At 35.8% G+C, this 57,671-nt stretch carries 58 protein-coding genes and 1 pseudogene (1 of these 59 running past the window's edge); 26 read left to right on the top strand and 33 right to left on the bottom strand.

What is annotated here, in order from left to right; all coding sequences use genetic code 11:
• Nucleotides 1-322, top strand: partial view of a TonB-dependent siderophore receptor gene (locus J7604_RS23735; RefSeq protein WP_293901954.1) — the 3' end only. 1,868 nt of this gene lie to the left of the window's left edge; only the last 322 of its 2,190 coding nucleotides appear in the window; its start codon lies beyond the left edge, outside the window; its stop codon occupies nt 320-322.
• A 67-nt stretch (nt 323-389) separates the two neighbouring features.
• Here the strand turns inward: J7604_RS23735 and J7604_RS23730 are convergent, their stop codons facing one another.
• Nucleotides 390-1,043: a class I SAM-dependent methyltransferase gene (locus J7604_RS23730; protein ID WP_293901951.1), complete on the bottom strand. Its 654-nt coding sequence runs from the start codon at nt 1,041-1,043 to the stop codon at nt 390-392.
• 178 nt (nt 1,044-1,221) lie between these two features.
• Between J7604_RS23730 and J7604_RS23725 the strand changes: the two genes are divergently transcribed.
• Nucleotides 1,222-2,244: a patatin-like phospholipase family protein gene (locus J7604_RS23725; RefSeq protein ID WP_293901948.1), complete on the top strand. Its 1,023-nt coding sequence runs from the start codon at nt 1,222-1,224 to the stop codon at nt 2,242-2,244.
• A gap of 118 nt (nt 2,245-2,362) precedes the next feature.
• Here J7604_RS23725 and J7604_RS23720 read toward each other — a convergent pair whose 3' ends face one another.
• The 7 genes from J7604_RS23720 to J7604_RS23690 all read right to left on the bottom strand — a co-directional run bounded on the left by J7604_RS23720 (nt 2,363) and on the right by J7604_RS23690 (nt 11,899).
• On the bottom strand, nt 2,363-3,808 hold the full coding sequence (locus J7604_RS23720) for an amino acid permease (RefSeq protein ID WP_293901945.1): 1,446 nt from the start codon (nt 3,806-3,808) through the stop codon (nt 2,363-2,365).
• Nucleotides 3,809-3,924: 116 nt separating this feature from the next.
• Complete coding sequence (locus tag J7604_RS23715) at nt 3,925-6,015, bottom strand: sodium-translocating pyrophosphatase (protein WP_293901942.1); 2,091 nt, start codon at nt 6,013-6,015, stop codon at nt 3,925-3,927.
• 80 nt (nt 6,016-6,095) lie between these two features.
• Nucleotides 6,096-7,709, bottom strand: coding sequence for an NADP-dependent glyceraldehyde-3-phosphate dehydrogenase (locus tag J7604_RS23710; RefSeq protein ID WP_293901939.1), 1,614 nt, complete (start codon nt 7,707-7,709; stop codon nt 6,096-6,098).
• A 29-nt stretch (nt 7,710-7,738) separates the two neighbouring features.
• On the bottom strand, nt 7,739-8,134 hold the full coding sequence (locus tag J7604_RS23705; protein ID WP_293901936.1) for a biopolymer transporter ExbD: 396 nt from the start codon (nt 8,132-8,134) through the stop codon (nt 7,739-7,741).
• The gene (locus tag J7604_RS23700; RefSeq protein WP_293901933.1) at nt 8,115-8,816 is read right to left on the bottom strand and encodes a MotA/TolQ/ExbB proton channel family protein; all 702 of its coding nucleotides are present in this window, start codon (nt 8,814-8,816) and stop codon (nt 8,115-8,117) included. The genes J7604_RS23705 and J7604_RS23700 overlap by 20 nt, the downstream gene beginning before the upstream one ends.
• A 517-nt stretch (nt 8,817-9,333) precedes the next feature.
• Nucleotides 9,334-10,659 (bottom strand): SGNH/GDSL hydrolase family protein, encoded by a 1,326-nt coding sequence (locus tag J7604_RS23695; RefSeq protein WP_293901930.1) that lies wholly within the window; start codon nt 10,657-10,659, stop codon nt 9,334-9,336.
• A gap of 13 nt (nt 10,660-10,672) precedes the next feature.
• Nucleotides 10,673-11,899: an OmpP1/FadL family transporter gene (locus tag J7604_RS23690; RefSeq protein WP_293901927.1), complete on the bottom strand. Its 1,227-nt coding sequence runs from the start codon at nt 11,897-11,899 to the stop codon at nt 10,673-10,675.
• Nucleotides 11,900-12,203: 304 nt separating this feature from the next.
• On the opposite strand from J7604_RS23690, the gene J7604_RS23685 reads away from it, so the two are divergent.
• Together J7604_RS23685 and J7604_RS23680 are read left to right on the top strand one after the other, a co-directional pair.
• Nucleotides 12,204-13,151 carry a PstS family phosphate ABC transporter substrate-binding protein gene (locus J7604_RS23685; protein ID WP_293901924.1) on the top strand — a complete coding sequence of 316 codons (948 nt, stop codon included), beginning with the start codon at nt 12,204-12,206 and terminating at the stop codon, nt 13,149-13,151.
• 94 nt (nt 13,152-13,245) lie between these two features.
• Complete coding sequence (locus J7604_RS23680; RefSeq protein ID WP_293901921.1) at nt 13,246-13,677, top strand: DinB family protein; 432 nt, start codon at nt 13,246-13,248, stop codon at nt 13,675-13,677.
• A gap of 2 nt (nt 13,678-13,679) precedes the next feature.
• Here the strand turns inward: J7604_RS23680 and J7604_RS23675 are convergent, their stop codons facing one another.
• The 3 genes from J7604_RS23675 to J7604_RS23665 form a co-directional block, all read right to left on the bottom strand.
• On the bottom strand, nt 13,680-14,291 hold the full coding sequence (locus J7604_RS23675; protein ID WP_293901918.1) for an START domain-containing protein: 612 nt from the start codon (nt 14,289-14,291) through the stop codon (nt 13,680-13,682).
• 164 nt (nt 14,292-14,455) lie between these two features.
• Nucleotides 14,456-15,013 (bottom strand): lipocalin family protein, encoded by a 558-nt coding sequence (locus tag J7604_RS23670; protein ID WP_293901915.1) that lies wholly within the window; start codon nt 15,011-15,013, stop codon nt 14,456-14,458.
• 180 nt (nt 15,014-15,193) lie between these two features.
• The gene (locus J7604_RS23665; protein ID WP_293901912.1) at nt 15,194-15,979 is read right to left on the bottom strand and encodes a TIGR00266 family protein; all 786 of its coding nucleotides are present in this window, start codon (nt 15,977-15,979) and stop codon (nt 15,194-15,196) included.
• Nucleotides 15,980-16,067: 88 nt separating this feature from the next.
• Between J7604_RS23665 and J7604_RS23660 the strand changes: the two genes are divergently transcribed.
• Entirely contained in the window at nt 16,068-16,910 is an 843-nt protein-coding gene (locus tag J7604_RS23660) for a phosphatase PAP2 family protein (protein WP_293901909.1), read from the top strand.
• 1 nt (nt 16,911) lies between these two features.
• On the opposite strand, the gene J7604_RS23655 is transcribed toward J7604_RS23660, so the two are convergent.
• From J7604_RS23655 to J7604_RS23640, 4 genes are all read right to left on the bottom strand, one after another.
• Nucleotides 16,912-17,649, bottom strand: a complete 738-nt coding sequence (locus J7604_RS23655; RefSeq protein WP_293901906.1) for a phosphatase PAP2 family protein — start codon at nt 17,647-17,649, stop codon at nt 16,912-16,914.
• 117 nt (nt 17,650-17,766) lie between these two features.
• Nucleotides 17,767-18,525, bottom strand: a complete 759-nt coding sequence (locus tag J7604_RS23650) for a hypothetical protein (protein WP_293901904.1) — start codon at nt 18,523-18,525, stop codon at nt 17,767-17,769.
• Nucleotides 18,526-18,535: 10 nt separating this feature from the next.
• Nucleotides 18,536-19,156, bottom strand: coding sequence for a hypothetical protein (locus J7604_RS23645; RefSeq protein ID WP_293901902.1), 621 nt, complete (start codon nt 19,154-19,156; stop codon nt 18,536-18,538).
• A gap of 2 nt (nt 19,157-19,158) precedes the next feature.
• On the bottom strand, nt 19,159-19,776 hold the full coding sequence (locus J7604_RS23640) for an RNA polymerase sigma factor (protein WP_293901899.1): 618 nt from the start codon (nt 19,774-19,776) through the stop codon (nt 19,159-19,161).
• A gap of 115 nt (nt 19,777-19,891) precedes the next feature.
• Between J7604_RS23640 and J7604_RS23635 the strand changes: the two genes are divergently transcribed.
• The 3 genes from J7604_RS23635 to J7604_RS23625 all read left to right on the top strand — a co-directional run bounded on the left by J7604_RS23635 (nt 19,892) and on the right by J7604_RS23625 (nt 22,563).
• Entirely contained in the window at nt 19,892-20,605 is a 714-nt protein-coding gene (locus tag J7604_RS23635) for a DNRLRE domain-containing protein (RefSeq protein WP_293901896.1), read from the top strand.
• A 79-nt stretch (nt 20,606-20,684) separates the two neighbouring features.
• Nucleotides 20,685-21,404 carry a DNRLRE domain-containing protein gene (locus J7604_RS23630; protein ID WP_293901894.1) on the top strand — a complete coding sequence of 240 codons (720 nt, stop codon included), beginning with the start codon at nt 20,685-20,687 and terminating at the stop codon, nt 21,402-21,404.
• A gap of 109 nt (nt 21,405-21,513) precedes the next feature.
• Nucleotides 21,514-22,563 carry an endonuclease/exonuclease/phosphatase family protein gene (locus tag J7604_RS23625; RefSeq protein ID WP_293901892.1) on the top strand — a complete coding sequence of 350 codons (1,050 nt, stop codon included), beginning with the start codon at nt 21,514-21,516 and terminating at the stop codon, nt 22,561-22,563.
• A gap of 285 nt (nt 22,564-22,848) precedes the next feature.
• On the opposite strand, the gene J7604_RS23620 is transcribed toward J7604_RS23625, so the two are convergent.
• Nucleotides 22,849-25,707, bottom strand: coding sequence for a T9SS type A sorting domain-containing protein (locus J7604_RS23620; protein ID WP_293901890.1), 2,859 nt, complete (start codon nt 25,705-25,707; stop codon nt 22,849-22,851).
• A gap of 124 nt (nt 25,708-25,831) precedes the next feature.
• Nucleotides 25,832-26,701 (bottom strand): type IX secretion system membrane protein PorP/SprF, encoded by an 870-nt coding sequence (locus tag J7604_RS23615; protein ID WP_293901887.1) that lies wholly within the window; start codon nt 26,699-26,701, stop codon nt 25,832-25,834.
• A 105-nt stretch (nt 26,702-26,806) separates the two neighbouring features.
• Between J7604_RS23615 and J7604_RS23610 the strand changes: the two genes are divergently transcribed.
• From J7604_RS23610 to J7604_RS23600, 3 genes are read left to right on the top strand one after another with little or no spacing between them, the layout of a single operon-like run.
• On the top strand, nt 26,807-27,385 hold the full coding sequence (locus J7604_RS23610; RefSeq protein WP_293901884.1) for a sigma-70 family RNA polymerase sigma factor: 579 nt from the start codon (nt 26,807-26,809) through the stop codon (nt 27,383-27,385).
• Nucleotides 27,382-28,479 carry a SprB repeat-containing protein gene (locus J7604_RS23605; protein WP_293901881.1) on the top strand — a complete coding sequence of 366 codons (1,098 nt, stop codon included), beginning with the start codon at nt 27,382-27,384 and terminating at the stop codon, nt 28,477-28,479. The genes J7604_RS23610 and J7604_RS23605 overlap by 4 nt, the downstream gene beginning before the upstream one ends.
• Complete coding sequence (locus tag J7604_RS23600; protein ID WP_293901878.1) at nt 28,476-30,122, top strand: leucine-rich repeat domain-containing protein; 1,647 nt, start codon at nt 28,476-28,478, stop codon at nt 30,120-30,122. Before J7604_RS23605 ends, J7604_RS23600 begins: the two co-directional genes overlap by 4 nt.
• 209 nt (nt 30,123-30,331) lie before the next feature.
• Here the strand turns inward: J7604_RS23600 and J7604_RS23595 are convergent, their stop codons facing one another.
• The 14 genes from J7604_RS23595 to J7604_RS23530 form a co-directional block, all read right to left on the bottom strand.
• Complete coding sequence (locus J7604_RS23595; protein ID WP_293901875.1) at nt 30,332-30,721, bottom strand: YdcF family protein; 390 nt, start codon at nt 30,719-30,721, stop codon at nt 30,332-30,334.
• Nucleotides 30,722-30,740: 19 nt separating this feature from the next.
• Complete coding sequence (locus J7604_RS23590; protein ID WP_293901872.1) at nt 30,741-31,238, bottom strand: YkgJ family cysteine cluster protein; 498 nt, start codon at nt 31,236-31,238, stop codon at nt 30,741-30,743.
• Nucleotides 31,231-32,271, bottom strand: a complete 1,041-nt coding sequence (locus J7604_RS23585; RefSeq protein ID WP_293901869.1) for a Gfo/Idh/MocA family oxidoreductase — start codon at nt 32,269-32,271, stop codon at nt 31,231-31,233. Before J7604_RS23585 ends, J7604_RS23590 begins: the two co-directional genes overlap by 8 nt.
• A 9-nt stretch (nt 32,272-32,280) precedes the next feature.
• Complete coding sequence (locus J7604_RS23580) at nt 32,281-33,783, bottom strand: OmpA family protein (protein WP_293901866.1); 1,503 nt, start codon at nt 33,781-33,783, stop codon at nt 32,281-32,283.
• A 6-nt stretch (nt 33,784-33,789) separates the two neighbouring features.
• Complete coding sequence (locus tag J7604_RS23575) at nt 33,790-34,050, bottom strand: hypothetical protein (RefSeq protein ID WP_293901863.1); 261 nt, start codon at nt 34,048-34,050, stop codon at nt 33,790-33,792.
• Between the two features lie 72 nt (nt 34,051-34,122).
• A complete protein-coding gene (locus J7604_RS23570; RefSeq protein ID WP_293901860.1) occupies nt 34,123-34,746 on the bottom strand; it encodes a VTT domain-containing protein in 624 nt (207 codons plus the stop codon).
• Between the two features lie 164 nt (nt 34,747-34,910).
• Nucleotides 34,911-35,285, bottom strand: a complete 375-nt coding sequence (locus tag J7604_RS23565) for a TerB family tellurite resistance protein (protein WP_293901857.1) — start codon at nt 35,283-35,285, stop codon at nt 34,911-34,913.
• Between the two features lie 154 nt (nt 35,286-35,439).
• Nucleotides 35,440-36,999, bottom strand: coding sequence for a tetratricopeptide repeat protein (locus J7604_RS23560; protein WP_293901854.1), 1,560 nt, complete (start codon nt 36,997-36,999; stop codon nt 35,440-35,442).
• Nucleotides 37,000-37,015: 16 nt separating this feature from the next.
• On the bottom strand, nt 37,016-37,957 hold the full coding sequence (locus J7604_RS23555) for a PstS family phosphate ABC transporter substrate-binding protein (protein WP_293901851.1): 942 nt from the start codon (nt 37,955-37,957) through the stop codon (nt 37,016-37,018).
• A gap of 1 nt (nt 37,958) precedes the next feature.
• Nucleotides 37,959-38,114, bottom strand: coding sequence for a hypothetical protein (locus J7604_RS23550; protein ID WP_162144182.1), 156 nt, complete (start codon nt 38,112-38,114; stop codon nt 37,959-37,961).
• 139 nt (nt 38,115-38,253) lie between these two features.
• Nucleotides 38,254-39,081, bottom strand: a complete 828-nt coding sequence (locus J7604_RS23545; RefSeq protein WP_293901844.1) for an energy transducer TonB — start codon at nt 39,079-39,081, stop codon at nt 38,254-38,256.
• Nucleotides 39,082-39,113: 32 nt separating this feature from the next.
• Entirely contained in the window at nt 39,114-39,623 is a 510-nt protein-coding gene (locus tag J7604_RS23540) for a biopolymer transporter ExbD (RefSeq protein ID WP_293901841.1), read from the bottom strand.
• 62 nt (nt 39,624-39,685) lie between these two features.
• The gene (locus tag J7604_RS23535) at nt 39,686-40,276 is read right to left on the bottom strand and encodes a biopolymer transporter ExbD (RefSeq protein ID WP_293901838.1); all 591 of its coding nucleotides are present in this window, start codon (nt 40,274-40,276) and stop codon (nt 39,686-39,688) included.
• Between the two features lie 18 nt (nt 40,277-40,294).
• Nucleotides 40,295-41,104 (bottom strand): MotA/TolQ/ExbB proton channel family protein, encoded by an 810-nt coding sequence (locus J7604_RS23530; RefSeq protein WP_293901834.1) that lies wholly within the window; start codon nt 41,102-41,104, stop codon nt 40,295-40,297.
• 282 nt (nt 41,105-41,386) lie between these two features.
• On the opposite strand from J7604_RS23530, the gene J7604_RS23525 reads away from it, so the two are divergent.
• Complete coding sequence (locus tag J7604_RS23525; protein WP_293901830.1) at nt 41,387-42,277, top strand: 3-hydroxyacyl-CoA dehydrogenase family protein; 891 nt, start codon at nt 41,387-41,389, stop codon at nt 42,275-42,277.
• A gap of 971 nt (nt 42,278-43,248) precedes the next feature.
• Here J7604_RS23525 and J7604_RS23520 read toward each other — a convergent pair.
• Both J7604_RS23520 and J7604_RS23515 read right to left on the bottom strand, forming a co-directional pair.
• Nucleotides 43,249-43,674 (bottom strand): hypothetical protein, encoded by a 426-nt coding sequence (locus tag J7604_RS23520; protein ID WP_293901827.1) that lies wholly within the window; start codon nt 43,672-43,674, stop codon nt 43,249-43,251.
• Between the two features lie 221 nt (nt 43,675-43,895).
• Nucleotides 43,896-44,702: a 2,3,4,5-tetrahydropyridine-2,6-dicarboxylate N-succinyltransferase gene (locus J7604_RS23515; RefSeq protein WP_293901824.1), complete on the bottom strand. Its 807-nt coding sequence runs from the start codon at nt 44,700-44,702 to the stop codon at nt 43,896-43,898.
• A 43-nt stretch (nt 44,703-44,745) separates the two neighbouring features.
• Here J7604_RS23515 and J7604_RS23510 point away from each other — a divergent pair, with 43 nt between their 5' ends.
• From J7604_RS23510 to J7604_RS23445, 14 genes and pseudogenes are all read left to right on the top strand, one after another.
• Nucleotides 44,746-45,879 (top strand): glycosyltransferase, encoded by a 1,134-nt coding sequence (locus J7604_RS23510; RefSeq protein WP_293901821.1) that lies wholly within the window; start codon nt 44,746-44,748, stop codon nt 45,877-45,879.
• Between the two features lie 83 nt (nt 45,880-45,962).
• A complete protein-coding gene (locus J7604_RS23505) occupies nt 45,963-46,625 on the top strand; it encodes a metal-dependent transcriptional regulator (protein WP_293901818.1) in 663 nt (220 codons plus the stop codon).
• The gene (locus tag J7604_RS23500; RefSeq protein ID WP_293901815.1) at nt 46,622-47,551 is read left to right on the top strand and encodes a zinc ABC transporter substrate-binding protein; all 930 of its coding nucleotides are present in this window, start codon (nt 46,622-46,624) and stop codon (nt 47,549-47,551) included. Before J7604_RS23505 ends, J7604_RS23500 begins: the two co-directional genes overlap by 4 nt.
• A 21-nt stretch (nt 47,552-47,572) precedes the next feature.
• The gene (locus tag J7604_RS23495; RefSeq protein WP_293901812.1) at nt 47,573-48,367 is read left to right on the top strand and encodes an ABC transporter ATP-binding protein; all 795 of its coding nucleotides are present in this window, start codon (nt 47,573-47,575) and stop codon (nt 48,365-48,367) included.
• Nucleotides 48,368-48,513: 146 nt separating this feature from the next.
• A complete protein-coding gene (locus J7604_RS23490; RefSeq protein ID WP_293901809.1) occupies nt 48,514-49,806 on the top strand; it encodes an iron chelate uptake ABC transporter family permease subunit in 1,293 nt (430 codons plus the stop codon).
• Between the two features lie 57 nt (nt 49,807-49,863).
• Nucleotides 49,864-50,763: a metal ABC transporter permease gene (locus J7604_RS23485; protein WP_293901806.1), complete on the top strand. Its 900-nt coding sequence runs from the start codon at nt 49,864-49,866 to the stop codon at nt 50,761-50,763.
• Nucleotides 50,764-50,874: 111 nt separating this feature from the next.
• The gene (locus J7604_RS23480) at nt 50,875-51,429 is read left to right on the top strand and encodes a DUF255 domain-containing protein (protein WP_293901803.1); all 555 of its coding nucleotides are present in this window, start codon (nt 50,875-50,877) and stop codon (nt 51,427-51,429) included.
• Between the two features lie 10 nt (nt 51,430-51,439).
• A complete protein-coding gene (gene mnmE, locus J7604_RS23475; RefSeq protein WP_293901800.1) occupies nt 51,440-52,822 on the top strand; it encodes a tRNA uridine-5-carboxymethylaminomethyl(34) synthesis GTPase MnmE in 1,383 nt (460 codons plus the stop codon).
• Between the two features lie 217 nt (nt 52,823-53,039).
• Nucleotides 53,040-53,396 (top strand): helix-turn-helix domain-containing protein, encoded by a 357-nt coding sequence (locus J7604_RS23470; protein ID WP_293901797.1) that lies wholly within the window; start codon nt 53,040-53,042, stop codon nt 53,394-53,396.
• Nucleotides 53,397-53,435: 39 nt separating this feature from the next.
• Complete coding sequence (locus J7604_RS23465; protein WP_293901795.1) at nt 53,436-53,969, top strand: phage integrase SAM-like domain and Arm DNA-binding domain-containing protein; 534 nt, start codon at nt 53,436-53,438, stop codon at nt 53,967-53,969.
• A gap of 15 nt (nt 53,970-53,984) precedes the next feature.
• Nucleotides 53,985-54,710, top strand: a pseudogene (locus J7604_RS23460) (site-specific integrase); the annotation flags it as partial.
• Between the two features lie 87 nt (nt 54,711-54,797).
• Nucleotides 54,798-55,880: a T9SS type A sorting domain-containing protein gene (locus tag J7604_RS23455; protein WP_293901793.1), complete on the top strand. Its 1,083-nt coding sequence runs from the start codon at nt 54,798-54,800 to the stop codon at nt 55,878-55,880.
• A gap of 265 nt (nt 55,881-56,145) precedes the next feature.
• Nucleotides 56,146-56,517 (top strand): hypothetical protein, encoded by a 372-nt coding sequence (locus J7604_RS23450; RefSeq protein ID WP_293901790.1) that lies wholly within the window; start codon nt 56,146-56,148, stop codon nt 56,515-56,517.
• Nucleotides 56,518-57,036: 519 nt separating this feature from the next.
• Nucleotides 57,037-57,270 (top strand): hypothetical protein, encoded by a 234-nt coding sequence (locus J7604_RS23445; RefSeq protein ID WP_293901787.1) that lies wholly within the window; start codon nt 57,037-57,039, stop codon nt 57,268-57,270.
• Nucleotides 57,271-57,671 lie beyond the last annotated feature (401 nt).

The following is a 57,671-nucleotide window of genomic DNA, read 5'->3' as shown; positions in this document are numbered from 1 at the left end:
GGCTACGCCGAATGTTTATGGAGGATTTTATGCTAATTATGCCCCTAATAGTAAATGGAATGTCAATGTGAATGGCTATCTGATGAGCAAATACTCAATCTATACACTTTCTTCTACTCAAGATGGTGTTCCATACAATGAATTTCCAATCAGTAATATAAACGGAAAACTAATTTTGAATGCTAAAATATCATATCAGTTAACTAAGAACCTTAACATATTCGCAAATACAAGAAATGCATTTGATGAAGATAGCAGAGAGTTTTTCGGATCTGATTTGATACATGGTTTATATTTAGCAGGTATTCACTTTGATTATTAATCTTATATTATTTTAAATAGAAAGGGATTGCAATGCAATCCCTTTTTTATTTTTTTAACTATACAAATCATTTCTGTTTCGCATGCACCACAAGGCTTCCGAATTCTAATATCTTTCCCATCACTTCTCTTGAGGGCTCCTCTATTTCATTTGTGTCCAATACATCAAAATTATTTGCTAAAAGGAGTTCAATAAGCTCTTCTTTTGAATACATCGTGAAGCCATATTTAGTCACAGGAATATTCTCCATAATATGTTTAGGTCGTACCACAATAATCAATTCGCCATCTTTCGTCAACACTCTTTTAAATTCATTAAGCGTATTCACAGGATTTTCCCAGAAATAAATAGTATTTACGGTAAACAATTTATTGTATGAATGATCTTTCAATGGTAGCTTATCAGCTGAAGCAAGATAAAACACGACACTTCCGATTTTAATATATTCAGCATTCATCTTTTCTGCTTCTTCAATCATAGTCTCTGAAAAATCACATCCTGTATATACTATGGTTGGATCTATAGAGATTATATTTTTCACAAAAAAACCATTGCCCATGCCAATCTCAAGTATCCTGTCATGTGCACAAGGATTCACAGCTTTAATGGCTTCCAGATTCATAATTTTGTTTCCTTCGTTCATATGAACGCCTGTTTTTACGCCATCCTCATTCGTCGGCCTTCGTAATTGACTTGCAAATGCTTTAAATTGTTCTTCCATGGACTATTTTCTTCAGATGAGTTAGATCAGCACTAACTTACAGCTATTTGTACTGATTTCAATCTATTTCAGATTGAATATTATCAAATCAAACCTATTACATAACTGGCATAATATTTTCTGCAATTAAGGGTTCTTGAGAATAAATGTACTTACTATTTAAAAGCTTTGATCAAAAATGAGAGTAGTTTTATTTTTAATGTTATTCATAACTATTAGCCAATATTCAATAGGTCAGATTCAAATTGAAAACCTTATATTTGAAGGGGCCGGGATTAGAGGCATAGCATATAGTGGCGCAATACACGAACTCGAAAAAGCCGGTATTACAAGCAATATTAAAAAAGTAGGTGGCACCTCCGCAGGGGCGATAACAGCTTTGATGCTTTCTTTGGGATACACATCTTCCGAAATATATGAGATTATATCATCAACAAAATTTCAAAGCTTTAATGATGGTAAATTTATTTTTATAGGAGGAATCTATAGAATGAATAACAGATTTGGCTGGTATCGAAGCGACGCATTTAACAAATGGCTTGAAAAAATCATAACCAACAAAACAGGGAATGCCGATATTACTTTTTCTGATCTGAAAAAAAATGGATTTAAAGATCTATATGTTACAGGGACCTGTCTCAACAAACAGCAACTGCTTGTATTCTCTGTAGAAACATTTCCATCCATGAAAATTAAAGATGCAGTTAGGGCTTCTATGTCTATCCCTTTGTATTTTGAAGCAGTATTTATCGATAATGTAGGCAATAGCTATAAAAATAAAAATTCCGGAAAAAACCTTGATATTGTTGTAGATGGAGGCATTACTGGCAACTTTCCGATATTCCTTTTTGATACTTACTCTAAAGATTCTTTGCAAGGGAAAATCAGAATACCAAATAATAAAACACTTGGATTCAGGATCGACTCAGATGCCCAAATAATAAGTGACTCAATAAATCACGACCTTGCGACACTTGAGATCAACAATACAATTGATTATCTGAGCGCGTTTTACATCTATTCCATAGAAAGTCTAAACAGGATACCATTAATTCCTCAGGATTGGGAACGAACTGTTTCAGTTTCTTGTGCAGGAATCAATCCAAAAGTGAGGAAATTGTCTGAAAAAGAACTGGAAACACTTATTAAAAGCGGAGAAAATGCAACTGCAAAATTCTTATCTGGGAGAAATAAAAAGTAAGCAACCTGTCAATTGATAAGTTAATTTGTTTTATCAAATGCTAAAAATAACAAATGCTGTAAGTCTAATATGTTGCTCAGACTTACAGCATTTAAGTTAAATAAGAATGGTTAATTGCTTACTTAGCAAATTTGCTATTCTTTTTTCCGTAGGCAAAGTATACCAGCATTCCAATTCCCATCCAGACAAACAATCTGATCCATGTATCCATAGGAAGAGCATACATCATATAAAAACAAACTATAACTCCCATTACTGGCACAAATGGCACCCAAGGTGTTCTAAATGCTCGTGGAGCATCCGGATTTGTTTTACGCATTACCAATACGCCTATGCAAACAAGTACAAATGCAAACAATGTCCCGATGCTGCTCATCTCTCCCACAACAGTTACAGGCACAAACGCAGAGAACAAACCAACGAATATTGCAAATAGAATATTGGATTTATATGGAGTTTTGAATTTAGGATGCAAATCAGAGAATACTGAAGGTAATAATCCATCTTTGGACATCGTATAAAACACCCTTGACTGTCCCATCAATAATACCATCACCACAGAGGAATATCCTCCCAGAATAGCTATAATGATCATTTCCTGAAAAAACTTATAAGGAGTATTTTCAATAGCTTTTGCTACTGGTGCAGCTTCTCCTACGAAGTTCTTATAATTTTCCAAACCAGTCATTACATGAGCAAAAAGTACATAAAGAATTGTACAAATAACTAGTGACCCTAAAATTCCAATTGGCATATCTCTTTTAGGATTTTTAGCTTCTTGGGCAGCAGTGGATACAGCATCAAATCCAATGAATGCGAAGAACACAACCGCAGCACCAGTAACTACACCAGTCCAACCGAAATGCTCGAATTCACCTGTGTTTTCCGGAATATAAGGAATGTAATTTTCCTTGTTGATATACCCCCAACCCAGGAAAATAAAAGCCAAAACCACAGATACTTTAAGGACAACAATAAAATTATTCAGCTTGGCAGACTCCTTTGTACCTCTGATCAGAATCATAGACATCAGAACTGTTATAAAGACCGCCGGAAGGTTAATAATTCCATGAACTGTCTGACCGTTAACAATTGTAGAATCGAAAGGAGACATCATTAATTGAGCCGGTAATTCGACATTGAATAAATGAAGTAACTTGCTTAAATATCTAGACCAACTAATAGCCACTGTTGCAGCTCCTACAGCATATTCGAGAACAAGATCCCAGCCTATAATCCAGGCTATAAACTCTCCCATAGTAACATAAGAATAGGTATAGGCACTCCCTGCAATCGGTAGCATAGAAGCGAATTCTGCATAACAAAGACCTGCAAATGCACAGCCCAAAGCGGCAATCATAAATGATATTGTAACAGCAGGACCGGCATTATTAGCCGCTGCAATACCGGTAAGAGAGAATATACCCGCTCCGATAATTACACCTATTCCTAATGTTACCAGGTTAAATGCCCCCAGAGTCTTTTTGAGCTGTGGCCCTTCGGTCGTGTCTTTTAACACCTCTTCCAGTGGCTTTGTCCTGAACAAACTGTTATTTGATTTCATGCTTTTGACTTAAAAATTCTTTTCTTAACACCTTAAAATATAAAACAAAAGCTAAAAATAAAAAAAAGCCCTGTAATATTATCATTACAGGGCTTTTTTAAATAAGTTGAGCTGTTTTAGCTTGCTGAAAGCAATGAAGCAATAACCATGGCTACAATTGATACCAGCTTAATAAGAATATTTAATGAAGGACCAGAAGTATCTTTAAACGGATCTCCTACAGTATCACCCACAACTGCAGCTTTATGCGGATCTGAGCCTTTAAAGTATTTTTTACCATTGATATCAACTCCGGTTTCAAACATCTTTTTAGCATTATCCCATGCTCCACCTGCATTTGATTGAAAAAATGCCATCATAACTCCTGAAACAAGTACACCTGCGAGGAAACCTCCTAAAGCCATTTTGCCAAGAGTAAAACCAACTATAAGTGGAAATGTCAGCGCAATTGCACCAGGCAGAATCATATGACGTAAAGCAGCTTTGGTGGAAATGGTAATACACTTCTCATAATCTGCTTCAGCTTTTCCTTCCATGATACCTTTGATTTCTCTGAATTGCCTTCTAACCTCTTCCACCATTGCATTCGCAGATTGTCCTACAGCCTGAATTGCAAATCCGGAAAACAGGAATGGTGTCATTCCTCCGATCAGTAAACCAGCAAGTACTTTAGCATTCGCAATGTCGATTACCTCCAAAGCTGAAGTTTCCATGTAAGCTGAAAACATTGCAAGAGATGTTAGTGCTGCAGAAGCAATTGCAAATCCTTTACCTATCGCAGCAGTTGTGTTTCCTACAGAATCAAGAATATCTGTTTTCTCTCTTACTTCTTTTGGCAAAGCTGCCATTTCTGCAATTCCACCAGCATTATCAGCTATCGGCCCGAATGCATCTATAGCTAGTTGGATACCTGTAGTGGCCATCATTCCTGATGCTGCAATTGCTACACCATAAAGACCTGCCATATTGAATGCGAATATGATACCCAGAGATAGAATCACTACTGGAATTGCGGTAGAGAACATTCCCACACTTAGACCTGCAATAATATTAGTGGCAGCTCCAGTCATAGATTGACGGGCAATCATAGTTACAGGGCCCCTGTCTTTTCCAGTATAATATTCAATGACAAGACTAATTAAAGTACCTACCAACAAACCGATGATTACTGAATAGAAGATATTCACAGATCCAACTGACAACCCATTAATGTTGATATGCTTATCAAACATGAAGTCAATGATAAAATAAGACGCAATGGCTGTAAGAATTACTGCTCCGAAGTTCCCGACATTCAATGCTACCTGAGGACTTCCTTTTTCTCCAACCTTTACAAAAAAAGATGCTATAATTGAAAAGATAAGACCTGCAGCTGCAAGGAATAATGGAAGTAATATTGCAGGGTTAGTACCAGAGATATCTTTGGTCATTGGTGCTACTGTGAGTCCAAGTACCATAGTCGCAAGTATTGTACTGACATATGATCCGAAAAGATCGGCGCCCATACCGGCAACATCACCTACGTTATCTCCCACATTGTCTGCAATAACAGCTGGGTTTCTAGGATCATCTTCCGGAATACCGGCTTCTACTTTTCCAACTAGGTCAGCCCCAACATCAGCAGCCTTAGTATAGATACCTCCACCTACTCTGGCAAATAGTGCAAGGCTTTCTGCTCCTAGAGAAAAACCTATCATTACCTCAAGAACCTTTTTTACTCTCCACGGCTCAACACCTAAAACAGAATGTATGTTACTGAAAAGAAGGAATAAAACACTTATTCCAAGAATTCCTATAGCAACAACATTAATACCCATCACCATACCACCTGAAAATGATACGTCAAGGGCTTTGGAAAGACTAGTTCTTGCAGCCTGAGTAGTTCTTACGTTACTTTTCGTGGCTATTTTCATTCCAAGAAAACCCGCAAGAGCTGAAAAACAAGCACCTACAATAAAGGCTACACCTATTAACCAGTGTGAATTTTCTTCTTCAGCCAAAAATGAAAGGAGCCCAGCAATAACGATTACGAATATCGACAAGGCTCGGTACTCTGCCTTTAAGAAAGATAATGCGCCATCAGCTATATGCTTTGCAATTTCAGTCATTTTTCCCTCTCCGGCAGGCTGACTGGTTACCCACTTAGTTTTAAAAAAAGTAAATATCAGAGCTAACACTCCGAGAATGATAATTCCAAAAATCTCCATTTTAATTAGTTTAGGTTATTAATTAATTAGTAAACAAGATTTATTTTAACTATCAAATTTACAGTAATTTAAATCAAAACCTAAAAGATAAAATCGGTAGACATGAAACTGGAATGATTTTCTTTTACAATTTCTTTTATAATTACCTTATTTGGCTCTATTTCTTTAGCTGCAACAATTGTTCTGATAGAAAATGCTCTTAATGCATCCTCTACTGAAAGCGTACCTTCTGCAGAATCTTTTCTTCCATTGAAAGGGAATACATCTGGTCCTCTCTGACACTGACTATTGATATTTACCCTGCAAACCTGGTTAACAAGTCTATCTACAAGGTAAGCCAATTCTTGAGAATCACTGCCGAACAAGCTAACCTGCTGACCATAGTTAGAGTTTACTATATAATCAATTGGCTCCTGAACATCGTCAAAAGTCACGACTGGCACGGCGGGGCCAAATTGCTCCTCATGGTAAATTTTCATTGAAGAATTTACTGGGAAAAGTATTGCAGGGTTAAAATAAGTTTGGCAGATTGCTCCTCCTTTATTATTAACAACTTTAGCACCTTTAGACTCTGCATCTTTGATCAGGTCTGTCAGATAAGCTGGCTTTTCAGGCTCTGGAAGAGGTGTAATAGAAACTCCATCTTCCCAAGGCATACCTCTTTTAAGTTTATCCAACTCGGTTACGAATTTCTGAATAAACTGATCTTTGATTTTACTGTGAACAAAAATGATTTTTAAAGCAGTACAACGTTGTCCATTAAAAGAAAGCGAACCAAGAAGACATTCTTTTACAGCATTGTCAAGATCCGCATGAGGAAGAACAATACCTGGGTTTTTAGCTTCCAGCGCCAGCACTGATCTAAGCCTGTTAGGCTTCGGATGCTGACTCTTAAGAACATTCGCTGATTTACTTGTACCAATGAAAGCTAGTACATCTATTTTACCAGTAGACATTAAAGGACCTACTGTTGCTCTACCTCTTCCATATACGATGTTTACAACTCCTGGAGGAAAACATTCCTGGAAAGCAGCAAGCAATGGTCTGTGAAGGAGTACACCAATTTTCGCAGGTTTGAATACGATGGTGTTTCCCATAATCAGGGCAGGAATAAGAGTGGTAAAAGTCTCGTTCAAAGGATAGTTGTATGGTCCCATACAAAGCACTACCCCAAGTGGTCCCCTTCTTACTTTCCCGATGATTCCCTGTTCAATTTCAAATCTTGAAGATTTTCTGTCGAGTATTTTTAATGCATTAATTGTGTCGTTTATATATTCTACAGTTCTGTCAAATTCTTTTTCAGAATCCTTAAGTGGTTTTCCTGTTTCCCACATCAGCATGTTTACCACTTCCCACTTCTTCTCCTTCATCTTCCAGGTAAACTTTTCAACAGCTTTAATCCTTTGATCTACATGCATCATAGGCCACTCACCTGTTCCATTCTTATAGGCATTGGCCGCAGCATCCATAGCTTCAAATGCTTCTTTTTCTGTCAACAGAGGAAAGCTTCCTAATTCAACCTGAGTTAGGGTTCCGTCTTTTTCAATACAAACAGGAGAAAAAACCTTTTGCGTAGCCCCTTCTGCGTGCTTTATTTCTCCATTGATCAAATATTCCTTTTGATGTAAAGGTCCGTTCAGTTTTACTGAAGCAGGTATATTTTCCTCTTTTGGAAAAAGATTTTCAAAATTCATATTGGTTTATTGTTATCTGTTTAGTTTCTCTATTTTTTATCCGATGCTACCACCACCGGTAATTTCAACTGATTAGTAACATCTATAATGCTGATAAGTTTTTGAACCTCTAGAGTTCTGTCCATTTTCAACACAATTGTAGGATTTTCCAAACCTTGTGTAGTTGTCTCCAACTGAGCTTTCAATGCATCAAAGTTAACCTCATCTTTACCTATATAGATTTTGGAATCCTTATCTACAGTAAGATTTACTACTTGTCTTGGAATCGCAGCCCCTGTTTTTGCTTGTGGTAATAAAACCTTGATTGCGTCCGGACTTGCAAGTGTGGACAGCATCAGGAAGAATACCAGAAGGAAAAACATAATATCTGACAAAGCTGCAGCTTCTACCGCAGCATGAGCCTTTTTACGCCTTTTGATCTTCATATACTGGTTTGTGTAGAATGTCAAGGAAATCAATTGCCTGTAGTTCCAAACTTGTTACATTTTTCTCAATCATAGTATTGAGCAAAGTGTAAAAAATATGGGCAATGATACCTACAATAAGACCAGCTGAAGAAGTGATCATTTTCTGATAGATACCATCAGCAATAACTCCGATACTTATGTTGTCATTTGCAGCAATATCCTGGAATGTATGGATCATACCGAAAACAGTACCAAGAAATCCTAACATCGGTGCTACAGCCGCAATACCTACAAGCAATCCCATATTTTTTTCCATTTTGGAAACTTCAACAGCTGCAACATTCTCCATTGCACTTTCAATATCTCTGATGGACGAGCCCAAACGAATGATTGCTTTTTCAAGCATTCTGGCAACAGGTAGAGATGAGTTTTCGCAAAGTCTTAGTGCTTCTGCTGTTTTACCCGTTTGCACCTTTTCCTTTACAATAGATAAAAGGCCTTTGTCTGGCTGTGCATTATTTTTAATATAGAGATACCTCTCTATGAAAATGTAAAATGAAATTAAAGAAAGTATAAGAATTGGAATCATGATTAAACCACCCATCATGATCAATTGAAGGTAGGAAAGTCCTTCTTTAGGAGTTGAGCTGGCAGCAGTAGCGGCAACTAAAGCTGAGTCCATTTGCAGGAAAATAGTCATACTTAAATTTAGTCCTTGTTTTAGTGATTATCTCTTCAATTATATATCTGATTATCAACAATTAGATATACAGTTAGTATTCTAAACGTTAGTTTTTATTTTAAATTTCAAGTTTTGATTCTTGCGGCAATTATAAATCCCTTTATTGTTCATTTAAGTTCCCAAATTGGAGTATTTATAGCCAATTCAGGATTTTTTTTTGGATTTTTTACCTGAGGGTAATATTCAGTTTATGAATAATAATTCCAAAACGCAACTCCCTCAAACTTTATAATACAAAGATAACCAATACATTGCACATAAAATCAAGATTAAGAAAAAGTAATATTACTATATTCCCAATCTAATTAGCGGCAAATATATGAATTTAACTTAATTCCTTAACAAGGATATTTTTCACAGGGAGCGAATGTGGTAAATCCTCGGCCCTTAAGTTTAATTAATATTGTTTAAAGGAGTTTAAAAAAAAGAGGTTGTCTGAAAGTCAGACAACCTCCATTTTATGATTTAATGTTTTTCAAGGAAAAACAATCCCAGGATATGATGCCACATTTACCTGAGGCAACGTTGAACTATATTTATGGTTTATAGCATCGATAAAACCATTGGCAACTATTGCATTCCCTTGAGGTGTCAGGTGAATTCCATCCAGTGAAAATGCCCCTCCAGTCACGAAAGTTGTGGTAAATGTAAGGCCATCGAAAGTTATTCCTGTGCTAAGTGAAGACATTAATGAAGCCATATCTGCAAATGCCAAATCTTTTTGCTGAGCCACAGTCACAATTGCTTGATTATATCCTGCAGTTGCCGTCTTTATATTGGCAATTTCTGTTTGATCCAATACATATTTACCGGGGATAGGAATCTGACTTCCCAAACCTTTGCATTTTATTGAATCTTGTGGAATTGTCAATAATATTAATTCATCACTTTTTATTTGCCTTAAGCCTCCGGGAGCATTTTTATCACTTATAATAAAAGGATTTTGTCCCAAATTGAACTTAATTCCCAACGGAGCATAGCCAGCGTTTAATGCGTCTACCTGAGCTTGCGAGGTTAATACCAATCCATTGTAAGGTACTGTTCTGAAGTAAGGAATACTTGTAACATCAGTGATATTTGCAATAACTCCCTTGGCTCCGCCAGCTGTTACAGTATTTACAATTGCGTAGAGATATTGAGTATATGCTGTTACACTTGTAATAGAATCACCTCCTTCTTCACCACCTGTCGAAGCATATCCCAGTACATCATTATTCCCAATCCAGATAGAAACAAACGTAGGATTTTGAGCGACTACATCTCCTACTACTGTTGATACCCCTGGATTACTGGCCATACGATAATAAAATGGATTCCCTCCTTGAGTTAAAGGTCTACCAAATAAAGGAGTCAGCAGGTGAAAAGACTTTGCTCCGGGAACCCCCATATTATTAAAAGGTCCAGGTATAGGTGCGAGATTCGCAAGATTGGGTATTCCTGCAAAAACAGGACCTAAAGAAGTAACGCCTTTACAATCTGTTACAGGACCTAATATTCTTTTCGTAACGGGTTGATTATTTTGGACGCCTATCCCATTATCATCTACCATATATGGAATTTTAAAAGGCCCACCACCCACCAATGCGAATTGCTGTGCAAGGATATTAGGATAAGCATACGATTGTCCTTGTTTATACAAGGCTCCGTCAGCATAACCCGCCGTCAATGAATTACCCACTGCTACATATTGTGAAAAATTCGCAGTTCCTGAAGTGGCCGTAATATCTTCTTTTATGTCCGGTTTGCATCCAAATGTTAAAGCTGCCAGAGCTACATAAAGATGTGCTATCTTAAGTTTCATAGTTCCTTTCTGATTAAAAATTATACGTTAAGCCAATCCCTGGAATGTATGCATAAGTTTTGTATGCCCCTTTAAAATTCGCAGGCAAATACTGGGAGTCACGTTTCAGCTGATTGACAAATAGAAATGACAAGTCGATACTTAATTTTTCTATAGGGTAAATGGAAAGCCCAGCAGAAAGTCCAATCCTGTTGCCATCAGGAGTTTCAGGATTTTCATAATCTTTTTTTACAGGAGTTTCATCATAATATCCACCTAGTCTTATTGTGAGCATATCACTTGCTTTGTATTGCCCGCCAAGTCTGAAGATAAAAGTATTATCATACTTTCTAGGATTTCTGGAATCAGGTAATGACGATGTATTTTGTTTGAAGTCAAAAATGAGTGAATCATATGCGCTCCATCTGACATAGTCAACCTGAGCTCCGATCAGAAATTTCTCATTTATATTATAAGAAATACCGCCACTGAATGTAGCTGGTAATGGTAGAGTAGCATCAAATTTATTTCCGGCAGGGAAATTAGCCGATAAGGAAGATGGTACTGTAAAATTAGCATCTCCATCTTTTAGGTCCATTTTTATCTTAGACCTGTAGTTCAAACCAATTGTCAAGGCTTCTATTGGTTTAAATGATATCCCTACATTGTATCCCCAATTTGTTGCGTGACCTTTCAGATTGGCCTGACCTGAACTTCCATCAGCAAAGGTGACGGGGATAGCACGATGAAGATCAACTTTACCATAAGCAAACACTAGTCCTGCTCCAATACCAAGCTTATCACCTATTTTGTAAGACACTGTTGGCTGAAAGAATACGGCTTTTAATTTGATATCCTGGATCAAATATTTCCCTCCCCAATTATCACCCCATACAATGGAACTGCCGAATGGAGTATACACTCCAATTCCTGCACTTAAATCATCCGTGATTTTAGCACTGGCGAATACAGAGAAAGGTGTAGACAAAGGATTATCTGTCCTAGCAGTATAGCCAGCATTGGCAGAGCGAAACTGAGTATAAGAAAATATACCACTCACGCTTCCAGTGATGCTATACTTGTCTTTTATCAAGGACAAAGCTCCCGGATTAAAGAAAATTGAACCGGCATCCATTGTAAGTCCTGTGCCGATATGTCCCATTCCGACATATCTTACACCAATGAGATTTACCTGGTATCCTCCAGCTCTCACCAAACCGGCAGCTGAGAGAAATATCATAAAAAATAATAGTTTTTTCATGTTAAATTGATTTTAAAAATTGATGCTATAACTGGCAGATCTGATATTTGTTTCAGAGTGAATCAGACTTGAAATTAAAAAAATGTTGTTAAATAATCATTAAATCAGTCTTTCACATGATTATTATTCTTACTTAAGATCTAAATTTGAAATAAAAAAGTCTTTATTATCTTAATTACCTTTAATTATTGGGGTGTTACCGTAAAAAGTACGGGAAATACAGGTTGCAACACTTATTTATCATAAGATAAATTCTTTTGCCAAATTAATTCAATTAATTATTTTCGAACAAATTACCGCATTTGTGAACAAGTTATTATTGTTATTCATTGCCCTATCCATGCTTTCCTGTGATGGCACTAGTACCATGAATCTTTCATCAGCAGTTTTAGAAAAATCTGTTAATGATTCTAAAAAAGATACGACTCGTGGAAAAAATAATTCGAAACTGGTACGAATTTCCATCAAAGGTAGCACTACTGTCGCTCCTGTAATGGAAAAGTTAATATCAGAGTTTGAAAAGAGAAATAGTTTATACGCCTTTAATCTAGAAGCGGCCGGAAGTTTGTCTGGCATAGAAGCATTAAAAACGCAAGATGCAGACATAGCTATGACTTCAGCAATCATGAATGAAAATCATAAATTTGATTTTCATAAAAGAAAGCTTGATTTTGTTGAACTATATCTTGGTGGTGACGCCCTTGCAATTATTGTAAATGTAAACAATAAAGCAAAGGGCTTAACTAAAGAAATGGTGAAAGAAATTTTCACAGGTAATATTAAACAATGGGAAGTAAGCACTGGCCTTGACAAACATATACGTATCTTTGGAAGGGACACTTCATCAGGTACGTATCGTTATTTTAAAGAACAAATACTTAATAACGAGAACTTCTCTGAAAATACAGTCACTCTAAAAAACAGTAAAAATATAATTGATTCTGTTCGGAAATATCAAAATGCTATTGGATATGTGTCATTTGCACAATTGAACTATTCAGTGGAACCTCTTGACATCTCCTTTGACCATGGCAAGACTTTCATAAAATTAAGGAACGAACATGTAGAAAATTTTCACTATAAGTTTGTAAGACCTCTTTACCTCTATTATACGGCTGATACATATATAAAATTAAAACCCTTTATTGATTTTATAAAAAGTGATAAGGGTAAAGAAATAATCTTTAACGAAGGTTACATACCAGTCAGTAGTTCTTTAATAAGCGGGAAACATCATAACGAAATTCAGTAAATAAAGGCTTAGCAATTATTAAACAAGAAATTCTGTTCCCTGTTTCTCTTTAATGAAAGATGAACAGAAAGATATCAGAATCCAGATTTTGAATATGCTGACCATAGACCAGGCGCATATCTCATTTGAAGGAGCAGTTATGGGGATAGATTATAAAACTGCAGGAAAATCGAAAACAAATTTCCCATATAATATCTGGCAACTGAGTGCACACATTCGGTTTACTCAAAAAGATATCCTTGAATTTTGTATCAACAGCCAATATCAAGAACCAAAGTGGCCTGATGATTACTGGCCCGCAAATAGTGATCCTACCCTTCAAGAATGGCAGGATTGTCTTCGAAATTTTTCTGAGGATAGGAATTCGTTTGTAAATCTCATCAAAGCCCCAACCACCGATCTTCTTGTTCCTATTCCAAATGGTAGAGGACAAAACCTTTTAAGGGAAGCCATATTAATTTGTGATCATACAGCTTACCATACAGGTCAGATCGTTCTTTTAAGGAAAATGCTTGGGAATTGGTGAATTTAATGGAACCTTTTTTCAACTTCTTTTCTGAGATTTTGAGCAGTAATCATTGGGCCTTCTGTTGACCCAAGATTGTAGAGCCATGCGGGAATAGCTCCGGAAGGATCAACTCTCATTTCATAAATCACCTGACAGGAATTCTGGGTAATCGGAGTTATTTTCCAAAGTGTCTGGTAATGTTTAATCCTCACTCTTCCGCTTCTTTCTGGAAGGTAATCTGGCACTCCCATTCCTGTCAGTATGTATTCACCAGTAGATTTATTTTCAGCAATTTTAAGATGAACAATCATATCACGGTCTTGTATAGGCCATGGTGCGCTGGTCATCTGATAATGGTAATATTCGTTTTCATTTACCTTTTTCAATAACTTAGCTTCACTGCATTTATAAACCCAATTGGTATATTTTTCCTTATCCTTAAGTACCTCAAGCACATTAGCAGCAGAGTAATTGATGCTGGTCTCAATTTTTATTTTTTTTATACCGGCATCCTTATCTCCGGTATAGATTTTAATTCCTTCTTCCTCCTTCTTTAATTCCCAATCACCACCTACAGATGTAAAGGCTAATATCAGATTTAAGAACAGCAGAGAAAATGTTAGTTTGATCACGTTGATTATGTTTTTTTATTCAAATATATTATTGCCAACTAAAAAAATAACTTAATATTAATTAACTGAGCCAATATGTATATGTTACGATTAAAATCGCATTAAATATACATTCTGGGATAAAAGCTTAAAATGGTAAAATAAGTTCTGCCATAATTCTTTTTTTAATAACATGGCTCATTATTATGGTTATGTTTAATGAACACAATCTTTCCAATATCAAATCCTTCGTTTTTCGCTTTATCAATTAATTGATCAACTACATTTTTAGCCAATACAGGTTTCCTGGACAATATCCAAAGTCTAGTTCTCGACTGGTCTCCGGCCAGTGCATACTCATACTCATTTCCGACGGAAAGGATTTGATAATCTCTTTTAAAAGGGCCTCTGGATTTCATTTTAAATTTAGAATTGGTGCCAGGATCTTTCAATGTGGCTTTACCGAATGACTTTTTTAGATTACCGGATTCAATCACTCGACATTCGCTAACTATTTTGAATGTTCCATCTTTTTGCAAAGAATACTCTGAGGTAACATTTGTGCATCCTTTTTCAAATTTTGAGGGGATTGCAGCTATTTCATACCATTTGCCCTGATACCTGTTCAGGTCAATTTTTCTTTCCACATTGATCGGAGCAGGTCTTCGTCTCATTAGATATCCTAAAATCGCTCCTGCAATTGCTCCTCCTAAGATCGGTTTCCATTTAATATCCTTTTCCATTATTCCCATCTTTATAAAATAATAACGAGTACTGAATGAAGACTGTTTTTAATAACAAATTCCGGATATCAGACTAATTCAATTCATCCTTTAATCAAGGGAGCTAAAGCGATTTGGAAGAGAATAAAAAAAGATTGACATTTCTGCCAATCTCTTTTTATTATAACTGTCAGATGAATTCTAATCTCCATCAATCAAATTACCCAAACCACCAAGGATACTACCTTCTTCCTTACGTTGGCCAATTCCATATGCTATCATTCTAGAAGCAAGTCTGCTTATCGGCAAGGATTGTACCCAAACCTTTCCAGGTCCTCTTAATGTCGCGAAAAACAGCCCTTCACCACCAAAAAGAGAATTTTTGATTCCCCCCACAAATTCGATATCATAATTTACCTCACTGGTAAATGCTACTATACAGCCTGTATCAACTTTAAGAACTTCACCTGGTTGAAGAGTTCTCTCAACAACCATTCCACCGGCGTGTACGAAAGCATATCCATCTCCTTCAAGTTTTTCCATGATGAATCCTTCACCTCCAAAAAGGCCGGTGCCAAGTTTTTTCTGGAATTCAATTCCTATGGATACGCCTTTTGCAGCACACAAAAAAGCATCTTTCTGACAAATTAATCTGCCATTCAATTCTGCCAGGTTCATAGGTATAATTTTGCCAGGATAAGGAGATGCAAAACTAACATGCTTTTTACCTGAACCACCATTAGTGAAAGCAGTCATAAACAAACTCTCACCGGTTAGAAGTCTCTTCCCTGCAGAAAAAATCTTTCCCAGAAATCCTCCCTGTTGCTGAGATCCGTCACCAAAAATAGTTTCCATTCTTATCCCTTCTTCCATCATCATAAAGCTGCCAGATTCAGCAACTACTGTCTCCTGAGGATCAAGTTCGATTTCTACAAACTGCATTTCCTCGCCATAAATCTTGTAATCTATTTCGTGATTGCTTTTCATATGTATTATTATGTTTAACAGATGCGAATTTAACAAAATCTTTAATTCTAAAGTTGATTTATATACAAAGTCAATTTCCAGCCGGTTCATGAAGAGTATTTATCTACATTTGATTCTTTCCTTTGTTTTTTTTCAGACTTTTGGTCAACAAAATGATTCTGTATCAAATGAAAACAAGAGCAAACAACATGTCTATAGAGTAAAATGGTATATTGATGCTCCCATTATAGTTGGAGGCCTTGTCTCTAATTATTATGGCGTTCGTGTTTTAAAAGGGAAAAAGGGTATTGATGAAGCCACTGTTCTTACCTTAACTCCTGAAGATGTCCCAAAATTTGACCGAGGAGCTACCAGGCAGAATCCAGCATTTGCAGAGACAGCCATGCATATGTCGGATATTTCGCTAACAACTACAATCATTTTGCCTAGCCTATTATTATTTGATAAAAAAATCAGGCAGGATGCATTGAGAATCGGAGTAATCTACTTGACAACAATTTCGCTTATGTCCAATTGTTATTCATGGGGAGTAGGCCGGATTAACAGATACCGTCCTTATGTTTATAATCCTAATGAAAGCATAGAAAGAAGAACCCGAAACGGGTCCAAAAATTCTTTTTACGGAGGCCATGCTGCTGCTGCTGCCACATGTTCTTTTTTTGCAGCAAAAGTATTTGCCGATTATCACAAGGGATCCAAACTTGTACCTGTTTTATATGGCCTGGCAGTTATTCCGCCTGCGATAACAGCCTACTACAGATATAAGGCGGGAATGCATTTCCCTTCCGACCTCATTGTGGGAACAATAGCAGGAGCTGCCATAGGGATTGTAGTACCGGAACTTCACAAGCCTCGGAAAAAGAACAAAAATATGTCATTTGATCCTGTTATTGGCCCGTATCAAGGATTTGCAATGACTTATAAATTTTGATTTAAAACCGATAGTTTATTCCTATCCCTTTAGCATGAAAACTTACCATTGGTGAAATTGTAAGTTTTTTGGGTAAATGAAAACGATTGAGATGCGTAAGATAAGCAAGATGTACCGATAAGATGCCAATTCCCGCCCCAGCCAGGACATCAGATTGCCAGTGTTTATTATTCAACATTCTGCATACTCCCACTGAGGCTGCAACTGCATATCCCGAGACACCGATCCAAGGACTCTTATCTTTAAATTCCTGATGTAAAATAGCTGCTGCCACAAAAGCGTCAGTTGTATGTCCTGAAGGAAAAGACATAAAATCAGACTTGTCCGGCCGCTCTCTGCCTACTATATTTTTTAATGGGAAAACCAAAGCAGAAGCAATAATATTAGACTTAATTATAAGCAATGCCACATTGAGGAAATCATGCTGAGAGGGCGTTCCTAGCAATTTCAGCAAAATATATTGGCCGTATGGAACATATTTTAAATAATCGTCCGCATCCGTAGAAAAATTAGGGAACAAATGATGAATATCATTTTTAGCATCTATACTGCTATAAAGTCCATGATTTCCTGACACGGAAACCCCATAACCAACTAAAATTGCAGGTGCTGCAAAATACTTCACCGAATTTTTCTGATACCACTTTTTTTTCTTCAAAACTGTTGTATCAGATTGGGCATATAACCTGGAAATATTAAATAGGAACAGAAAAACAATTAGATATAAACGAAAATCCATTGCTGATAACAAGTAATATATTGATCAGAAAGCTTAAGAATTGAAACTGAACTGAAATTGAAACGAGAGTGGCTCTCGAATATTCTTTTAAAACAGGAAAAAGTTAAGACCAATATCTCAGAACTTAATCATAAGCCCTAAAGACCATATGAAAATATTTTTGGTATATGAGAAATTAAACTTCCCCTCATTACCTTCTGCAAATAAGCTTCTCATATAAGTTACGCTGGCAAATGGACTCGTTCGTTTAGAGTTAAATGCTTTCAACTCCAGACCTGCCAGAGCATATGAAGTACCTGATTTCTGGAAATCATTTGTCTTTTCAAATGCTATGACATTATCCTTTAAAACAGGATAAACAGTATTAGCTGAAACAGCCATATTATAAGCCAATCCGATTAATGGAGCTATTTTAATTTTCTTAAAATTCAAATCAATAGATACCTTGGCTGAAATATGGTTCTGCACAAAATGGTTTTGATAAGAATTGTTCTCCTTGTAAAGCAATACCTTTTCGCTATAAGACTGATAGGAATACCCCAAAAGAAAATTAAATCTTTTAATGCTGTACCCCAAATCTATTCCTAGATTGTAGCTATTCTTTTCTCTCACACTGTAACAGAAAGCTTGCCCCAATACGCCCTCATTGCCTGACAAATAATTCTGGAAATATAGATATGATATATATGGTTTGATATAGAAAAAATGTTCTACTTCTTTATAAAGGTATTCATCTACAACAAACTGTTGAGAAACGGTAACTGGAGCTTTTTTTATGATAATGGTATCAGCATCTACCCCCTGTTTAAACAGCGTATCAACCTGTGCAAAAACTGATTGTATTGAAAGCAAAAAAGTAAAAAATACAAGTCTCATAAACATGATATTATTTAAAAATCTTTTTCGTTTTTACTTTCCTCAATGTATCTGTTTTTATAATAGTATCCTGTTTGTTCAAAGTTATTACAGGCTTGTTCTTTTTAGCCTCCTGCAGCGGAGGAGTTGACTGTACTGTTTGTGCTTCTGAATTTACTTGAGAATTTGTTAAAGTATCTGCAATCTGAAAAGAAGATATTACCGGAACTATTGAGTTTTTATCAGCAGAATCTTTCGCCTCTATTGAAACAGTTGATGTCAATTGTCCTGATTTATTAAATTGGTTGGAACCAGAATGATTATTCGAATTTAAATCTTTATCAATTCTGGACGTTTTATTGGCAATATTCCCCTCCTTTATTGTAATGGTTTCTCTTCCATTCTTCGTTGCATTTTCAGCTAAATCTGGCTTTGATGCAAAGAATAGATAAAAAAGAATTAGGGTTATCGATGTTGTTATAAATATCAGATAATAAATATTAAATGTATTAAGTCTCCAGGTAACAAAATTATTTTTTTGGACAATAGGTTTAATTGCTTGCCATTCTCCATCGAAATCAAAAGAATCCCCTTTCTCCGCATATTTCAGGCGGTTTTTAATTAAAATACCTATGTCCTTATGGTCCTCCATGCTTAAACTGTATGGTAAATTAATACTCTGATTGAATCCTTTAACTTCTTTTTGGACCTGTGAAGTAAAGTTCTGCAATTATTTTCACTAATTTTTAATTCTCTGGCAATTTCCTTGTGGGAATAATTTTCAACATAAAACATGTTAAAGATTATATTTTGCGGAGGATCAAGAGATTTTATAAGATTTATTAACTGTTCGTAAGAAAGTTTTGACAAAGCTTTTTCATATTCACTAAAATCTTCGTCTTCGATTTCCTCCGTTTCATTAAAATATTTTTGTAGACTACTATCTCTGCTTCCTAACTCCTCTTCAGATTCAGGTTCAATTGACAAATGAAAAAATCCGGAATTGCTTTTTTTTCTATAAAAAGAAATTGCGGTGTTTACAGTAACTCTTTTCATCCAGCCGATTAAAGCGCCTTCATTGCGAAAAGAGTTTATATCTTTAAAAATTTTAATGAAAGCTTCTTGAAAAATGTCTTTTGCATCTTCAACACTTTTTGAGTACCGGAAAGATAATTTCTTCAGCTCAGGGCCATATTTTTTAAATAAAGCTTCCTGAGATTTTAAATCCCCTTTCGCACAACCTCTAACGATATCGTTATCTGATAGCACCATTAATTAAGTGTTGGAAAACAAAAATATAAATTATATTCCAAAATTTACAAAAAAAACAGATATTGAAGGACTTAATACCCACAATTAATGATTCTTTTCCATTTTTGAGTAAAATATGATTATATCAAAAAATCCTTTCATTTTTCCTGTTTTACTCATTATATTTTTCCTTGGCTCCTCTTGTGAACATCATTGTCCATTGCCTCAAGGTAGTTTTGAAAGATCCATTGAAATAAGACAGGATATAAATTCCGAGGGAGATGGAGATGCTTATTTAAATTCAGATCCATCTCTTGAAAACATAAATGGTAGTGGAGACCCTCACAATATAGTGGGCAATTGGACTAGATTCGGAGATCCTGCACGTTACCGTTCTTATCTCAAAATAGATCTTTCTGAAATAAAAACGAGTGAAGAAATAGTTTCAGCAACATTATTACTCCATACTAAGCCTACCGGTGCGGATGGCTCAGTACCTGATATTGTCAATGATACTCATGATCCTAATAATGTAAAGATATGTCTTGTTACTGATTCTTGGGAAATAAAAACTTTAAGCTGGGTCAACCAACCCAGTTTTTCGGAATTACTAGAAGATAATATAATCTTTACCGTTCCGGAAGATTTTCCCGCTGTAATTGGAATAGATGTGACCAATCTGGTCAGAAAAATAGCTGGAAAAAATAAAACATTTAATAATAATGGATTTCTTTTTAAAATGGCGCCAGAAGAAGCTGCTCCACCATACCGATCATTTGTATTTTATTCAGCAAATGCTGAGGTTACAAAGCAACCTTATTTAAGGGTACAATTGAAATCTAACTATTAAATTGAACTTATTCTTTTGCCTATTGATCTCAACTTAATCCTCATGTCGTTTGCATCAGCTTTCAATCGTTTGCCGCACTATGATTAATTATAGAAAACTTGTAGTTCTAGGTATTGCTACTTTATCGTATTTAATGATATCAGGATGTGAACACCATTGCTGTCCCCCTGCAGAAAATATTGAAAGAACTCTTGAGATAAGACAACCTTTAACTAAAACTGGTGAAGTTGATGGAGATGCTTATTTGAATTCCCATGTTACTCTTGAAAACATTAACGGGAGATTTGACATTCATAATATTGTTGCGAAATGGACAAGGTTTGGAGAACCTGTGAGTTATCGGACATATTTAAAATTAGACCTATCAGAGATCAAGGATAATGAAGAAATAGAGTCTGCAATTTTAATTCTCCATACCAAACCTAACGGCTCTGATAACAAAGTTCCGGATAATGTATGTAAAGATTCAATCCCGAACTATATCCAGGTATGCCTGGTAGAAGATTCATGGGATCTGGAAGATTTAACCTGGGTACATCAACCTCGTATTTCACCATTGCCAGATGAATATTTATATTTTAATATCCCCTCCGATTTCCCACCTATCATGCGTCTGGATTTGACAGCACTTGTAAAAAAAATTGCCGGAAAGGATAAAAAGGATGAAAATAATGGATTTCTTTTTCGAATGTATACAGAAGGCGATTCTGAATTTTATCAATCATTTGTGTTCTATTCAATAAATGCAGCAAGAGAAAAGCAACCCTATCTTAAAGTTCGATTGGTACCTAATAATTAAGTTATCGTTGCCTATTTATTCATAATTAAAAAGTCTGTAGAATTTTATCTCTAAATTCGCGTCATAAGTCGCTTCCTTTATGAAGGAAGATTAATATTAAAAATTCATTATGAGTTCAGTTTTTAGTTTTTCAAAAAGTAACCTTGCATTTATCGGCAATTGCTTTTTGATATTTTTTTATCTCATATTTGGTTTTTCTTTGATTTCATTATACATCCCCCCTCATGTACTTTGGATTTCTGAAATCGCTACTTTATTAATTCCAGTCTTCGTATTCTTTAATTGTCTTATCACTCTATTTCTGTTTCTTTTTAGGAAAGGCTCAATAATTAAGTGGATTGGAACGGCATTTTTTCTGCTTTCATTTTTTTATTTTTTTACACTTTTTAGAATAAGCAGGATAAATGAAATCACAGATCCGAATTGTGACTTCACTGTTCTTTCATATAATGTCAGCGGATATAATATTGCTCATGAACTAGGATTTAAAGAAAATCTGTCAAGAATTATTTCCGGAAAAAATACTGATTTTGTCTGTCTGCAGGAGTTTTTTCCAGAAAAAGGCGGCCCTTTTCTGGAAACACTATATCCATATCAGGTTGTGTCAGCTAAAAAGAATGTAGTTGGAGTTACAATCTTCTCTAAATACCCGATCATTCGTAGTGGACTTGTATTTGAAGGGCGAAGCGATTTTAACAAGGGCATTTATGCTGATGTACTTATAAAAGGTAAAGTACTAAGGATTGTAAGTGTTCATTTTGAATCTAACAATCTAAAAAAAGGAAATCCTTTCTTCCCACTTAAAAAAGTTTTGAGAAACGCCTATTGGCTAAAACAAACAAGTGAAATCAGAAGTACTCAGGTAAGAAAACTAAACGCTTTTATTGATTCTACTGCTATACCATTGATTGTTGCGGGCGACTTCAATGAAACTCCGTATAGTTATGTCTATCAGAATGTGAAGAAAAAGCTAAATAATGCTTTTGAAGAAAAAGGAAATGGCTTTGGATTTACATTCCTACCCAATAAAGCTTTTTTAAGAATTGATCACCAGTTTTTCGAGCCTCGGAAATTATCGATAAAGAATTTCTATACATATGATACTATACATATTTCAGACCATGTGCCCATTCTGGGGTGTTACAGATTCTCTGATTAGCTATAAAAAATGAAGGATCCCGGTAAGGATCCTTCATACATACATCTATCAACCTGTATTTAAGTACCGAAAAAGGGAAATCCGATAAACTCAAATCATTCATTGTTTAAATTAAGCTAGGAGAAAAAGTGAAAGTCCCTTTCAGGACATTTCACTCATTTATCTATCAACCTAAATTAAGATCCAACACTAGAATCCTTTGCTTAATGCTTTGCAGGTGCAACGAAAAGTGAAAGACCCAAAGGATCATTTCACTCATTCATCTATCAACCTGACTTTTTAATTTCAGTATTTTACAATCTTTCTGATCGTAGTCTTACCGACTTTTTCAATTTTTAAAAGGTACATGCCAGCAGAAAGCTCAGCTCCTAAAACCAATTGGCCTTCAGCTGTGCCCATTGCAACAATATGACCAGTATTATTAATAACAGAATATTTAAACTGACCTTCTGATGCTATAGTAAAATCAGCACTAAAAGGGTTTGGATAAACTGATACCATGTCACCAGACTGAATATTATCAATAGATGTGACAGTACATTCACTTTGATTTACAACAGGGACTTTTCCTGTCTTACCTCCGGCACATACATTGCAGACATCCAGTGCTGCTGTACCACCCCAATCTCCATTACAATCTTTGGAGCAAGCTGTCATCCCCGTGCTACCGCCAACACAGGTCTGACAGTTGTCCAAATAAGCTTTTCCGCCATATTCACCATGGCAATCTTTTACGCAGGCAACTCTACCAGTATTGCCACCTACACAAATATTACAATTGTCGTTAAATGCAGTTCCACCAAAAACACCATTGCAATCTTTCACACAGGCTGTTTTGCCAGTTTTTCCTCCAACACAGACATCACAGTTATCTTTGAAAGCTGTACCTCCAAAATCTCCATTACAATCTGCCACACATGGTTGTTTTCCGGTGGTTCCGCCAACACAGGTACTACAATTATCAAGATAGGCCGCCCCACCTACGACTCCGGCACAATCCGGCGTTCCCGTTTCAGTATATACTATACCTCTTCCCGCAGTGCTCATATATACTCTTCCGTACACATTCATATCTCCCAACACCATCTTAGCATTGCCAGGTCCACCGAATTCATGTTCATTATCATTTACCCTCACCCAAGTTGCACCTTCATCTATAGATCGGTAAATACCTATTACATTGTTGATTGTCCCCCATATGTAAATGGTAGGATAGCTTTTACCTGGAGCTTCCTTTCCAAGTCCAACCGCACCACAATAAGTAACACTATTAACTTTTGTAAATGACTGACCAGAGTTTGTTGATCGTGCCAGGCCATTCCAAAGTGGGACCCACAAGTGTCCTTCTTTTCCTGGAGTAGTACGAATCACTCTCGCTCCTCCAGATCCTGCATTTCCTGAAGTGCTGAAAGAAATACCTCCATCTGTACTCACGAGCATAGCTCCACTTGATTCATTGAAGGCATAAAACTTGTTGGCATTTTCTGCATCAGCTACTGGAAAGGCATTAGATATATTTAACCCTGAACATGCTGTCCATGAATTTCCATTATCTGTGGATCTATAAGTTGTAGAGGAAGCATCGGGACAATTTAAAAATACTTTTCCGTCAGAGGATATTGCTACGCTCCCTTTAACCCCGCTCAAACCACTTTTATTACACTTTGTCCAGCTTACACCTTGATTCGTGGAGTAGTACATTTCGCTACCAACACGTAACATTGTACTTGTCTTTTTGGATGCGAAAGCAATACCTGTAGTAGTACCTGTAGTTGGAGTGTGTCTGGAATAATATTTAGTAATATCTGTATGAACAAAGCCGTCGTAATCACCAAGAGCAGAAACCAGAGGTCCGCCAGGAATGCTCACCATATCTAGAGGAACAGTTTCTTCAAGGCCTTTTTGCATGAATTTCCATGTGGTCTTTGAAGCATTAATATCTTCCGTCTTAAATACACCATTTCCAGAAGTTACCCAGACTTTTGCAGTATTAAAAGGATCAAACTCAATAGAACCAGCCCAGTGTATGGCCTGATCAGCAATCCAGGGGCAATCATTCTGATCTAGTGTAAGACCTTTCGAAAAAATATCTGTCCATGAGCTTCCTCCGTTTGTACTCAGAAAAATTCTGTCACCCCATGCATTATTTTGTTGCAGATAGGTATTTATAGTTGAAGCTACAAGTCTGTTTGGGTTATTAGGATCAACGCAAATTCCGCCGAAAGCTCTTGCATAACCGGAAGGTGTTACATTAGTCCATGTACCTGTTTTAGTATTGTATTTCCAGATAGCCCCATTATCCATAGGTTCCGGAAGACTCCAATGGCCATGTGGTCCTGCTCCGTTTCCATATGTGATAAAAAGATTTCCATCTGTAGCAAGTACAGCTCTTTGAGGCATAAAGTTGGTAGGGCCTCCAGAAATAGCATTGAAAGTAGCCCCACCATCTTTACTTACATAAAGGTTAGTTCCTGTTTGGGAAACTCCTGCAAATATGGTTTTAGATGCACTACCATTAGTTCCACTGGTAGGATCAATTAGCACGAAGCTGATGCCGTTATCATTAGGAGTGCTAGAGACACTCAATCCACTTACTTTGCTCCAGGCTGCACCTGAATTGGTGCTTTTAAAAAGCCCATTTCTTCTGGTACCACAAAATAAGAGAGAACTTAAATTAGGATCTACAACAAGTTTTTCACCATTCTGACGTCCCATTCCATTGCCATGTGCTTTGAATTGAGATGTTACTTCAGTTACTATAAAAGTATTTCCGTAATCGCTGGAACGAAGGATAGCTGTTTTACCTCCGTTAAAATAGTCTATTCCTACCAGCATATATACCTTCTTAGAATCCTGAGGATCTATTGCCAAGGCTTCTACTCCAAGATATCCTGTTTCAGTATCAGAAACCCAGTCAGTAAGAGGAACCCATACATTCTTAGCAGCATCCCATCTGTAAGCACCGCCCACATCTGTTCGAGCATATACTAAATTAGCTTCAGTTTTGCTTGTAATGATACTGGAAACAAACCCACCTGCTCCTATTGCTACATTTTTCCACGTATTGGTAGTTTGCGCTATTACAGACTGCCGAGTATAAATTAAAAAAACTAGAATTTGTAATAAGAATAGTCTTTTCTTCATGTATTATCCGATTTGCATTTTCTTTTTTTGCGAAAAATCAAACCTAATACGGATGCAAAAATGAAATGTAAACAGCCGTGCGAAAAAAATTAAAAAAAAATTTAAACAATATAGTCAATCGACTTCACCGTTGAAAACTAAGATAAAATTCTACAGCATTGTCATCCAATATTGACGGGCTATTAGTACCTGCCATATAAGAGGCATATAATGAAAATCCTGAGTTTCCAATTTTTAAGTTTTTGAATCCGGCAATAAATGCTATCCCTCTTTTATATTTTAAGTTTACCCCCGCACTCACCAAATCATAAATATCAAAAACCCCTGCCAACTGAACATTTTCAGTTCCTTTTTGCAGTCTTGTATATAAATGCGGACTGAAATCAAGAAATTGAGTAATCTGAAAAGTATAAAACATATTACAATTCCAATAACGATCCAATTGAAACTGTTGATTTATAGGTTGAAGCTTAGTCTTTAATATTTGTTGACCTGCGATTCCCAAATAAAGTTTTTTCCAGCTATACCATATACCTACACTTCCGTCCATAACAGTTGAGCTTCCTCCCGCCCCTGCCTGAGAACCTCTGAAGTTATAATTCACAATTCCTAAAGCAGCACCAGCTGATAATGAAGAATATTCAGAAAGATTTGTCCTCCAGGAGTATCTTCCATAAAGCCTGCTTCTGTTTATAAAATCACCTTCTTTAAAATTGATAGCCTGCAATCCAAGGAATTGGGATCGTCCTTCTTTATCTCTTATTTTAAAATCTGCATCAACATAAAGCTTGCTAATCCCCTCAAAAAGTCCGGTCTGAGTTCTGTTTTCTCCCCTGATTTTAAATTTATAGCTTGTGTCTGTAGCAGCAGGATTTAGTAGATAGTAATTATTAAAAAATTGATCGAAGAGATCCGGAACTTCAGACCTGGACTGACCTCTGACAATAGAAGGGAATATAAAAATTACTAATATAATTAGTCTGAATCCGGACACAGGAATAATTTCTGTAATATTTAACAGTTATTCTCGTAAAATTAAAAATAATAGCCGTGAAGCTAGTGTTTACTTTTTTATTTTCAAATCGTAGGATCAGGAAGTGTGAATAAAATAGATTCAAAAATTATAGAATGTATCCAACAGGGTGAAAATGACCCTGTACTTGATTATCTTTACGAACATACTTTAAAAAAGGTCCGAAGGTATGTTCTTCAGAACAATGGTTCATTGGAAGAAGCAAGTGATATTTTTCAGGATGCAGTTGTAATCTTTTTTAATCAAGTGAAGCAAAATAAATTTAACCAACAATATGGAATTGACGGTTTTATCTTTTCTGTTTCTCGAAATCTATGGATTGATAAAGTACGGAGGGATAAACGAATTCAAAATAAAGATCTGAGTCTGATTGAAAGTGAAGTTTCTGACAACTCTGATCATCTTGGAGATTTAATCACAAAGGAAAAATCTTCGGCAATGAGGTTGGTATTTGAGAGACTAGATGAAAAGTGCCAGAAGATACTTCGCTTCTCTATTTTTGAGAAATTAAGCATGAGGGAAATCAGTGAGAAAATGGGCTATGCAAGTGAAAATGTGGCTAAAACCAATAACTACAGGTGTAAGCAATATTTGCAGAAACTGGTAAATGAAGATAAGAATCTTTTAAATTTATTAAAGCATTGAAAGAAGGCGTTGAATATTACTTTGAGATTGATCAATACCTCAACGGGGAACTGAAGGAAGATGCTTTAGCGAAATTTCAAATAGCTTTAGCTGAAGATCCCGCATTAAGAGATGAAGTTGCTAATCAGCAGCTCCTTAATGAGGTTGTTCTCGGTGCTGAACTAGACGTTCTAAGAGATCGAATCAAAAAAGACATAAAACAACTGGATCAAAAAAATAACTCTAATAAGTGGTTATTGGGAGGTTCACTTCTTTTACTTATTAGTGTAGCTACAGGTCTTGGTATCTTTAACAACATCAAATCAGATAAGACAACTTCCTCTAAAAGTCCATCGGAAAAACCCCTTATTAATGTAAGTGATTCATTGCAAAGCAATGGGTTATCTTTATCTCCGAATACTAAAAAGCATGTAAATAAAAAGGTATGGATAAAACCACAGATTAGTAACTCTTCCGAAAACTTTTTAGATTCAGTTCCTTCAGAAATCAAGAATGAAATAACTTTACAAAAAGGAACGGAGATAATTAAATCTGATACAATTACAACCAAATCATCAGTTGTCAAACAATCAGATGCTTGCGCGGATGTAAATATTAACTTTACACTTTCCTCAACAAGCTCTTGCATCAATGGTGCTACAGGAGAAATAAAAGTTACAGAAAACAGCCTTAAAGGCGGTACAGCACCTTACTCCTATGAATTTAATGGGAACGGAAATTTTTCTTCTTTATCAAGTTACACCAATCTAAGACCGGGCAGTTATACAGTCAAAGTCAAAGATCAATCTGGTTGCGTGAAAGAAAAGGTAGTATTGGTATCCGAAAAAGAATGTTACAAAAAGCAATCATTCAGCTTTAGTCCTGAATTCGGTGAAACTCTGAAAATTCCGATTTCTTCAGAAGAAGCTGGAATACTTTCAATATACAATAGAGCAGGATTGCTTATATTTAAGACAAAAACAGGCCAAGGAGAAATCGCAGAATGGAATGGTAATGATATGACAGGTAATCTGGCTGTAGCCGGATTATATGTTTATATAGTGGAATATTCAAATGGTCAGAAAGAAAACGGACAGATTACTGTATTAAGATGATTTTGAGTAACCTTCAGATAAAAACGTTAAAGTATAAAGGAATTTTCCTTTTTATAGCTTTTGTTTTGGTTGGCTTAAATGTCAGTGCACAGGATAATCTTGTTGAAATACCTGACGAAAACCTTAGAGCAAAACTAGAGAAGGATTATACTGCTTATATGAAAGATGGTAAGCTGGATACTATTAAGGCCAAAGATTTTTATGGTGAGTTGAATCTGGAATACTCAAACATTAATGACGCTACCGGAATATCGTACTTTACCAACGTCTATACACTCAAATTGGGTTTTAATCACATTACAACAATTCCGGATATCTCACGACTTACAAATCTGAGATTATTATACCTGTATAATAATAATATCACAGAATTACCCTCTTTAATTACTCTTGTTAATTTAGAGGATTTTCAGGTTTATAATAACCAGCTTAAAAAATTACCGGCTTTGCCTTCTTCTCCAAATTTAAAAACATTGTCTTGTGGCAATAATCAATTGACAGAAATGCCTGATCTTTCAGGTTATGTAAATTTGGAAATACTTGTTGTCGGAAATAATCCGACGCCTATATTTCAAAATGTATCTGCTTTAAAAAATCTTAAACAGCTACATTTAAATCATCTTGGATTAGACACCATCATAGGTTTGAAAGATCTGAACTTTCTGGAAGTATTATTTATACAAGGCAATAATCTGAAAGATCTATCAGACCTTAAAGCTAATACAACCCTGAAAGTCTTTAATGTTTCAAATAACAAATTATCTAGCCTTCCGGATCTGCTAGCAAAATTCAACTTGGACAACGTGAATATTTCTGATAATTATCTCACGTTTGAAGACATCTTACCTCTTAAAAATCACCCTCAGTTTAGCAAGTTCATTTATACTCCTCAAAAGCCTTTTATAATTGATCAGAACCTAGAGTTGAAAGACCAAACAGAACCTTTCATATATGATCCGAAGGTTGATGTGACGCTACCTGTAACGTACCAATGGTTTAAAAATGGGATTGCTGACAATACAAATAAATCATCAGCACTGACTTTATCTCCTCTAACTCCAGAGCAGTCCGGAGGATATTTTCAGGAAATAAGATTGAAGGCTCTACCTTCACTGGTACTCAAAAGTACTAATTTGGTTCTGACAGTAAAGCCATGTATTGAATTGTCCTATAAATCAATAAATATTCTTTCTGAAAATTGCAAAGAAGGATATTCAATAGAGTTGCAAGGAGTTGAATATAAGGGAGGAACTCCACCTTATCGTTTTGGCATCAAATCAGTCACAAAAGCTGATACTCTTACTCTTGATAATTTCCGTTACAATAACCTGGAGGCGGGCATATATAGATTTACTGTTAATGACCAGTTTAATTGTAAAGGTTCAACATCATCGTTCACCCTTCAGAAACCCAAAGATTGTCAAGCTGTATTCAGTCCGAATGGTGACGGTTATATGGATTCTTATTTTATCGAAACTCCAGGCAAAATTAAAATACTGGATTCAGGAAGAAATTTAATCAAAGAACTTGTTGCTCCCGCAGTCTGGGACGGAACAAAAACAGACGGTTCAATGGCAGATGCTGGTTATTATGCTATTGTTGTCGATGAAAACAAAGTAATCAATATTACTTTAATTCGTTAATCGTTAACTCGTCGTCATTCGGACATTTCCGAAACTTTTTGCATTTACCAGTATTTATAAAAAGCAATACATTCTCTAAACATCGAATTAAAATCCCTCCACTCGAGTCAAGTCTGCGTGTGCACCATAGACTTGACTCGCACCAACTTTCCTAAGTAAATGTTTAGTTCTGTAAATATGATAATATTGGGATACAACGGTAACACTACTCAGTGATACGTTTCACTCAGTTTCTTATAATTATTAGCAGTTTGTAAAGTATTAATTCCAAGATCATCTGCTATGACCTTTTGAGAAGGAACACCCCGATCAACAAGATACCTTTTCATCTCAGTACCTTCATAATATCCTTCCTTCCCAAGTCCTCCGGAAACAATGATGATCGATGACGGATTTTCACGAAATAACTGAAGGCCTTTATCCGATCGAGCTTTTAATCTTGGAGAAAGCGTACAATCTTCATTAACCTTATTACCCAGTATCAGAATACAATCTGTTTTTACTTTATCGTCCCGAAGTCCGTCAACAGCAATAAAGGAAGACTGTATCAAAAAGACAATGATTACAGCAATTGAGAAATATTTTAAAAATCTTTTCACCTAAAAAATTATTGAAAGACTACTTACCAAAATCCAGTTTTACTTTCAACCTTTCTACAATCTCATACACAGCTGGACAAACCTGAGTATTTTTTAGAGTAAGGTTAAGGATCTGACGAAATCTCTTTCTATTAGTATGTGGATATTCTCTACAAGCTGTTGGTCTTGATTCATAAACCAGACAATAATTCTCCCCGTCAAGAAAAGGACATGGAGATGAATTCAGTACATAATCATTATCTTCATCCAGATGCAGGTATTGATCTATAAATTCTGAAGGTTTTACCCTTAGTTTCCTTGCTACTCTTTCAATATCTGCCTGATAAAATATAGGGCTAGTGGTTTTACAGCAATTTGCACAGGCAAGGCAATCTATTTCCTCAAATACATCTTCATGAACAGGATGCACTATTTTATCCAGCTGATCTGGAGAAACTTTCTTCAGCTTATCAAAAAACTTTTTATTAATCGTCTCCGCAACCTTGCCCTTCTCTTTTATTTCTTCCGGTTTAAACATTACTTAAATCAATAGTTCTTTTTTCTTCACTGCTTGCTTTGGCAAACTCAATGAGTTTTATCACATAATGGGCTTCTTCCGGATTTACTAAAAGTTCTTCTCCTTTCTGGATAGCCTGAGCAAGATTCTTATAGAAATAAGGATAATTTCCTCTTTCAGAAGGGTACTCAGATTCTTCACAATCCGTATTTCTGATAAATCCAGATGTAGGAACGGTTTCTTTTTCCCATGCTACATCTTTGGGGAATAACCCTTGTTTTAAAGCAGCTTCCTGTGGATCTAGATCGTAACGGAAGTAAGTTAATTTAGAACCTTCCACATAAAGCTGAGGAGTTTTTTCTTCCACTAGCATTCCTGCTTTTACTACAGCTTTGAATCCATTATACTGAAGAGTTATCTCAAAGAAATCATCTACTACTGCATCTGGTCTTTGTCTTTCAATCTTTGCAGTAATAGACTGCGGTTTTCCCCAAAGGTATATAGTCTGATCCAGCAAATGGACACCCAGATCATATAACAGACCACCTCCAGGAGTTTCTTTCTCCCTCCAGGAATCTTTAATAGCAGGACGAAAACGATCAAAGTGGGCTTCATAGTGCCTGATTTTTCCAAAACCCTTCTCTTCTTTTATTTTTTTAATTGTAAGCAAACCGGCATCCAGACGTCTGTTCTGATATACAGTCAAGATCCTGTTAGTTTCTTTAGAAATTTTAATCAATTGTTCTGCCTCCTCTGAAGATACCGTAATTGGCTTGTCAACCACAACATGTTTCCCTTTCTCCATAGCTTCTTTGGCCATAGAAAAATGAAATTCATTGGGAGTTGTGATCACGATCAGTTCAATTTCAGGATCATTCGTTAATTCCGAGAAAGTTCTGACTACCTTCACATCTGGGAACTTCAACTTTGATTGTTCTTTATGTCTTTCCTGAACACTGGTTAGTTTAAATTCAGGCAAACTTGCAATAAAGGGGGCATGATAAAATTCTCCAGCGGCACCATATCCTGCTATTGCAGTATTAATCGGCATCATTGACATATTTCAAATTTTCAATATTTTAAATTCAACCCTTCGGTTTTTGGCACGGTTTTCATCAGAGTCGTTAGGTACTGCCGGCATAGTTTTACCAAAACCTTTGGCGACAAGCCTTTCGGCTGTTATCCCTTTTGATGTAAGATATCTTACAACTGATTCTGCCCTGTTTTGAGATAACTTATTATTATAATCGTCACTTCCCATATCGTCTGTATGTGCGGAGATCTCTACAACAAGACTCTTGTTCACCTTCATCAGATCTACCACCCTGTCCAATTCAAAAAAAGAAGTTGCAGATATTGCAGAAGAATCAAATTCGAAGAAAATATTATTCAGAACGAAAGAAGTATTCTTCTTGAGAGGTTTCAATTTAACGCTTTTTTCAAACTTCTGATACCTTTTTATAGAATCAGATTTTAAGACCTCTGAATGAAAAGTATGGCCTTTTGAGCTTATGGAAAAATCATAAGTTTGTCCTTCCTCAATATATACTTGATACTTACCGGTAACAGAATCATTGATAACTTCCGATACTTTTTCTTTGGTTTTAAAATTATTGAGCTGAATGGTTGAAGCAATAGGTTTACTGGTTTCTTCATCTTTAATGAATCCCTCGACGGAAATCACTTTTTCAGGTCGGAACTCACCAGGTAATTCCACCTTATAGATGTCATCTTTATTATTGCTTGTTGTGGATGACAAGTAAATAATGTCGCCAGAAGCCGGAACGGAAATCAATTCATCATCCTTGGCTGTATTTATGAAATCCAATGGAACAGGCTTAGTCCATTTGCCATATTTAAATTTTGATTCATAAAGATCGTACCCACCCTTTCCATCGGATTTATATGAAGAGTAAATTAGAGTTTTACCATCTGCCATTATTCTTGGGTATCCTTCACAGCCAGAATTTACAGGGTAAGGCAAGGGAACAGGATTTATGAAAAAGGCTCCTTGTCTTGTAGCTTTAAAAAGATTGCAGCAGCGCTGGCCCGTAGAAGTATTCTTTTCTCCAGCTCTCATGAAATACAGGATTTTACCATCCGGGGATAAAGAAGGAAAGCCATCGTATCCGGCTGAATTAACAGGTTTCCCAAGATTTTTAGGTGCGCTCCAGTTATTTCCGGTTCGTTTGCTATACCAAATATCAATCCCACCCATTCCACCTTTCATATTGGAAGTAAAGAACAAAGTGGATCCATCATAACTTAGGCACGGGCCACCTAAGAAATCATCCGGACCAACAACATTATTAATGGCTATTATATCTACCGGTTTTGACCAAACTCCCGGCTGTACCTGATTAGTCATGTATAATCGCCAACGACCACCTTTATCGGATTCAAAAATCAATGTATTGCCATCTGCACTGATAGTAGGAGCAAATTCAGAACTTTCAAGTGTATTTACAGGATTGCCCAGCGTTTGCAGATTTGTATTGGTGTTTTTTTGACTGAAGGCAATAAGGGAAAGAAAATTTAATACGACTAGAATCAGCTTTTTTTTCATATAGTATCAGTTTTCAGAATCAGGAAGGCCCTGTAACCTACTTTTTACGATCAAAAAGAAGAGATAAGCCATTCCAATTCCAAAAAACATACTAAAAATTAAATATTCCTGCCCAATAAAATTGAGTACCAAAACAATACCACTTAGTTCACCACAAATCCATGCAAGAAAGCCAAAGACCATCCACTGCATTGAAGATTGGCCTTTTTCCCTGGCCAGTTTACCTAAATTCTTCAATAAGAAATACAATACAACTATTTCGATCATTCTGCTATTTTCCCTAATTCAGGAAAGATTTAACCCGATATATTAGGGCACAAAATTATTCAATAATTTGGATTAACCTTCCTTGTTTTTCTTTTCCTTTCTGATCCTGATTAAAAGAGGCAGAATAAAAAGTAAAACGATACCAAGGAGAATAACTTCAAGATAGCTTTTTAAAAACGGGAATGTTTTTCCCAGATAAAAACCAACCAGAATAATTGTATTTACATACAGGGTACAACCAATAGTGGTCATTGTAAAAAATCGCATATAAGGTTGATCTATGGCGCCGTTCATTAAAGGGTTGACAGTCCTGATAATTGGAAAAAAGCGCCCTATTATGATCGCTACTGAGCCATATTTTCTATAGAATGCTTTGGCTCTGTTCAGATAACTTTTTTTAAAGATAAAGCTGTCTTCCCTGTTAAAAAGATGTCGTCTGGTTTTCATCCCTATTGTATATCCCGTAAGGTCTCCGGCAATGGATGCTAATGTCAAGGTGATCATTAATAGTGGGAATGGTACATTAAGCACTTCACTTCCGGACAGCAGGCCAGCAGTAAAAAGAAGCGTTTCTCCACCGGGAATCAATATGCCAATGAGCATTCCAGTCTCTAAAAATACGAGTACAAGAAGAATGGCAAAGCCTCCAAATTCAATAATTGATTCAGGACCCAAAGTCAAAAAATTTAAATTCAATTAACCTCTTGTTTAACAATGAAGAGGTCTGTTTAGTTAATATTTAAAAAGCCACAAACGAAAATGGGAACAATAATAAGAACAATTGTTATAATTGCCTTAATTGGTGTATTGATTATATTCCTTGCAGTGGCAGGTATATTGGATGCTATATTTTAAGCAAATTAAAAGCGTTGTACATCCTTCTTAAACCTTGATATAATGGACCTCTCCTCTACAGAAGTTTCATTAAAAGCTTCAGCAACCCTTTCCATAAAACTAATGCATTTGGATTTCATACTTTGGGTAAAATCAAAATGAAACCTGTTTGCTTCAAGAGTATCTAAGGCATAATTATAAGCGTCTTCAAGAGGGATATTAGCTTTTTCAAGCTTATTAAACATCTGGTCAATCCATTCGATATCACTGTCACCCAACTGGAACTCCCTTTGCGCAAGATTTTTTATCGTTTCTTTCTCCTCTGATTGAATTGCACCATCAGCCTTTGCAATTGAGTATGCCAGGCTTCCCATAGCGATGTGAATATTTTGTGTTGACATATATTAATTTGGGTCGATTTTAAATTACTATTATAATCCGTTTTTCTCCGGATTTGTTACATTTTTTCTTGAAATTTTACATGAAAATTACTCACAAAAAAAATGCCTGAATTTCTTCAGGCACCTTTTAAATTCGAAATTTTCTAAAAGTCTATTATTTTTTTCCGAGCGCTTGCTTAGCCATTTTATTTTCAGGATCAAGTTCCAATACCTTTGTCCAGTATTCATTGGATTTGGTTTTGTCTTTGGTCAAAGAATAGTGATAAGCAAGATATGCATAGGAATCAGTAAGTTCTTTTTTGTTCTTCTGAACATCTGCCTGTGTTAATTCAATCACTTTTTCATAATAAGGTTTCGCCTTGCCTTTATCAGGCGTCACATCCCCTGCATAATTTGCTCTTGCCCTCCAAAGGTATCCTGTTGGAGATGTTGGAATAATTTCAACTATTTTAGCAAAAGCAGAATCAGCTAAAGAATAGTTTTTATCATAGTAATAAGCTTTACCCAAATTCAGATAATCCTGAGCAGTCGGAGCAATTTTGGTAAGTCTGATTGCGAACATCTCAGCAGCCTTGCCATATTGTTTACCGGTAAAATACATCCCTGCCACTTCGCTGTAAAGCTCAATTTTTGACGTATCTTTTTCAATAGCTTTTTTATAATTGATTATAGCTAGTGAGTCATTCCCTGATTTTGAATAAATCTTACCCATGTATTCATAATCAGTTCCGATAACCAGCTTGTCATTCGTTTTTTTCCAATACTCGTTCATATATTCAAGCCCTTTTGAAACATCGCCTGTTTCATAATAGCTATATCCAAGAAGTCTGTACAGAATCGGATTTGAATAATTATTCTTTTTAAGGCTTTCAAATATTCCCAAAGCATCTTTATAGTTTTCATTCAGGAAAAGAAATGATGCATATCTAAAATCATTGTCAGCATTTTTGTCTGTGTTTTCGACATATACTTTATAGCTGGCAATTGCCTTTTGATATTGTTTGGCCCTGTAATACAAGTCCCCTATCTGGCGATGAAATAATACATAATCCGGATTTTTCTCAAGACCTTCATTATAATATTTTAAACCTTCATTATAATTTCTTGCCTTGTTGTAGATATTTCCGATTTTAAGGTATGCCATAGGAAAGCCAGGTTTGGCATTCAAAGCTTTCTTAAAACTTTCAATAGCTTTGGAACCGTCATTTTTAGCAAGGTATGCATCCCCCATCAAGGAATAGTAATATGGATTTTTATCATCCTTACTTATCGCAGTTTGAAGTAATGCAATGGCTTTATCAGCATTTTTAAATTTAACTGAATTAATATAAAACTCAGCAATACCTGCTAATACTTTGGGATCTTTGGATTTTGATAGAGCTAAAGCTTTTTCAAAATAGTTTTCGCCTGATTTATCATTGTTCTCATAAACTGATTTTCCCAAGGCAACATAGTAAAGAGCGTTTTCATTTTTGGCCAGAGCCTGCTCTGCTACTATCTTTGCAGAATCCAGATTTCCTGTTTGATAATAAACATCAGAAAGCTGGAAAGCTATTTCAGGGTTTTTCTGATCCTTTTTACTCAATTCCACCAAAATCTTTTTGGCCTTTTCAAACTGCTCCAGTTCTATGCTTTTAGTAGCATCCTGCACAGTCTGAGCATTCATTATCAATGTTTGCATTAATGCAAATCCAACTAAAATACCTTTTCTCATTGCTTGGTAAAATTTTTTATTCGTACTTAAACTCTATATCTCTACCTGGCATTTTTGCCGGTACTATTCCTGTTTTGAGAATTATTTTCTGTCCTCGGTCCCCCAGAACAAAAGAAGCAAAGCCAGTCCTTAGGCCAGTTCTTGCTCCACTATAAATCAAATATATGTTTCTTTTCAATGGATAAGAGCCGTCGGCAATATTCCCTTGAAAGGGCAATGCAAACTTGTCCCTATTGTCTTTATATAGACCTGCAACCTTAATTTGTTTGAAATAGTTATTCGAATCTCTGTCATCGGCATCGCTCAACCACGATATGCCAATTATTCCCATGGCATTGTTATGGTTTTTCACATAATCTATAACTCCAGCAACAGAGTCTGCAGAAAAAATCTCTACATTTTTGATATCCAGTCCCAGACTATCTTTAAGGAAAAACAAGTTTCCTGAGTTCCCCTGATCAGCAGCAATTATAATTTTACCCGATGGAAAAGAAGGATTGATTTCTTTCCATTTTTTTATCTTTCCGGAAAGTATATCAGTAAGCTGATTGATGCTTAATAATGAATCCGGAAAATTTTTGTTGAGGACAAATGCAATTGCGTCTTTAGCCATCACATCTTGAATGACTCTGATTCCTTTCGACTTAAAAGGAGATAATTCTTTTTCATTCAAAGGTCTACCAATGACGATCATTTCAGTTTGGCCTCTTAAAAAAGAATCAATTGCAGTTCTTTCAGAAGTAAAAGTAATACCTATTTTAGCATTGGTGTAAATGCCTTCAAAGGTATTCTTTTGAGGTATAATGGCAGGTTTAAAAGAAGCATCAGAAAAAATATGGATTTCTCCCTTTGTTGGGGTATCTTCCGGAGCATCTATATTTTTATTACTTTTTTCCTTGCAGGAAAATGCCAGAAATAGCAAAATAAAAAGCTGATATATCCGAAAATTTATATGCATTTTATTCTTCACGATCTTTAAATGCCCTGTATCCCCTGAATCCGCCATATAGGATAAGTAATGCACCCAGACCTATGTTCATTTGAGGACTAAGCAACTGTATCGTTTTATGGTAAACAATGAAGTATATGCCAATTCCAAAATAGAAAAAGGCCATTAATAATTTGAAATAAAAAAACGCGTTCTGCACTACCTTATTGACTTTTAAACCAAAACTATTCTGTTATAAAAAGATAATCCTTAATCAGACCTGAAAAACACAATCTGATTAAGGAAATTTTGACAAGATTAATATTTTAATCCGGTAATTTAAAATGGATTGGTAAAACCTTTTTAATTCTTACGGCAACTCCATTTTGTTTTCCAGGAGTCCAAACCATTTTTTTAGTTACACGCTCTGCTTCTTCATCGCAGCCATAACCGATACCTCTGATAGCTTTAACATCAGTAACAGTACCGTCAGTGTTGATAATAAACTGCACGAATACTTTACCTTCAATACCGTTATTCTGTGCTTTAGTAGGATAAACTACATTTTTCCTAAAAAACTCCTCCATATTTCCCTTAAACTCGGGCATTTCAGGAACATATAACAGCGGTTCATTAGATACCGGTGCCTCAACTACGGCATTACCTGTACCGTTACCATCAATAACAGTATTCAAATTGGGATCCCCTTCCTGAGTTTCAGGTCCAGGATTAACAATGTCTTCAGTTTTAGGAGGGTCTTTAACGACCTGCTCATCTTTAGTTACTTCAGGCTCAAGAAATTCAGTCATTGCAGCCTTTGGAGGCTCCTCTGCAGGTGGCGGCGGTTCAACAGGAATTTCCTCTTCAGGCTTCTCGTCTTTGACCTCCATCAAGTCAAGTTCAACCTCTTCCACAACTTCCTCTGCTTCCGCAGGCTTATATTTGTTATAGATAAGAGGAGATACTAATCCCACAAAAAACACTATGGCTGAAATTACTACTGCCGAGGTAACATAACGTCCATATTCCCTTCTTATAATAAAAGCACCGTATTCTTTGTTTCTGTTTTCAAAAACAATGTCATTAAGGGTTGCCTGCGAATTTATTTCTGTTTTCTTAACCGAAATCGTTTCCGTTTCTTCCAGGATGCTCATAATTCTTAATTTAGATGTTTATTCCGGATAAACTAACTACCCTGAACTGTTTTGGTTAATTCAATATCCTTCGGAGAGATTTTGCCAATTGCATAGTATTTTACTCCTGTGATGTGTATTTCATCAAGAATATCTACCATGTTTTTGTATTTGGAAGTATCCATCGCCTTTATTATTACTTTAAACTCAGCTATAGACTTGTTTTTCTGTAATAATACTTTTCTTATTCCCTGATCAGAAAAATCCGCTGATTCTACTTTAGGATTATCCAACCCCATGAAATAAAAGACTTTGTTTTCCTCTCCCAGCACCAGTGTCATAGTTTCGGACTCCTTATAATTGGTCTTAGTATTGTCCTCCTTTTTCACAGGCATCTTTACCTCCATGATCTTCGGTTTATTGAAGGTAGTTGTAAGCATAAAGAATGTAATAAGGAGAAAAGCAAGGTCCACCATTGGTGTCATATCTATCTTTGTAGAAACCTTCTTACTTCTTTTTTTACCTTTCTTACCACCACCCCCGCCGGTATTTACTTCTGCCATTTTAGGTTAGATTTTATAAGTACTAACTGATTTTTTAAAATAATTGCTTTTGGAGCAACTGACTATTGAGGTTTTGCCTCCATTGTAGTGATCAATTTGATTTTATTGATATTCAACTCCTGAAGAATAGCAATAACTCTTGATACTACCTTGTAGTCTGTCTCTTTATCTCCTTTCACAGCGACTTTCAGCTGTTTGTCAGCTCTGGCAGAATATAGAATCCAGTCTCTTAACTGATTATTGGTAGAGTCAATCGGAATACCGGATTGTTTCTTTTCTGCTTCTTTTGAACTTAACACCTTTTTAAGATCGCTCACTGGTGATCCGAATGAAGACATCAAGATAAATTTCTTCTCTTCCGAAGGAGTAAATGTTATACCATACTTGGAAGAGATGTTTTTTAAAACTTCTCTTTTAGCTTCCTGACCGTCCATACCGTAGAATACTCTTCCTTCTTTACCGATAGAAATCGTCAGGATGTTGGCATCCGGAAGAATGGTTTCAGAGATTGAAGATGGCATATCGACAGCGATAGGCTCCTCCGGTTTGAACTTGGTTGTGAGCATGAAAAAGGTCAACAGCAGGAAGGCCATGTCACACATGGCTGTCATGTCCAGTGAAATGCTTTTTCTTGGAATTTTTACTTTTGGCATGATTATCCTGCTTTTTGATTACTTAGTGCTTGCTGAAAATGATTGAGTGATGCTGAATCCTATTTCGTCAATGTTATAGGTAAGATCATCAATTTTGCTTGTAAAGAAGTTGTAAGCAATGATCGCTAAAGCTGAAGTAGCAATACCAAGTGCAGTATTGATAAGAGCTTCAGAGATACCGTTCGCAAGAGCAACTGCATCTGGAGAACCGGCAGTAGCAAGAGCTGCGAACGCTTTAATCATACCAATTACAGTACCTAAAAGACCTGTAAGAGTTGCAACCGAAGCAAGAGTTGCTATAATTGTAAGGTTTTTCTCAAGCATTGGAAGCTCTAAAGATGTAGCTTCTTCTAGCTCTTTCTGGATTGCTACAAGTTTTTGTTCTTTGTTTAGACCAGCTTCTTTAGATAAACCTTCATATTTATAAAGAACTGATTTTACTACGTTTCCTACAGAACCTTTTTGCTTATCGCACTCTTCGATAGCAGCTCTGATATCATTTGAAGAAAGAAGACTCTTTACTCTTCTAATGAAAGAGTTAACAGATCCACTTCCTGAAGCTTTTGCAATTGTAATAATTCTTTCAACTGAAAAAACAAGAACCATCAGAAGGAAAGACATAAGGATTGGTACAATCAAACCACCTTTATAAACTACACCAAGATAGTTTCCTTCTTTTGGATGGTTAGCGATATTATCTCCTTGAAAATTAGAAGGATCGCCTAAAACATTGTAATAAAGAATGAAACTGAAAAGAATTGCCAATACGATGGCTACCACAGCGAACCAGGAATTAAATTTTCCCGTAGAAGAAGTTTGATTTTCCATTTTGTTTTTAAATGACTATTGAACTCTGTTATAAATCTGTTTACAAAATTATACTATACCTATAATAAAGATACCTATTAAATGTTAAGAAATTGTTAAGATAGTTTATAACAAATCTAAATAACAAATTTCACACAAGCACCCTATTACCCTATAGGGATAATAGACAAATATACTTCCTTTTCAATAAAAAAAAAATTTGAGTCTATTTTTATGCTAGTTTCATAACAATAATTTCAAACATTTATTTTTTGATAACACCAAAACCTTCAAATTTATTGCATGAAAAATATAACAATTATCGGATCGGGTACTATGGGCAACGGAATAGCTCACGTTTTTGCTCAATTCGGTTATGAAGTAAGCCTCTGTGATGTATCTGCCGGAGCCCTCGAATCCGGTTTGAAAAACATTCAGCAAAATATTGACCGCCAAATTAAAAAAGAAATAATAAAACCCGAGCAGAAATTTGAAATTCTATCAAAAATAAAAACTTTTACCTTATTAAATGATGCGGTAAAAAATGCAGATCTGGTTATTGAGGCTGCAACAGAAAACCAAGAAGTTAAATTAAATTTATTCAGGGAATTGGATTCTATTGCTCCCCCACCTTGCATTTTGGCCACTAACACATCTTCCATCTCCATTACAAAAATTGCGGCCGCTACCAAACGTCCTGATAAAGTAATCGGAATGCACTTTATGAACCCTGTGCCAGTCATGAAACTTGTTGAAGTGATTAATGGGTATTCAACCTCAAAATTGACTACTGAAACAATCATGGAAATTTCCAGAAAACTGGAAAAAATTCCTGTTGAGGTAAACGATTACCCAGGATTTGTCGCAAACAGAATCCTTATGCCCATGATCAATGAATCAATATTTAGCCTGTTTGAAGGAGTTGCCGGGGTTACTGAAATTGATACAGTCATGAAACTTGGAATGGCTCATCCTATGGGCCCATTGCAATTGGCTGACTTCATTGGTCTTGATGTTTGCTTGGCTATTCTTAGGGTGCTACATGAAGGACTTGGAAATCCTAAATATGCCCCATGCCCCCTTTTGGTGAACATGGTAGAAGCAGGCCATAAAGGTGTTAAATCAGGTGTTGGCTTTTATGATTACAACAAGAGCGGAAAAGACAAACTGATTCCAGCTGAAAGATTTTTATAAAAATACACTATATAAATAGTGTATTTTTATAAATCACTATTTTCTGGCTTGCTTAGTAAGTTGCCAATGAGCAATGCAACAAACATCTCCCCCGTAACAGCTTCTATTATACCTACTCTTTTAATAAAATAGAAGCATTCGGGAATGCATTTGACTATAATAGATTGACTCAGAATAACTGGGAAAACCTCCTTTTATAAAATAGCCATACCCATAAGGATTGATCAAAATGATCAGGTCATATAAACTGGCAAAAGCAAGCGCAATCATTAAATAAAGGGCTACACAACTAATTAATTTACCAGGAGACAAGCGAGAACTCTTAAACAGGTCATTTACCGAAAAATAAATTACCCGGCTTCTACCATTAATATCCCCAAATGCACTATAAATAATAATACTCTTCTGTATTCTGATTTAGAAACTATGAATATTGGATTTTCTGCGAGAACTATTAGAAAAAACTGAGTGAATAAGAATATCAAAAGGCCAGTTCTAAAAATGTGGTTTCAAACAAAACTACCCAGGAGTTCCCTCAAAATATAAAAATAGCCTGCTCCTGCCAGAAAAAATGAGGCGATTATTAAAGATTTTAAAACCGGCAATTCTGCAATTTTTATAAATTCGACTACAATGAAGCCTGAAATAATTAACCCTATTTGTATCTGAAATAGTCGTTTATATACCTTATACCTAAAGATCTCTTTTTCTGGAATGTAGCCTTCTATTTTAGAATTGGTTGTCATGTCAGTTTTTTATCAGGAGCTGATAGAATTTTTCATACAAGCAAGACCACAAATAAGTTTCCCCAAAGAGATTCTACGACTCCCAAATTTCTAATTAATCTATCTGGATGTTCATAAATCGATCTTGCCCGCCAAGGATACTAAGACTATAATAGATACACTCCGTGTAACTTTCAAGACCTAAGTTCAAGAGTAAACCCATACATCCAGGTTTAATAATATTAATCAGATCATAAGGCTTGCAAAGGAAATTGCAATCATCAAGTAAACAGATACGGCTCCCCAAAGCCTGTCTTTCGAGGCTTTATCATCCTTAAAAAGATCCAATATTCCACAAAAGATAACAATTGCTTCAACCAGAAATAGTACAATATGAATAATAAACAACAAGGGCCTTTCGAAGTGCTCATCAGATATCTTAAAAAATGGATTTCCAACAGCAAGTGCCAAGATAAAGGTGGCAACAATAAGGCAAAGTAAGGGGAAGATAATTCTTTGCTTTTGGATAAAATTTCTCAAAAGGTCCCTATAAAGAGAAAATATAAGTTCCTCCCAAAATAAGGAAAATCGAATCTCGAAATTGATCAGTTTCCCAAAACCCCAATTTCCATGGCTGGCTTTAAAAGCATGGCAGTAAAAATAATCAGACATTGGAGTACAAATCTGAAATCTTTAATTTTCTCAGAAATATTAATCTTAACCTTTAGAGCTGACAAATAATCATTCATATAAGTTTAGAATTAAAAACAATACAAACAATTCATTTTAAAACACTTAATACACAAACATTAAAGTAAATAATTAATATAATTACAAAAAAAGACCCTGAAATTCATAAAAAACTTCAGGGTCCTGATATAATATGATAATCGCTAAACAGCTACATCATTTTCTCTTAGAGCATCGTTCAGCGATGTTTTGAGATCCGTACTTGGTTTTCTTTTTCCAATAATCAATGCACAAGGAACCTGAAAATCACCAGCAGGGAATTTCTTTGTATAAGAGCCTGGGATTACTACTGACCTTTCCGGAACATATCCTTTGTATTCAACAGGCTTATCTCCTGTCACGTCAATCACTTTAGAACTACCTGTAAGACAAACATTTGCACCTATAACAGCCTCTTTTCCAACACGAACACCTTCCACAATAATACATCTCGATCCAATAAATGCGCCATCCTCAATGATTACGGGAGCAGCCTGTACTGGTTCTAAAACACCGCCAATACCAACTCCACCACTCAAATGAACATTTTTTCCAATCTGAGCACAGCTTCCTACTGTTGCCCAAGTATCGACCATTGTTCCTTCATCTACATAAGCACCGATATTTACATAAGAAGGCATCATGATCACCCCTTTTGCTAGAAAGGCTCCATATCTTGCAACAGCGTGAGGTACAACCCTTACACCTAATTTATCATACCCTTTTTTAAGCTCCATTTTATCGTGGAATTCAAGAGGACCAACTTCTGTAACCTTCATTTTCTGAATAGGAAAATAAAGAATTACTGCTTTTTTAATCCACTCATTTACCTGCCATCCACTTTCAGTTGGCTCAGCAACTCTTCTGATACCTTTATCAAGTTCTTCAATAATAGTTCTGATTGCAATTTGTACTTCCTGATCATTCAAAATACTTCGGTCATTCCAGGCTCTTTCAATAATCTCTTTCATTTATAAAATGTATTAAAATATAAAAGTATTAATTTTAGTGTCAATGAGTAAAACAGCCAAAATACTTCTGGCCTCGGTGCTCAAACCGGTAAATGAGACCCGAATGTACGAAAAATTTGCAAAATCATTACTTAAACTCAATGATGTGGAAATTCATATTGCCGGATTTTCTCCTACCAAAAATGCTACTTCTGAAAATCGAATATTCTTTCACACCCTATTTTCAGCATCCAGATTGCATATTTCCAGGTTTAGCGCTCAGATAAAATTATTGAAACTTTTACTTAAAGTAAAACCTCAACTAGTCATCATTACTACCCATGAAATTCTGCTAGTTAGTATTTTATATAAGATAATTTCAGGTACAGTTTTAATCTATGATGTTCAGGAAAACTATTATCGAAATATCCGCTTCACTCCAACTTTTCCACCATTCGTTCGAAATATTATCGCCAGCGGAGTCAGGCTTTTTGAAATTCTGACGAGACCTTTTATAGATTTTTATTTTCTAGCGGAGAGGAATTATGAATCAGAGTTTTCTTTTACAAGGAACAAAAGCTGTGTGGTAGAGAATAAATTTAAAAATGAGGGAATTCCACCAGTCATTAAACAAGCTTTTAAGATTAAGCCTAATAAAGGTTTTCGATTCCTGTATTCTGGAACAATTTCAGAAGTCTATGGAATATTTAAAGCAATAGATCTTATAAAAAAGCTTCATAAAATAGATTCAAATATTACTTTAACTGTAATAGGATATTCACCTAAAAAAGAAATACTTAATAAATTAAAATCAGAAATCAAAGACTATCCTTTTATCAATCTTATCGGAGGAGATTCACCTGTAGCCCACTCAGAAATATTAAAGCAAATTAAAAATTCAGATATAGGAATCCTTAGCTACGTCCCCAATAAAAGCACTGAAAATTGTATTCCCACCAAATTATATGAATACCTTTCCCTATATCTGCCAATGATTATTCCATCAAATCACATTTGGACCTCAATTACAGACTCTTACAATGCCGCCATCACATATGATTTCAATAAGTCAAAACCTGAGGACCTTTTAGAAAAGTTAAAACAACACATTTTTTATACCTCTCAACCAGAAAATATAACCTGGGATTCTGAAGAAATTCAATTTCTTCAAGTCATCAACAACTACTTAAACAATTAACTATCAATACAATAAAATAAATCTAAACTTTTTTTTAGACAAACCTAAATTTTCATATATTTGTATTACAATTAGCCTGAATCATGTTTCTGAGTTTTACAGAAGAAAACTATCTAAAAGCGATTTACCACCTTTCCGAGGATGGCAAAATTGACGTTTCTACCAATGCCATCTCCGATGCTTTAAATACAAAGCCTGCCTCTGTCAGTGATATGCTTAAAAAACTTTCACAGAAAGAAGTCATTAACTATATCAAGTATCAAGGAGTTTCATTAACTCCTAGCGGCAAAAAGATCGCTCTTCAGATTATCAGAAAACACAGACTTTGGGAAGTTTTCCTTGTTGAAAAGTTAAAGTTTAACTGGGATGAAGTGCATGAAATTGCAGAACAACTTGAACACATTCAATCTAACTTACTGATAGAGAGATTAGATGAATTTCTAGGATTCCCCCCGTTTGATCCGCATGGAGATCCCATTCCGAATGAACGTGGAGAAATGAAAGCTAAGAAACATACTCCCTTATCGGAAACAGATTTACATAACCAGGGAAAAGTTATAGGATTGAAGGAGACCTCCCCTTTATTTCTTCAATATCTCGATAAAGCAGGAATTTATATTGGGGCGAAAATCAAGGTAATGGATAAAATTGAATTCGACGGTTCTCTAGAAATTCTGATTGATAATAAAAAAACAATACTAGTATCAAGTGAAGTAGCTAAAAATATTCTCATTGCCGAATCATGAAAAAATACAATTTTATTTTATTCGTAATACTTTTAATTATCTTTTCAGGATCCATTTTTTCATGTTCTGAAAAAGCTTCCGAAAAAAAGAAAAAACTATTAATTGTAACGACTACCGGCATGATTGCAGATGCAGTAAAAAACATTGCTGACACCTCTGCGGACATCATTGCGCTCATGGGACCGGGAGTCGATCCGCATCTTTATAAAGCTACTCACGGAGATCTTGAGAAGCTTTCAGAAGCCGATATCATCTTTTATAATGGTTTGCACCTTGAGGGAAAAATGGCTGAAATTCTGGAAAAACTAGCCAAATCTAAACCAGTAATTCCGGTTTCCAACGGTATACCGCATAACCTATTAATGACTGCTCCTCAATTTGCCGATGCTTTTGATCCGCATATATGGTTTGATGTACACCTTTGGACCAAATCGGTCGCAGAGATTTATAACAGCCTTGTGAAAATCAATAATTTAAAGAAAGATTATTATGAGCATAATGCTGCTAAATATATAAGGCAACTTGACTCACTGGATCATTGGGTAAAAAATGAAATTCAGTCAATCCCTCAGGAAAGACGGGTTTTGATTACTGCACATGATGCGTTTGGGTATTTTGGCAAGGCATACTCAATTGAGGTAAAAGGTTTACAAGGAATCTCCACATCATCTGATTTTGGGTTGAATGACATAACCGGACTTGTAAATTTTATTGTTTCAAGAAAAATTAAAGCTGTTTTTGTAGAATCTTCTGTTTCTCCTAAAGCTATCGAAGCAGTAGTAAAAGGTGTAAAAGAAAAAGGCCATGAAATTTCAATTGGTGGTACTTTATATAGTGACGCCATGGGTGCCAAGGGTACCTTTGAAGGCACATATATAGGAATGGTTACCAGCAATGTTCATAAGATTACTACTGCACTAAAGTAAAACGCTATATATTAAAACCTTATGATTATTCAGGTTCCAAATCCAATATTAGAAGTTCACGATCTTACAGTGGCCTATCATAGGAAGCCAGTTTTATGGGGAGTAGACTTAACCTTGCCTGCTGGCTCACTTACCGGTATAATTGGCCCCAATGGGGCAGGTAAATCTACGCTAATTAAAGCAATTATGGGGCTGATTCCACTTAGCAGTGGCTTTGTGAAATTATTTGGTAAGGACCTGGATGAAGTGAGACAAAAGGTAAGTTATGTACCACAAAGAGAATCGGTTGACTGGGACTTCCCCGCTTCGGCATTGGATGTGGTATTAATGGGAAGATATAGTCAGATCGGATTATTTAAGAGACCAAGAAAAGCTGATAAAGAAGTGGCAGTGGAGTGTCTTAGAAAAGTAGGTCTTCAAAATTTTGCCAACAGGCAGATATCACAACTTTCAGGAGGCCAGCAACAGAGAGTATTTCTCGCCAGAGCTTTGGCTCAGGACGCTGATATCTATTTTATGGATGAACCTTTTGCGGGGGTTGATGCTGCAACGGAAGCTGCGATCATTGAGATTCTCAGAAATATGACCACTTCAGGCAAAACTGTCGTAGTCGTTCATCACGACCTGCAATCTGCAGTCACTTATTTTAACTGGGTTTTATTATTAAATATGCGCTTAGTTGCGTCAGGCCCCACAGAAAAAGTATTCACTCAGGATCTTCTCCAGGAGACTTATGGAGGAAAACTGACTGTATTAGCCAAGGTCGGTGATTTGTTGGAGAAACAGCAATTCCCTTCCCGTGAGGATAAAGCTTAAAGCCTAAGGCTAAAAGCTGAAAGTTTAAAAAAGCAGGCTCTAAGTAGAGAAATTTATAACATTACATAGTAGTTACTGAATAAATATTTAATTAAAAAGGGAATGACTTTAAGCTTTATGCTTTGAGCTTTCAGCTTTACAACCATATGAAATTCTTTGAATTTTTCTCATTTACTGATCCGAATATTAGATATGTTGTAGTAGGTTCTATACTTATGACCGTCTGCTCTGCAGTGGTGGGGTGCTTTACTTTTCTGAGAAAAAGAGCTTTGATCGGTGATGCAGTTGCACATTCCGTATTGCCGGGAGTTTGCCTTTCATTCTTATTAACAGGTGAAAAAAATCCATTTATACTTCTGATAGGAGCTTTTATTACAGGTGGACTTAGCATATTTTTGGTTGAATATATTACTACTAAGACTAAACTTAAAGAAGATAGTGCTATTGGTATCGTCCTTTCAGTTTTTTTCGGAATCGGAATTTTATTGCTGACCGCTATTCAACATGGTGGAAATGCTAACCAAAGCGGTTTAGACAGCTTTTTATTTGGGAAAGCCGCCTCCATTCTACCAGAGGATCTTTATAGTTTTGGCCTAGTTGGTATTATATTACTAATAGGTGTATTTTTCTTTTTTAAAGAATTTACACTCATTTCATTTGACAGAAATTTTGCAGAAGCAATAGGTCTACCAGTTAAAATACTGGAATTTATGCTCACGTCTATTACTGTACTTGCAGTTGTTACTGGTATTCAAGCGGTCGGTGTGGTTTTAATGGCTGCTATGCTCATTACACCAGCCGCGGCAGCTAGATACTGGACTCATAACCTCACCATCATGATGCTGGTGGCAGCGATGATGGGTGCTGTTTCCGGAATTTTCGGGGCATACATTTCCTACCTTGCTCCTTCAATGCCAACAGGCCCTTGGATCGTAATGGTTATCTCCATGATTGCAATTGTGTCGTTTGCCTTCGCTCCGGTTAAAGGAGTTTTTGCAAGGCTACGCAAACAGATAAAGAACCAGAAACAAATCACAGACGAAAATATTCTGAAGCTCTTCTTTCAGTTGGGAGAAAAAGATCAGGATTTCTTTACGGCAAGATCCATTACCTCCCTGCTAGAACGTAGATCTATGCGAAAAGATCTTTTAAAAAACGGGCTTGCCAGGTTAACAGATCAAGGCTTTCTTTCTAAAACTAAAGATCATTGGAAGTTTACCGAAGCGGGTAAAGTTAAAGGCCAAAGAGTTGCGAGATTGCATAGACTTTGGGAATTGTACCTGACACAATACCTTCAGCTTGCCCCTGACCATGTACACGATGATGCGGAGACTATTGAACACATCATAACTCCGGAGCTTGAAGCTAAAATTCTGGAACAGCTAAAGTATCCCGAAGTAGATCCTCATGATACAAAAATTCCATATAAAGACTTTTAAAGTCTATTGGGGTTTTCATTGAAATTATAAAAAATAAAAATCAAGTAGCAGAAAAACATGTCTTCATTTTGGATTATACTTACAGGCGCTCTCGTTGCAGTAACATGCAGTCTACTGGGTTGTTATCTGATATTGAGGAGAATGGCCATGGTGGGTGATGCCATTTCTCATGCCGTACTTCCAGGAATTGTTCTCGCATTTCTAATTTCCGGATCCAGACAGACTATACCAATGCTTTTAGGTGCTGGGATTCTCGGCATTCTTACTACTTTTCTTATAGAATTCCTTCACAAAAAAGCCAGGCTCCAAGAAGATGCCTCGATAGGTGTAACTTTTACCTGGCTGTTCGCTTTGGGAGTAATTCTGATCTCTGTTTTTGCCAATAAAGTTGATATTGATCAGGAATGTGTCTTATATGGAGAAATAGCCTACGTACCTTTAAATGTTTGGATCACAGATACAGGCACAAACCTCGGTCCGCAGGCAATCTGGATTATGGGAAGCATACTTGTGCTGGTACTAATTATGATTTTTACGTCATATAAAGAATTGCTCGTCACCACTTTTGATCCCTCCTATGCAGCAGCTATTGGTTTTAGCACTGCATTGTGGCATTATATCCTTATGAGCATGGTTTCCTTGGCAACAGTAGCCAGCTTTGAATCGGTGGGGGCAATTCTGGTTGTAGCTTTTTTGATTGTTCCCGCAGCCACGGCTTATCTTCTTACAGATCGTTTTGAATTAATGCTAGTTTTGGCAGCAGTATTCGGAATTCTTAGCTCGGTTTTAGGTTATCTTCTTGCCTCTCAAATTGACGGATCTATTGCAGGTGCAATGGCTACAATGACAGGTTTAATTTTTGTCCTTGCCTTTATCTTTTCTCCTAGATATGGGATTCTAAGAAAAAAAAACGAAGCGGACAAAACTGGAATGATCATTGAGGAAAGCAAAGTTTAGAATTTCAATAAAACCAGTAATAATACTGACAAATAGGATTTTAACCTGGTTAACTAAAACTAAATTCTTAATATTTCGGTTACCTAAAGAGTTTTTTCTAAATATATCAAGATGAAAAAAGTATTAATAATTTCTGCACTTTCCATTAGCGCTTTCCTTACAGGATTCACTATTCTCCATAAACCAACTGATAAAGCGATCACCATTTCATCAGAGCAACCGGGGAAAAATGAGGAGGTTAAATGGCTTAGTTATGATGAAGCGATTAAACGGAATGCTAAAAAACCAAGGAAAATATTTATAGATGTTTATACTGACTGGTGCGGATGGTGCAAAAAAATGGATCAAGCCACATTGAACGATCCTAGAATTGCCGGGTATCTGAATAAAAAATATTATGCTGTAAAACTGAATGCAGAAAGTGGCAAAATGATTAAATACAAAGGAAAAGATATTTCTGAAAAAGATCTTGCCAGAAGTATCTTTAATGCAACCGGTTACCCTACTACGGTATATCTGGATAGTAAGGAAAACCTCCTTTCCCCTGTTCCGGGTTATTTGGATGTTGATATTTTGGATAAAATTTTACATTATTACGGAGAGGAACACTATAAGACAAAAACCTGGGAGCAATTTCAGCAATCTTATAGTCCCGATGCCAACTAACCCCTTTTAAGTGGAACCTCATAGTAGTAACATAGAAAGTGAAGACACAATTGCCGCTCTTGCAACCGCTTCAGGTGTAGGGGCCATTGCGGTAATCAGGATATCAGGCAAAGAAGCCATTCCTGTGACACATAAGATATTTAAAGGTAAAGATTTAACAACTGCTGCATCTCACACTATTCATTTCGGAACTATCCGTGATGGAGAGAAAATTTTAGATGAAGTAGTTGTTTCTCTTTTTAAAGGTCCAAACTCTTTTACTAGAGAGGATGTCATTGAAATTTCCTGCCATGGTTCGGAATATATAGTCAAACAACTCCTTCAACTGCTGATCAGAAAAGGTGTAAGACTTGCCAAACCAGGTGAATTTACTAAAAGAGCTTTTTTAAATGGTCGTTTCGACCTGGCTCAAGCAGAAGCAATAGCAGATCTTATTTATTCTGAAACAGAAGCTGCCCACCAGGCAGCTATGAATCAGATGAGAGGTGGTTTTTCTCTGGAAATAAAAAAATTGAGAGAACAGCTCATCAACTTTGCATCCCTGATAGAATTGGAACTTGATTTCAGTGAAGAGGATGTAGAGTTTGCCGACAGGTCTCAATTAAAGAATCTTATTTATGAAATTAAAAGAGTAATTGATCATCTGATCAGCTCTTTTGATGTAGGAAATGTTATCAAAAATGGTGTGCCGACCGTTATCGCAGGAAAACCTAATGCCGGTAAATCTACTCTTCTTAATGTATTACTCAATGAAGAAAGAGCAATAGTCTCTGAAATACCTGGTACTACACGTGACTTTATTGAAGATGAAATGGTTCTGGAAGGAATTCGTTTCCGCTTTATTGATACGGCTGGACTAAGGGATTCCTCTGACAAAATTGAATCTATTGGTATTGAACGCACCAAACAAAAGATGAAACAGGCTAGCCTCATCATTTACATGTTTGATGTTAATTCAACTTCTGAAAAAGAGCTTAAAGAAAACCTTCTCGAATTAAAGAGCTACAATATCCCTCTCGTAGTTGTCGGGAACAAAATAGATAAGGACAAGTCCAATATCATTGAGTTCAGAAACTTTGATGGTATCATCTTTATTTCAGCTGCTATGAAGGTTGGCATTGAAGAACTGAAAGCCAACCTTGTGGAAATGGTAAACTTTGCCAACTTTAAAACAGGTAATGTTATTGTCACCAATGTTCGACACTATGAAAGCCTTATCAAATCCAGAGATTCATTAAAAGCCGCTCTTGAAGCGCTTGATGACGGTATATCAGGTGAACTGCTTGCTCAAGATATCCGAAGCTCTCTGATTTATCTTGGTGAAATCACTGGCGAGATAACTACTGACGATTTACTCGGGAATATTTTTAGTAAGTTCTGTATCGGAAAGTAGGCACCCAAACAAAAACAACTAAGGTCAAATAAAAGAAACACTTACCTCTTCTTTATTGACCTTTGTTTTCTCATATTTTCGCTTGTTATACTAGTTTTTCTAGCTTTTGTCTAGGTTTGAAACAAGCCTGGACTTTTTTATTTTTGTAGGGCGAAATTATTCTACATACAACAACATGTAGCTACAATAAGCTACAACAACCTACACGAGTTACAATATGAGTTCGAATATCAGAATAACAAGAATCTGTCAGAACTGCAATAAAGAGTTTATTGCAAAGACTACAGTTACTCAATGTTGTTCTGATAATTGTGCAAAGAAGCTTTATAAGCAAAAAAAGAAAGAAGAAAAAGTTGCATTATCCAACAAAGAAACATCTTCCACTATCGTAAAGCCCATATTGGAGATACATGCAAAAGACTTCCTGAGTATAAAAGAAGCATCTTCACTTATTGGAGCAAGCAGATGGACAATCAGTTCATTAATAAAACAGGGAAAACTAAAGAGCGGAAAATTTGGAAAGAGAGTAATCATCCGCAGATCTGATATCGATAATTATTTTAACTGCATTTAATTAAAGAGTTTAGAGTACATGAGCAGCGTAAAACTAAGAATGAAGGAACTTAAGGATGGTAGACAAAGTCTTTATCTGGATATTTATCACAATGGTAAGAATAAACATAAGAGCCTTGAACTTTACCTGGAAAAACCTACTTCAGCGGAAGTTAGACAGTTAAACGAAAAAACACGTTTAACCGCAGAGAAGATCAGAATAACTATCCAGGAACAAATTATCAATGGCACCTTTGGTCAAAAATACATTAAGAAAGATATCACACTTCTCAATTGGTTTGAAGAACTAACAGAAAAGAGACGAAAGTCCAATATTAACTACGATGCATGGCGTAGTGCCTTAAAACATTTAAAAAGCTTTTTTGAAGATAGGGACCACATACTTTTAAAAAACTTAACAGTATCTATACTTGATGATATAAAGGAACATTTTCGTTCGCAAGTTTCACAAAACAGTTCCGCATCTTATTTTGATATAATTAAACATTCAGTCCATCAAGCATACAGAGAAAAATTAATATCTGATGATCCAGCAACTCTTGTGAAGAGTATTAAATACAATGCCCCACATTGAGAGTTTTTAACCGAGGAAGAAATTACTTTATTGGCTAAAACTGATTGCTCTGTACCTGTTTTAAAACGGGCATTTTTATTCTGTTATTTAACAGGATTAAGATTTTCGGATTGTGAAGAATTAAAATGGTCAGAAGTTCAAGTCTCCGATGCCACAGGATGGATTTTAAGATACCGACAAAAGAAAACCAAAGAATCAGAAACTACTCCCCTTTCAGAAAGTGCAGTAAAACTATTAGGTGAAAAACCAGAAGATCAAACTCAGAAAGTTTTTCAAGGACTGAAGTACACTCAATACAAAAAACTTGAAGTTTGGTTTACTAAAGCAGGTGTTTCGAAGAAAGTACATTTCCATATTTCGAGACATTCCCACGCCTGTCTACTATTACAGAAAAATGAAATGGCATTAAAATTCGTACTCAACTGGAATAGCAGCAAAACATTGCAATCAAAATATAACTTACTTTCATTCCAGGAATATAATCATAAAAACACTGCTGCCAGTATGTTATGTAAAAGAACTATAGAAGGATATGTCAATGCTCCACCAATCTGTCGTCTCTGTTTTATCTTTTTATTATTATATAATTCAAGTTCTTTTAAAACTATGGGAAGTTTACCGCTTTCCTCTCCTATTTGTATAGATCCTAAAAATTACAATAAGGTTACTAAAAACTTTATATTCTCCGGAACATCTCAAGAATTGTGGTATTTCCTGGGGAATAATTATAAGTACCAATGATTTAACATTTAAGAGTAGAATTGCTGATTTATCGATTGTAAAAATCGTTTTATAAGGTTAACTTTGCCGTTCGTACAATTAATTATAATGAAAAAATTTTTTCTTTTCACCTTACTTTACACCAGCTGCCATTTTAGTTTTTCAGCTAACCTTTATAGTCGTAATGATGGATCGTGGGATGATCCAGGCAATTGGTCGACAACCCCTGGAGGGCCTTCCTGTAGCTGCTTACCATCGGAAACCGACAACGTAACAGTAAACAACAATTTGTCTTTTACAAACTTAACAGTAAAGACTGGTGGCAGTATTTCCATTGAAAACGGACAATCCTTACAGGGCAGTACAATTACTATTCAGGGAGGCTTATTTGACTTACAAAATGGCCAGGTTATAGCTAATAACCTCAATGTACAGTCAGGTAATATCAATGTAGGAGCAATTGCCCAGATAACTACTTCAAATAGCTTTACTAATTACAGTAATGGTGTAGTAGTCAATGGTACACTTACCTCCTACGGTACTTTTCAGAACCTTGGTTATATAGACGGATCCGGATTTTTAGGTCATACACCATTCGAAACAACAGGTAATGTTAATCCTCTGATTACAGATTTCACAGTATTTGTAGCACCAGTGAAGTTAACTGGCATTTCTTATACAATAGAATCTTCACACATAAATCTTAAGTGGAAAACTATAGCTGAGAAAAACAATGCTGGCTTTGAAATATATAAAAGTGAGGATGGCATAAATTTCCAGTTAATTGGATTTCAAGAAGGAAAGAATAATACTACCGGAATTACCGAATACATATATTCTTTACCCGTAAATTCCTCCTGTTATATCAAACTTATTCAATTTGATAACGATGGGCAACATGAAGATTTGAAGACGATTTTTGTTGATTTAAGTGGTAATAGCAATATTCCTTTAATCTATCCTAATCCTGTTGTAGCAGGAGAGACAGTAAATGTAAACATTGATAATTCAAACAATAAAACAAGCAGCTATTCAACCAGCATTTATGATTTAAATGGGAGCCTTCTTAAACAAATGGATAGCAGTAGCAATTTGAATTCAATATCTACGAAAGAATTAAAACCCGGTACATATATAGTGGAAATAGTAACAGAAAAAGGTAGGCATCAGGAATATTTGATTGTCAGATAAAATTCAGTTCTATTATCTCAAGCTTTAAAACATTTAAGACAAGCTATAATTCAATAACTGTCGAATTCAGAAGAGGGTTGTTATCATAAAAAGAGTAAAGTAATATAGACGATACTTGAAGTGTTCTCCAGTGATACAGTTACCTTTATCTTTTATTTCTTTAGCACTGGTAATTTCAATAATTTCCCTAGCCTCGATTTAAATTACAGAAACAGTAATTGCATAAACTTACTAATTGTAGTTACAAAATAACATACTTTTCTTCATGGCTGAAAAAGTTCTAACAGGATTTATAGGTGCATTGATAGCTATCATACTAAAAGTTATCTTTGACTATTTTATAAAGAAACTTGAAATTAGTAATATCAGGAAAATAATTCTTTCTGATATAGTGCACCAAGCAAGCACAGGAAAAATTTACCGACAGGAAATATCAAAATTATATAAAATCTATAAAAAAGGTCTGGACGCCTTAAACAAAGGACAAAGACATGACTTTTATGAAGATTTAAGAAATGAAAGATTCAATGATTGTTTTTTCTCAAGGCACACCTTTGACACCATAAAAAAACTGACCTATACAAAATCCTTAATAATCCTGTTGCTTTTGGAGAAATCCATAATATCTACAACATAATAGATCGATTAAAAGGTCGCAACCATACTTACTATGAAGATTTATTCGATGAACATGTCAGGGCTTACATGGAGAATGTTGATAAAAACGACACAGCAAAAACAAGGGAGCGAGTCAGAATGGCTTTAAATTTTATTACAATCAAAATTGACAGTGACGTCAAGAACTCTCAACATCTTGAAGAAATGATCCATAAATACTTCAAGCAGCTTAATAAATCGCAAAGGTTGAATATTTTCGGAATCAAATTTTAGTAATTAAAGCAAAATGATATGATATATATTCCAATAATTACAAGGACACATAAAATGTGCGATTGAATTATCAGTTACATCGAGTGGGCTTTTAATCTCGTCAAAATAATGAAGATTATAACTATAAGCATCCTTACACACATTTTATGAACCCCATCCTTACCTATTAGTGCATCCTGATTAGCATCTTTACTCACATCTCTTGTTACATCAAGAGTACCGGATTCACACCCCTTGATCCACCCCAGAAGCCATCAACAAAATCATGAAGCGTTATATCAGACATAACCTGCCACAATCTTTCAAAGAACTCTTTGGCTGCATTATAAAATCCATTGAAGACTATAATCTTTTCAGACCTCATTATGCCCTCAATGGACTTACTCCTATAGAAGCCTATACTCAAAAACTTTCCGATATAGACTTTTCCGAACAAACCAGACAAGCTAAAGCTGCAAGACTTGAACAAAACAGAAAAAGTACCTGTCCGAAGTGTTAAGTTCACTTCTTTCAGATACTTTTTTTCTTATACTTTTTAAAATCTCTTGCTTAAAAAACGACTTCCATACGCTTTGCTTTCCTTTCTCTTTCAACCTTTTAATTTTCATCGACTTCGTTGTATCGAAGTGTTAATTGCGGAAAGATTGTGGGAGTTGCGTGGAAAGATTGTGGGAGTTGCAGCGCAGAATCAAATAAAAAAAGGTGCCAGTCTTTAAACTCTGACACCTTCTTACTATGGATCTTTATTTTGGAGTTTCCGTCAGTTTATAAACTGGACTTCATTTATAGGCACTAGTCACAGACTTGCGCCAGAAGAGATGCACTACTAGCTAATTGATAAATGTTTCAATTTTGGGTATTAACTCTTTTAGTTTCCTTTTTGAACTTTCAGTTACAGCC

Source organism: Sporocytophaga sp. (assembly GCF_017745095.1).
In the GTDB taxonomy this organism is placed as follows: Bacteria; Bacteroidota; Bacteroidia; order Cytophagales; family Cytophagaceae; genus Sporocytophaga.
Note: the sequence above shows the minus strand (reverse complement) of the source record. Positions and strands in the feature narration are given on the sequence as shown.

What these genes read in the sequence shown, in the direction of transcription:
- J7604_RS23730 (WP_293901951.1), bottom strand. Translation starts at nt 1,043, where the DNA reads ATGGAAGAACAATTTAAAGCATTTGCAAGTCAATTACGAAGGCCGACG.
- J7604_RS23725 (WP_293901948.1), top strand. Translation starts at nt 1,222, where the DNA reads ATGAGAGTAGTTTTATTTTTAATGTTATTCATAACTATTAGCCAATAT.
- J7604_RS23720 (WP_293901945.1), bottom strand. Translation starts at nt 3,808, where the DNA reads ATGAAATCAAATAACAGTTTGTTCAGGACAAAGCCACTGGAAGAGGTG.
- J7604_RS23715 (WP_293901942.1), bottom strand. Translation starts at nt 6,015, where the DNA reads ATGGAGATTTTTGGAATTATCATTCTCGGAGTGTTAGCTCTGATATTT.
- J7604_RS23710 (WP_293901939.1), bottom strand. Translation starts at nt 7,709, where the DNA reads ATGAATTTTGAAAATCTTTTTCCAAAAGAGGAAAATATACCTGCTTCA.
- J7604_RS23705 (WP_293901936.1), bottom strand. Translation starts at nt 8,134, where the DNA reads ATGAAGATCAAAAGGCGTAAAAAGGCTCATGCTGCGGTAGAAGCTGCA.
- J7604_RS23700 (WP_293901933.1), bottom strand. Translation starts at nt 8,816, where the DNA reads ATGACTATTTTCCTGCAAATGGACTCAGCTTTAGTTGCCGCTACTGCT.
- J7604_RS23695 (WP_293901930.1), bottom strand. Translation starts at nt 10,659, where the DNA reads ATGAAACTTAAGATAGCACATCTTTATGTAGCTCTGGCAGCTTTAACA.
- J7604_RS23690 (WP_293901927.1), bottom strand. Translation starts at nt 11,899, where the DNA reads ATGAAAAAACTATTATTTTTTATGATATTTCTCTCAGCTGCCGGTTTG.
- J7604_RS23680 (WP_293901921.1), top strand. Translation starts at nt 13,246, where the DNA reads ATGCTGACCATAGACCAGGCGCATATCTCATTTGAAGGAGCAGTTATG.
- J7604_RS23670 (WP_293901915.1), bottom strand. Translation starts at nt 15,013, where the DNA reads ATGGAAAAGGATATTAAATGGAAACCGATCTTAGGAGGAGCAATTGCA.
- J7604_RS23665 (WP_293901912.1), bottom strand. Translation starts at nt 15,979, where the DNA reads ATGAAAAGCAATCACGAAATAGATTACAAGATTTATGGCGAGGAAATG.
- J7604_RS23660 (WP_293901909.1), top strand. Translation starts at nt 16,068, where the DNA reads ATGAAGAGTATTTATCTACATTTGATTCTTTCCTTTGTTTTTTTTCAG.
- J7604_RS23655 (WP_293901906.1), bottom strand. Translation starts at nt 17,649, where the DNA reads ATGGATTTTCGTTTATATCTAATTGTTTTTCTGTTCCTATTTAATATT.
- J7604_RS23650 (WP_293901904.1), bottom strand. Translation starts at nt 18,525, where the DNA reads ATGAGACTTGTATTTTTTACTTTTTTGCTTTCAATACAATCAGTTTTT.
- J7604_RS23645 (WP_293901902.1), bottom strand. Translation starts at nt 19,156, where the DNA reads ATGGAGGACCATAAGGACATAGGTATTTTAATTAAAAACCGCCTGAAA.
- J7604_RS23640 (WP_293901899.1), bottom strand. Translation starts at nt 19,776, where the DNA reads ATGGTGCTATCAGATAACGATATCGTTAGAGGTTGTGCGAAAGGGGAT.
- J7604_RS23635 (WP_293901896.1), top strand. Translation starts at nt 19,892, where the DNA reads ATGATTATATCAAAAAATCCTTTCATTTTTCCTGTTTTACTCATTATA.
- J7604_RS23630 (WP_293901894.1), top strand. Translation starts at nt 20,685, where the DNA reads ATGATTAATTATAGAAAACTTGTAGTTCTAGGTATTGCTACTTTATCG.
- J7604_RS23625 (WP_293901892.1), top strand. Translation starts at nt 21,514, where the DNA reads ATGAGTTCAGTTTTTAGTTTTTCAAAAAGTAACCTTGCATTTATCGGC.
- J7604_RS23620 (WP_293901890.1), bottom strand. Translation starts at nt 25,707, where the DNA reads ATGAAGAAAAGACTATTCTTATTACAAATTCTAGTTTTTTTAATTTAT.
- J7604_RS23600 (WP_293901878.1), top strand. Translation starts at nt 28,476, where the DNA reads ATGATTTTGAGTAACCTTCAGATAAAAACGTTAAAGTATAAAGGAATT.
- J7604_RS23590 (WP_293901872.1), bottom strand. Translation starts at nt 31,238, where the DNA reads ATGTTTAAACCGGAAGAAATAAAAGAGAAGGGCAAGGTTGCGGAGACG.
- J7604_RS23585 (WP_293901869.1), bottom strand. Translation starts at nt 32,271, where the DNA reads ATGATGCCGATTAATACTGCAATAGCAGGATATGGTGCCGCTGGAGAA.
- J7604_RS23580 (WP_293901866.1), bottom strand. Translation starts at nt 33,783, where the DNA reads ATGAAAAAAAAGCTGATTCTAGTCGTATTAAATTTTCTTTCCCTTATT.
- J7604_RS23575 (WP_293901863.1), bottom strand. Translation starts at nt 34,050, where the DNA reads ATGATCGAAATAGTTGTATTGTATTTCTTATTGAAGAATTTAGGTAAA.
- J7604_RS23565 (WP_293901857.1), bottom strand. Translation starts at nt 35,285, where the DNA reads ATGTCAACACAAAATATTCACATCGCTATGGGAAGCCTGGCATACTCA.
- J7604_RS23560 (WP_293901854.1), bottom strand. Translation starts at nt 36,999, where the DNA reads ATGAGAAAAGGTATTTTAGTTGGATTTGCATTAATGCAAACATTGATA.
- J7604_RS23555 (WP_293901851.1), bottom strand. Translation starts at nt 37,957, where the DNA reads ATGCATATAAATTTTCGGATATATCAGCTTTTTATTTTGCTATTTCTG.
- J7604_RS23550 (WP_162144182.1), bottom strand. Translation starts at nt 38,114, where the DNA reads ATGGCCTTTTTCTATTTTGGAATTGGCATATACTTCATTGTTTACCAT.
- J7604_RS23545 (WP_293901844.1), bottom strand. Translation starts at nt 39,081, where the DNA reads ATGAGCATCCTGGAAGAAACGGAAACGATTTCGGTTAAGAAAACAGAA.
- J7604_RS23540 (WP_293901841.1), bottom strand. Translation starts at nt 39,623, where the DNA reads ATGGCAGAAGTAAATACCGGCGGGGGTGGTGGTAAGAAAGGTAAAAAA.
- J7604_RS23535 (WP_293901838.1), bottom strand. Translation starts at nt 40,276, where the DNA reads ATGCCAAAAGTAAAAATTCCAAGAAAAAGCATTTCACTGGACATGACA.
- J7604_RS23530 (WP_293901834.1), bottom strand. Translation starts at nt 41,104, where the DNA reads ATGGAAAATCAAACTTCTTCTACGGGAAAATTTAATTCCTGGTTCGCT.
- J7604_RS23525 (WP_293901830.1), top strand. Translation starts at nt 41,387, where the DNA reads ATGAAAAATATAACAATTATCGGATCGGGTACTATGGGCAACGGAATA.
- J7604_RS23520 (WP_293901827.1), bottom strand. Translation starts at nt 43,674, where the DNA reads ATGTCTGATTATTTTTACTGCCATGCTTTTAAAGCCAGCCATGGAAAT.
- J7604_RS23515 (WP_293901824.1), bottom strand. Translation starts at nt 44,702, where the DNA reads ATGAAAGAGATTATTGAAAGAGCCTGGAATGACCGAAGTATTTTGAAT.
- J7604_RS23510 (WP_293901821.1), top strand. Translation starts at nt 44,746, where the DNA reads ATGAGTAAAACAGCCAAAATACTTCTGGCCTCGGTGCTCAAACCGGTA.
- J7604_RS23505 (WP_293901818.1), top strand. Translation starts at nt 45,963, where the DNA reads ATGTTTCTGAGTTTTACAGAAGAAAACTATCTAAAAGCGATTTACCAC.
- J7604_RS23500 (WP_293901815.1), top strand. Translation starts at nt 46,622, where the DNA reads ATGAAAAAATACAATTTTATTTTATTCGTAATACTTTTAATTATCTTT.
- J7604_RS23495 (WP_293901812.1), top strand. Translation starts at nt 47,573, where the DNA reads ATGATTATTCAGGTTCCAAATCCAATATTAGAAGTTCACGATCTTACA.
- J7604_RS23490 (WP_293901809.1), top strand. Translation starts at nt 48,514, where the DNA reads ATGAAATTCTTTGAATTTTTCTCATTTACTGATCCGAATATTAGATAT.
- J7604_RS23485 (WP_293901806.1), top strand. Translation starts at nt 49,864, where the DNA reads ATGTCTTCATTTTGGATTATACTTACAGGCGCTCTCGTTGCAGTAACA.
- J7604_RS23480 (WP_293901803.1), top strand. Translation starts at nt 50,875, where the DNA reads ATGAAAAAAGTATTAATAATTTCTGCACTTTCCATTAGCGCTTTCCTT.
- J7604_RS23470 (WP_293901797.1), top strand. Translation starts at nt 53,040, where the DNA reads ATGAGTTCGAATATCAGAATAACAAGAATCTGTCAGAACTGCAATAAA.
- J7604_RS23465 (WP_293901795.1), top strand. Translation starts at nt 53,436, where the DNA reads ATGAAGGAACTTAAGGATGGTAGACAAAGTCTTTATCTGGATATTTAT.
- J7604_RS23455 (WP_293901793.1), top strand. Translation starts at nt 54,798, where the DNA reads ATGAAAAAATTTTTTCTTTTCACCTTACTTTACACCAGCTGCCATTTT.
- J7604_RS23450 (WP_293901790.1), top strand. Translation starts at nt 56,146, where the DNA reads ATGGCTGAAAAAGTTCTAACAGGATTTATAGGTGCATTGATAGCTATC.
- J7604_RS23445 (WP_293901787.1), top strand. Translation starts at nt 57,037, where the DNA reads ATGAAGCGTTATATCAGACATAACCTGCCACAATCTTTCAAAGAACTC.